This is a genomic window from Streptomyces sp. NPDC026394, assembly GCF_055567735.1.
In genome coordinates this window covers 229,609-285,679 of the sequence record NZ_JBVHPX010000011.1, presented here as the reverse complement: position 1 = coordinate 285,679, position 56,071 = coordinate 229,609, and the positions used below count along the sequence as shown (strand labels likewise).

Sequence of the window (56,071 nt, the reverse complement as noted above, 5' to 3'; positions counted from 1 at the left end):
CCGTCCTGTGCACCCAGCTCCCCGGCGGCGCCACCGAGGACGAACTCGTCGAGCAACTGGAAGCCCGCGGTGTCACCGGCATCATCTTCCTCTCCGGTCTCCACTCCGACAGCACCACCGACCCCGCCCGCTACACCCGCCTCACCGACCGCGGCCTTCCGTACGTCCTCATCAACGGTTACCACGAGGACATCACCGCACCCTTCGTCTCCCCGGACGACCGGGCGGCCTCCCGCATGGCCGTACGCCACCTCGCCGAACTCGGCCACCGCACCATCGGCCTGGCGGTCGGCCCGGCCCGGTACGTACCGTCCCGCCGCAAGGCCGAAGGCTTCGCGGCGGCGTTGCGGGAGGAATTCGGCCTGCGGAAGGGGGCGGCCGAACGGCTCACCCGCCACACCCTCTTCGGCGTCGAAGGCGGCCACGCGGCAGCCGCCTCCCTGCTGGACGCGGGCTGCACGGCGGTCGTCTGCGGCAGCGACCTGATGGCCCTCGGCGTCGTACGGGCGGTCCGCCAGCGCGGCCTCGACGTCCCCTCCGACATCTCCGTCGTCGGCTTCGACGACTCCCAGCTCATCGCCTTCACCGACCCGCCACTGACGACCGTGCGCCAGCCGGTACGGGCGATGGCCTCGGCAGCCGTGGACGCGCTGATCGAGGAGATCCGCACCCGCGCGGACGGCGACGGTCCGCCCGACCGGCACACGGAGTTCGTCTTCCAGCCGGAGCTGGTGGTACGGGGATCGACCGCCCGGCTCCCGGAGACGGCGGGGTAGCGCGCACGGCCACGGGTGGCAGGATGACCCCGCAATCACGCGATCACCGCCGCCGCTTACGGGAAGGTGCCGGACCATGGCCGTCATCCACCACACCACCCTCTCACCCACCAAGCTGGAACTCCTCACCCCCTGGCTGCCCGAACAGCCCTGGTACGCGGGCGACGGGACCACCCCGGACCTGACCAAGGCCGGCGGCTTCCGGCTGGACGACCCGGAGGGCGAGGTCGGCATGGAGTTCATGGTCGCCACCGACTCCTCCGGCGCCGCACCGGTCCACTACCACGTCCCGCTCACCTACCGGGGCGCACCGCTGCCCGGCGCCGACCACGCGCTGATCGGCACCCTGGAGCACGGCGTACTCGGCAAGCGCTGGGCCTACGACGGCACCCACGACCCGGTCCTGGTGGCCCAGCTCTTCGCCCTCCTCACGGGCGACGCCGTGGCCCAGGCCCAGAGCGTCAGCGACGCCCTCGACCCCACCGTCCACGCGCACCTCGCCGGCACCGGCCACGGCACCGTACCGGGCCCCGCCTCGGTGACCCCGGCCCCGTCCGCCACCGACATCCTCGTCCGCTCCGCCCGCCCCCTGGTCCTGCGCGTACACCGCGTCCTGGCACCGGGCGACACCGACGGCGGGTCCACACTGGGCCACATCAGCGCGACGTGGACCGAGGCGTCGGGGGAGCGGGCCCGTGGAGTGTTCTTGACGGTGCATGAGAGTGCGTGACGGCGCATGAGGTGTCGGACTGACGGCGGCAGACGCGCGCTACGCCGTGCGGCCCGGGAAGGCCGCGCTCACCCGCCGAGCGGTGAACCGAGCAGCCAGTTGCCCGGGGCGTCCGGGTCCGGGCTGAGGTAGAACTCCTCGATGGCCTTGCGGAACTCGGCGTGGCTGATGGCGCCGTCGCCGTCGCGGTCCAGCCGCCGGAAGGCCGGGGCGGAGATCTCCCGGGGGATGTGCAGCGCCTCGTACATCCGGACGTACTCCTCGGTGGTGAGCACGCCGTCGCGGTCGGTGTCGAGCGCCCGCATGAGGGCGTCGACGATCTGCAGCACGACGTGCTCGAAGGTCTTCGGGTCGGTGACGTGCGAGCGCATCAGGCCGATGAACGGCCGGCGGCCCACCCGGCCTTCGCCGTCCGTGCCGCCTGCGTCACGCAGAAGCTCCCACCACCTGCCGAACGCCTCGCGCAGCGCGGCCCGGTTCTCGTGGTCCTCGGGTCGGGCCACCGCCATGAACAGTCCGCCCATCACCTCGAAGTCCTCATGGGTGAGCCAGCCGTCCTCGGTGCGGTCGAACCAGTCGAAGAGGAGGCTGAACTTGCGGTCGAGGGCGTCGTTCGCCATCGCACCCACCGTCCTTCCGCGGGGCGTCAGGGGCGCGTTCCATGCAACTGCCGGTGCGGGGCGCGGTCAACGACGGTTCGGGTCAGGTTGTCCGGGGCGGTCGGCCCTTCGGGGCCGTACGGCGTTCAGCCGCTTCGCGCAGCCGTGTTAGCCGGGTGTTAGCGGAGCGGCAGTTGTGCGCTAGTGGTCCCGGGCAGAGTCGGTGACGTTCCGAGGAAACATGACGTCACCGACTGCACCGGGGGTTCGAATGAGCGCCAGCACCACTGTCCGCACCGCACGTCGCCGTACGCTGCGGGTCGCCGCCGCGGCCCTGGTCGCGGCGGCCGGCCTGTCCCTGACCGCCTGCTCCGGCTCGGACACCACCGGCACCAAGGCCGCGGGGCAGCCGGGCATGGGTACGGTGGCCGAGTCCCGCGACGCGGCCTCGTCCGCGGGGACGCAGTCCACCTCCGCGGGAACGCGGGGCTCCGAGGCCAAGGGGGCCAAGGGAGCCGAGGAAGCCAAGGCGGGGGCGCCGGTCCGCACCGTGCCCCTGGCGGACGGCATCAGCAAGGCGGAGGTCCGCCGGCTCGGTGACCAGCACTACCGGGCCAGGATCGTCGCCCGTGGTGACGTCCTCGCCACGCTGGAGACCAAGCAGCGTGACGCCGGGCTGGACGCCAACGACATGTTCGTCGTGCTGTCGCTGGACGGCAAGGTGCACTCCTGGATGGGCGGCGGACACCAGGGGCCGGGCACCTTCAAGCTGGCGGGCGGTTGGACGGCCAAGGTCACCAAGGTCGGTGAACTGCACTACCGCGCGCAGATCCTCGGCAGGGGAGGCGCGGTGTACGGCACGGTCGAGGCCGACCAGCAGGACGCCGGGGTCGTCGCCAACGGCGTGCCCATCGTGCTCAGCGGCGGTGGGGTGATCAGCGCCCACGCGTAACCGCCGGTGCTCGTCGGGGCAGCTCGGAACGTTGCGGACAAGAGTTCAGAGACCAGCTGGGAGATCATGATGAAGTCGTGGCGTACGCGTATCGGTGTCGGGCTGGCTGTCGGTGCCGCGGCGGTGGCCGTTCCCCTGACCGCCACCACCGCCTCCGCCGCCCCGCCGCCCGGTGACGGCTGGATTCCCGCCGGCGCCGAGAAGTACCCCTCGAAGGGGGAGTGCGAGGCGAAGGAACTCCCGGGCGCCCGGGCGAACGGGTACCACGAGGTGTGGTGCGACGACAGTGAGACGATCATGCCCATCTACTACCGCTGACCGCTGATCGCTCCGTGAAAGTCCGCTGCCCCGGTGTGCCGCACCGGGGCAGCGGACTTTCCGCGTTCCGGGTGCCGTCCGCCGGGATCATCGGTCGCCGAGGAATTTCTCCAGGAACGGGGTGGGGGCGCAGCGGGCGACGGCCGCGCAGGTGACGCACAGGGCGATTCCGGCGAACGAGACGACGGAGAAGTTCCCGACCAGGAGCAGGACGACCACCAGAACAGCGGCCACGACGGGAACCACCGCCCTGACGGGCCGCACCCGTTCCTCCTGGGCGTGCAGCGCGCTCGCGATGTCCTGGCTCCGCCGCCGGCGCTGACGTTCCCGTTCCCTGCGCCACTCGGCCTCCCGCTCGGCCTCCTCCTGGGCTGCCATGCGCTGCCGCAGCTCCGCCATGGCGGATTCCTCCTCGGGGCTCCGCCCCGGCGGCGTGTGCACATGGAGGTCACCCTCGAAGGAGCCGGTCTGGATCACCAGCCCGTGGTTGACCTCCGCGCTGAACACGTTCGTCACGGTTTTCTCGTCGATGTCCCGGCGCCGTATGTCATCCCCCATGCCACCGACGGTACCGGCGCTCCATCGGGAGCACCATCGACCTCCACGCCCGGCGGTACGTGCGGCCGCGAGGCTGTACACCCCGCCGGGCGCGGCGCTTTGGTGGTGGGGACCGCCGGGGCGCCGTGGCACCGGCACGCCGTAACGCCGCTGCAATCTCTTGCGCAAACTCTTGCAACAATCAACCACGGCGGATAGAACAACGGCTGAACACCTCCCACCCCCTCAGGAGGAACCATGGCCCCCACCCGCCGCAGGCACCCCGCGCGCAGACCCGTGGCCGCCGCGCTCGCGCTTCTCTCCGGTGCGGCGGCGGCCGTCCTCGCGCCGCCGCCGCAGCCCGCGAACGCGGCGCCCCCCGGGGTGAAGGACGTGACCGCCGAACTCTTCGAGTGGCGCTACGAGTCCGTCGCGAAGGAGTGCGCGAACACGCTGGGGCCCGCCGGTTACGGCTTCGTGGAGGTGTCGCCGGCCACCGAGCACATCCAGGGCGGCCCGTGGTGGACCTCGTACCAGCCCGTCAGCTACAAGATCGCCGGACGGCTCGGTGACCGGGCGGCCTTCAAGGACATGGTGGACACCTGTCACGCGGCCGGGGTCAAGGTGGTCGCGGACGCGGTGATCAACCACATGTCGGCCGGTTCGGGCACCGGCACCGGCGGCTCGTCGTACACGAAGTACGACTACCCGGGGACCTATCAGCGCCAGGACATGGACGACTGCACCGGGCGGATCACGGACTACCGCGACCGCTGGAACGTGCAGCACTGCGAACTGGTCGGCCTGGCGGACCTGGACACCGCCGAGCCGTACGTCCGGTCCCGGATCGCCACGTACCTGAACGACCTGCTGTCACTCGGTGTGGACGGGTTCCGCGTCGACGCGGCGAAGCACATGCCGGCGGAAGATCTCGCCGCGATCAAGCGGCAGTTGAAGGACCCTTCCGTTTACTGGAAGCAGGAAGCGATATACGGGGAGGGCGAAGCCGTCTCCCCGGCCGAGTACCTGGGCAACGGTGACGTACAGGAATTTCGGTACGGCCGCGACCTGAAGCGCGTGTTCCAGAACGAGAAGCTGGCCTACCTGAAGAATTTCGGCGAGGGCTGGGCCTACCTGCCCTCCGCGCGGTCCGGTGTCTTCGTCGACAACTGGGACACCGAGCGCAACGGCTCCACACTCAGCTACAAGGACGGCGCGGACTACACCCTCGCCAACGTCTTCATGCTGGCCTGGCCGTACGGAGCGCCCGACGTGCACTCGGGGTACGAGTTCTCCGACCATGACGCGGGGCCGCCCAACGGCGGCACGGTCGAGGGCTGTTGGCAGGACGGTTGGAAGTGCCAGCACAACTGGCCGGAGATCCGCAGCATGGTCGCCTTCCGCAACGCGACCCACGGCACGGCCGTCACCCACTGGTGGGACAACGGCAACGACGCCATCGCCTTCGGGCGCGGCGACAAGGGCTATGCGGTCGTCAACCACGAGGGCAGCGCGCTGACCCGCACGTTCCAGACCGGGCTGCCGGCCGGCCCGTACTGCGACGTACAGAGCCGCAGGCCGGTGACGGTGGACGGCGACGGCCGCTTCACCGCCACGGTCGCCCCGAACACGGCGCTGGCGCTGCACGTCGGCGCGCGTAGCTGCGGCTGACCGACGCCCGACGCCCGACGTCCCGCGCCCGGCGCCCGTCGTCCGAGGCGGCGGGCCGGGGCCGCCGGCCACCCCGCCCCGGCCCGCCCGGCACGTCCCGAACGTCCTGAAGGAGTCCTTACGTGAGGCGCACCCTCCGCCGTACCGTCGCAGTCGTGGCCATGGCCCTGTGCGCGGCGGTCCTGCCCGCCCCGCCCCCCGCGAACGCCGCACCGCCACCGGCTCCCGCCACGGCGGCGGCGCAGTGGATCGACCGCGACACCCTGGTCTGGAAAGGCGCCCGGCGGGCGGACGCCCAGTTGAAGTTCGGGGCGGAAGGGGAGGGGCGGGGGGTTCAGCGGATACGGCTCACGCCCAGCGTCCTGACCCCGGACGAGCAGGCCGCGTATCCGCACCTGCGGAACTTCCCGGCGTTCGCCGTCGACCCGCGTGACCGGAGGTTCACCTTCACCGCGCTGCGCGACCGGCTCGTCGCCGTCCAGCCGGACGCCGACGGGCGGCGCGTCAGCACCGGCGTACAGCTCCCCGGTGTACTGGACGACCTGTACGCCCCGGCCGCGGCGGGGACACCGCTCGGCCCGGTCTTCCGGCGCGGCCGCCCCACCCTCTCCGTCTGGGCACCGACCGCCCGCACCGTCGCGCTCGAACTCGACGGCCGTACGGTCCCGATGCGGCGGGACGACGCGAGCGGCGTGTGGCAGGCGCGGGGCACGCGCGGCTGGGCGGGCAAGCCGTACCGGTACGTCGTCACCGTCTGGGCGCCCTCCGTCGGCCGCTTCGTCACGAACAAGGTCACCGACCCGTACGCGACCGCCCTGACCGCCGACTCCACCCGCAGCCTCGTCGTCGACCTCGCCGACCCGCGCCTCGCGCCCAAGGGGTGGGACCGGCTGAAGAAACCCGCCGCGGTGCCGCTGAACCGGGCCCGCATCCAGGAACTGCACCTTCGCGACTTCTCCGTCGAGGACCGCACCTCGCGCCACCCCGGCAGCTACCTCGCCTTCACCGACCGCCGCTCGGACGGCATGCGGCACCTCAAGGCCCTCGCGGACGCCGGCACCTCGTACGTCCACCTGCTGCCCGCGTTCGACATCGCGACCATCCCGGAACGGCGCTCCGACCAGAGCCGCCCGGACTGCGACCTGGCGGCGCTGCCCGCCGACTCCGAGCGGCAGCAGGAGTGCGTCGGCAAGACCGCCGCCCGCGACGCGTACAACTGGGGGTACGACCCGTTCCACTACACCGTGCCCGAAGGCTCGTACGCCTCCGACCCCGACTCGCCACGGGCCCGGACCGGCGAATTCCGCCGCATGGTGCAGGGCCTGAACGCCGCCGGACTGCGCACCGTCATGGACGTCGTCTACAACCACACCGCCGCGAGCGGCCAGGACGCGCTGTCCGTACTGGACCGGATCGTGCCCGGCTACTACCACCGGCTGCTGGACGACGGCTCCGTGGCCACCTCCACCTGCTGCGCCAACACCGCGCCCGAACACACGATGATGGGCCGGCTCGTCGTCGACTCGATCGTCACCTGGGCCCGGCAGTACAAGATCGACGGCTTCCGGTTCGACCTGATGGGACACCACCCGAAGGCCAACATCCTCGCCGTACGCAAGGCTCTGGACGCGCTGACCCCCGCCAAGGACGGCGTGGACGGCAAGGCGGTCGTCCTGTACGGGGAAGGCTGGAACTTCGGTGAGGTCGCGGACGACGCGCGCTTCGTACAAGCCACCCAGCGGAACATGGCGGGCACCGGAATCGCCACCTTCAACGACCGCGCCCGGGACGCCGTACGCGGCGGCGGGCCCTTCGACGCGGACCCGCGCGTCCAGGGCTTCGCCTCCGGTCTCCACACGGACCCCAACGCCTCGCCCGCCAACGGCACCCCGGCCGAACAGCGCGCCCGCCTGCTCCACTACCAGGACCTGCTCAAGGTCGGCCTCACCGGCAACCTCGCCGACTACACCTTCACCGACACCTCGGGCCGGACGGTCAAGGGGGCGGACGTCGACTACAACGGCAGCCCGGCCGGGTACGCCGCCGCCCCCGGTGACGCCCTCGCCTACGCCGACGCCCACGACAACGAGACGCTCTACGACGCCCTCGCCTACAAACTCCCGCCGGGCACCCCGGCCGCCGACCGCGCCCGTATGCAGGTCGTCGCCCTGGCCACCGCCGCGCTCTCCCAGGGCCCGGCCCTCTCCCAGGCCGGGACGGACCTGCTCCGCTCCAAGTCACTGGACCGCAACTCCTACGAGAGCGGCGACTGGTTCAACGCCCTGCACTGGAACTGCCGGGACGGCAACGGCTTCGGACGCGGACTGCCGCCCGCCGCCGAGAACAAGGCCGCATGGCCGTACGCCCGGCCCCTGCTCGCCGACCCCGCCCTGCGCCCCGGCTGCAAGCCGATCAAGGCCGCCTCCACCGCCTACCGCGACCTGCTCCGTATCCACGCCACCGAACCGGTCTTCGGGCTGGACAGCGCCGCCGCCGTGCAGGAGGCGCTCTCCTTCCCGCTGTCGGGGACGGAAGAGACACCCGGCGTCGTGACCATGCGGCTCGGCAAGCTGGTCGTGGTCTTCAACGCGACGCCGCAGCGGCAGCTCCAGCGCCTGCCGTCACTCGCCGGCGAGCGGTACGGCCTGCACCGCGTGCAGGCGCGCGGCGCCGACCCGGTGGTGAAGACGGCCTCGTACGAGAAGCGGACGGGGACGTTCGGCGTCCCGGCGCGGACGGTCGCGGTGTTCGCCGGGCGGTGAATGGCCCTCCTGCTCATGGGCGGCCGCCGCACGCGGCCGCCGCAGTGTGGGGCCGTCCATGGGCCGCCCTGCCCATGGACGGCCCGTCCGCCGACGGCGGTTCCGGGGCCTGATTCCCCCGTGGATCGTCCCCCATGGTTCCCCCATCCGTCCGCCGGAGCGGACTCCATGGGCCCCCGTGATCCCGTGCCCTCAGGCCCCGGTGACACCACTGTGCGCCGTCCGGGAATTGTCCGAAAGCCCTGGCGGCGCCGGACAAAGGGCCGTACAACCCGCCCCGGTTGCACGCCGGACCAGCGCGCGCCGGTGAAGTGCGCCGGGTGTACGCCCCCTGCGCCCGCGCCTACGCCCCTGGTCAGAGCACCCGCTTCTCCAGCAGCGTGACGGTGTACCTGCTCCCGTCCGAGCCCTCCTTCGCCCGCTGCTCGCCGACGACCCGGTAGCCCGCACCCTCGTAGTACGGCCGCAGCCGAGGATTGCCCGACTTGCAGTCGAGGCGGCTCAACGGACGGCCCGCCTCGGCGATCCGCCGCTCGGCACGGGCCAGCATCGCGCGACCGGTGCCCGCCGGCGCCCGGTCGCGGTCGACCATCAGCCGGTGCAGATACCCCGCGACGGGCGGCTGCGGACCCCAGGCGGGCAGATCCTCCCACCACAGCTCCCAGGCACCGGCGACCTCCCCGCCCACCTCGGCGAACCAGACCTCGCCCTGCTCGATCCGCAGCCGGAAGTGCTCCGCGTCCCGCTCGCCCGGAGTCCACTGGTCGATGCCCCGGCCCCGCATCCAGCGGGCGGCGCCGTCGTAGAGCGCGACGAGGGCGGCCACGTCGGCTCCGGTGTCCGTGGCGAGGCGGAAGGTGATCATGTCCATGCGCGGATTGTGCCGCAGCGGCGCCGGCCCGGGCCCGCCCGCCTCAGGACGGCTGCGGCGCCAGCGCCATCAGCCGGGTCAGCAGGTCGCCGAACGGCCCGTCGGACGGCTCGTCGGCCAGCACCCGGCCCAGGACCGCGGCCATCCCCTCGTCGTACGCGGCGCTCACCGCCGCCAGTGCCGCGAAGTCGTGGACCAACTGGCGTTCCAGTTCGCCGCGCGGGATGGCGCGGCTGTCGAGCCAGATCAGCGCGGTGGTCTCGGCGAGCGAGATCCAGGAGCGGACCACCAGTTCCATGCGCGGAGCGGGCCCTTCCACCCCGAGGTGGGAGAGGATCTGCTCGTACGCGGCCTGGCGCACCCCGTCGATCATCGCGCTGGTCCGGCCGGACCCCACGGCCTCCATCGCGCCGATGGACGGACCGCCGCGCATCAGCGCGGAGAAGCCGGGACCGTGCTCCTCGACGAAGTCGAAGAACCGTTCCATCACGCGGAGCAGGCGGGCGCCGAGCGGCCCTTCGTGCGGTTCGACGAAGCGGGCGGCCAGTTCGTCGGCCGCCCGGCGCAGCGCCGCCTCGTACAGACTCTGCTTGCCCGGGAAGTAGTGGTAGACCAACGGCCGGGAGATACCGGCCGCCTCGGCGATCTCGTCGATCGAGACCTCTTCCGGTGCCCGGTGGCTGAACAGGCCGAGCGCCACGGCGATCAACTGCTCGCGTCGTTCCTCGACACCCATCCTGCGGCGCGCCCCGTTGGTCATGCGCACACCCTAACGACCGGGGACGCGCCGCGGAATCGAGCGATCGGAGGCCGGACGGCGGGGCCCCGGCCCCGCGGACGGACGTCAGAGATCGAGCACCAGACGTCCGCCCCGGGCCCGCGAGACGCAGATCAGCATCGAGTCGTCCCGCTCGGCGTCGGTGAGCAGCTCGTCGCGGTGATCGACCTCGCCGGAGACCACCCGCTGCTGGCAGGTGCCGCAGAAGCCCTGCTCACAGGAGTACGGGAGGTTCGGCAGGGCCTGCTCGCGGATGGCGCGCAGGGCGCTGCCGTCCGCCGGGACGGTGACCGTGCGGCCGGTGCGCCGCAGCTCCACCTCGAACTCCGCGTCCTCGCCCGGCGCCGGCGCCGCGACCGGCGCGAACCGCTCGGTGTGCAGGGTCAGTCCGCGCGCCCCCCGCGGCAGCAGCCCGGCCACGGCGTCCATCAGCGGATCGGGACCGCAGCAGTAGACGGCGGCGTGCGGCGGCGCGTCGGCGAGCGCGCCCGCCAGGTCGGGCAGGCCGTCCTCGTCCTCGGCGACCACCGTCACCCGGTCCGACGCCGCGCCCGCCAGCTTCTCGATCTCCGCCAGGAACGGCATCGACGCGCGCGACCGCCCGCCGTACACCAGCCGCCACGGCACGCCCTCGGACTCGGCCTGCCGCAGCATCGGCAGGATGGGCGTGATGCCGATGCCGCCCGCGATGAACAGGTAGGCGTGACACTCCTCCAGCCGGAAGCGGTTGCGTGGCCCGCGCACCTCGACGGTCGTGCCCTCGTGCAGTTGCTCGTGCACCTCGCGCGACCCGCCCCGGCCGTCCTCGATCAGCCGCGTCGCGATGGTGTACGAGCCGGTGTCGGCCGGGCTGCCGCACAGCGAGTACTGGCGTACGGCCCCCGAGGGCAGGACCACGTCGAGGTGGGCCCCGGGCTCCCAGCCCGGCAGGCCGTCGCCCTCCAGGCGCAGCCGTACGACGCCTTCGGCCTCCTCCGCGCGCTCCACGACCAGCAGTTGCAGGGGACCGGAGCGGCCCCGGCCCTGACCGGAGACGGGCTGCTCCAGCGCGGGCATCGGCCACAGCGGCGACCGGCCGATACGCCGGCGCAGGGCCCGCTGGACGACCAGCGCGGCTCCGGCGGCGACCAGGACCGTACGTATCCGGGGGAGGGGCGGCATCTCAGGCGGCTCCTGTCGAGTGCTGTGTCGGGTGCGGTGCCGGGTGCGGTACCGGGCGGTTCTCGGCGGCGGTCGCGGCGGGGGAGCCGGCCAGGTAGGCGGCGGCCTGCTCGGTACTGCCGTACCGCGAGGGGTGGTAGGTGCGGCTGAGGTACTGGGGGATGGAGCGGGCCATGGCGCCGGGAGCGGGCAGGACGCCCTGCCGCCCCGCGCGGAAGAACTCCCTGAAGCTGGCCTTGCCGTCCGGCAGCGAAGGGTCGTTCTCCATGAAGAAGCGGGTGCCGCGCTGCCAGAGGAAGACGAGCGCGGAGAAGGCGGTGGCCCAGGTCCGCACCCGCCGCCGGTACCCGCCGTCCACGTGCAGGAAGAGGTCGAAGGCGACCGAGCGGTGCTCGACCTCCTCGGCACCGTGCCAGCGCAGCAGGTCCAGCATCGTCGGATCGGCGCCCTTGGCGTCCAGCGCCTCCGCGTTGAGCACCCAGTCCCCGAGGAAGGCCGTGTAGTGCTCGATGGCGGCGATGATCGCGACGCGCTCCATCAGCCACCACTGGCTCGCCCGCCCCGGCGGCAGGGTGCGGTCGCCGAGCAGCTTCTCGAAGAGCCAGTCGACCTGCGCGGTGTACGGGGTCGGGTCCAGGCCGAGCCGCTTGAGGTGCGGCAGCACGTCGTCGTGCGCCTGGGAGTGCATCGCCTCCTGGCCGATGAACCCGATCACGTCCTCCCGCAGCCGCGCGTCCCGGATCTGCGGCAGCACCTGCTTGTAGACGTGCACGAACCAGCGCTCGCCGGCGGGCAGCAGCAGGTGCAGCACGTTGATCGTGTGGGTGCTGTCCGGGTCGCCGGGTATCCAGTGCAGAGGGGTGTCCGCCCAGTCGAAGGCGACGTTGCGTGCCCTCAGCGGGGTGTGCTCGGACGCGACCGGCCGGGGCCGCAACGAGGCCGTATTAGACATGGCGTCAATGTACTGGCGGGTACGGGATCGGCAACAGGCCCCGGGCAGGGATTTCCCCCGGCGCCACCTGTTGCCCAGGGCTACCGCAGCCCCGTCACCCGCCCGCCGCTCCGCAGCCGCCCCGACAGCTCCGCCCGGGCGCCCGCCGTGGCCGGTACGGCCAACTGCGAGCCCGCCGCGCGACCGGTGATCCCGCCGCTCGCGCCGACCTCCGTGAGCTGTCCGCTGCCCGCGGCCACCAGCCACCACTGCCCGCCGGGCGCCTTCCACAGGACCCCGGCCAGCGCCCACGGCTCACGCGGGCCGCACCCCGGGCCACCCTCGGACCGCGCCACCACCGTGCCCGGCGCGTACCGTCGGCCGCCCGCGGGCGGCGTCTGGACCTGGGCGAAGGTACGGCTGCCCGCGCCCCGCCAGGTCTCGGCGCGGGTGCACACCCACGTCGCGGCACCGCCCCCGGCGGGCAGTTGCTGCTGTGCGAACGCCCAGGAGTTGACCGTACGGATGCCATGGCCGCGCAGCCCGCCGAGGTGGCACGCCGTGCGCGCCCAGGCCGTACGCGCCTGCGGTCCGTCCGGTGCGCCGGTCCGGTCCGGAGGCCCGGACGTCAGCCGGGCCGGGAGCAGTTCGCCGAGGTCGGTGAAGAGGCCGCCGTCCAGCCGCAGGGCCTGCCAGGCCGTGCAGGCGGTGGCCCGCGCGGGCGTCGGTACGGGGCCGGTCGTACCGTCCTCGCCGAGAGGCAGGGGACGGGCCGCGCCGGTGGGGTCCAGCAGGTCGGCCAGCTCGGCGTGCCCGGTCCAGGGGGCGGTCAGATAGCGGACGTTGCTGTCCGCGCGGCTGAGCACCAAGGCCGTGGCGGAGGTGTCGTCCGCGCCGTCCGCGCGGGCGAAGTCCAGTGCCACGCCGCCCGGCCCGTCGGGGTCGTCCGCCGGTTCGGCGTAGCGCACCACGCGCAGTCCGTCGTACAGGAGCACCACCGCGGCACGGTCCGCCACGCCCGCGTAGAGCAGTTGCGGCGGACCGGCCGCGGGGCCCTTGGCGGTGCCCGGGGTGGCCGAGACCCGCACGTCCGGGCCGGGCCTGGCCCACACGGCCAGCGCGCGCCGCAGCAGCGCCCGGTCGTGCGTACGGTCTCCCCGGGCGGGCCAGGCCGACAGGTCCCGCCGCGTCGCGTTCCGCCACGTACCGGCGGCGGAACGCGTCACCTGGGCGGGGTCCAGGGCGGCCCGCGCTGCCGCGTTCTCGGCGTACGGGGGAGCCGCGGCGCCATCGGGGCCCCGCCCGCCGCCCGGCACGGTCAGCAGCGCACCGCACACCAGCACCGCCGCCCCCGCCAGCGCCGTGCGCGCGTGCCTGCGGCGGCGCAGGAGGTCGGTGGGCCGGGCCTGGAGGGCACAGGGGTCGAACTCGGCGGATTCCAGCAGCGACCGGTCCCGGCCGCCCGCCGCCGGTGCCGTACCGGCCGCCGCGGCGAGCGCGCCCGGCACGTCCTCGGCCCCGGCCGCCTCCAGGACCGCCCGTACGTCCGCCTCACCCAGGCCCTCCAGCGCGCGCAGCACGTACGCCGCGCGGGCCGGTGCGGGCAGTGCCGACAGCGCGCGGTACAGGGTGAGTTCTTCCATGCCGCCGGAGCGGGGGAACAGCCGCAGGCCCCAGACCTGCGGCAGCAGCGGCGGCATCGGGGGCACGGGCACCTCGCGGCGCAGCAACGGCAGCCGTACCCGGGGGTTTTCGGCTGCCAGGGCCGCGCGCAGCACGCGCAGCCGGACCAGCGCGTAGCCGGGGTCGGTGACCGGGCGGCGCTGGGACGGCAGGGCAGGGAGCTGTGCGGGAGTGTCCTTGCGCGGCAGCGCGCGCTGGACGACCGAATGCGCCGTCAGGACACGCCGGTTGCGCCCCAGCGTGGGCGGCAGGACCAGGTAGGCCAGGCGCGTCAGCCGCGGATACTGCTCGACCAGGGCCGCCTCGGCCTGATCGACACCGACGAAGGCGGCCGGGACGCCAGGGCCGTCCGGACGGGCTGCTGTTGCCTGCTGCTGCTCCACGTTCCGTGAAACGAGTGAATCGTGGGATGGTCACTTCGCCCGTCGCGTGCCCCCTCGCTCGGCGGCACACGCCCCTGCGCGGCGGTACGGGGCCCCGCCCGTACCGCCGCGGGCCCGCTACTCCGGGCGCTGCGCGCGGTCGAGGTCGAACTCGCCGTCCCGGGCGCCCAGGACGAACGCGCGCCACTCCGCTTCGGTGTACCGCAGCACCACGTCCGGCTCCTTGGAATTGCGCATGGCCACCGCGCCCTGCTCCAGGAAAGCGATCTCCACCGCCTCCTCGGACTCGCCGGGGGCGCGCTGCCAGGTGGCGCCGGAGATGTCGAGGGCGTAGAGCCACTCCTTGTCGGCTGCGGCACTCATACGGTGAACTCCTCGCTCGCGGTCCGTACGGGTCTGCGTACGGACCGTCAGCGTACGCGGTGGCCGGATGAGCTTCCAGCGGTCCTCCGAGGTGTGCTACAGGAGCCCGGTGGGGCGGGTGGGTTCAGTCCCGGTCCAGGTAGGCCAGCACCGCCAGGACCCGGCGGTTGTCGTCGTCGGACGGCGGCAGTGCCAGCTTCCCGAAGATGTTGGAGGTGTGCTTGGCGACGGCACGTTCGGTGACGACCAGCTTGGCCGCGATGGCCGTGTTGGAGCGCCCTTCGGCCATCAGCTCCAGCACCTCGGTCTCCCGCGGCGTCAGCCGGGCCAGCGGCCGGTCCCGGGACCGGCGGGACAGCAGCTGGGAGATCACCTGCGGGTCCATGGCCGTTCCGCCGGCGGCCACCCGCCGTACCGCGTCGATGAACTGCTCGGCGTCGAAGACCCGGTCCTTGAGCAGATAGCCGACGCCCCCGGTGCCGTCGGCCAGCAGCTCGCGCGCGTACAGATGCTCCACGTGCTGGGAGAGGACGAGCACCGGCAGGCCGGGCCGGGCGCGGCGGGCGGCCAGCGCGCACTGCAGGCCCTCGTCGGTGAGGGAGGGCGGCAGCCGGACGTCGACGACCGCGACGTCCGGCTGCTCCTCGGCCAGCGCCCGCGCCAGGTCGGGTCCGTTGTCGACCGCGGCGGCGATCTCGAAGTCGAATGCCTCCAGCATCCGTATCAGACCGTCTCTCAGGAGGAAGAGGTCTTCGGCGAGCACAACGCGCACGGGATCTCCAGCGTGACCAGGGTGGGGCCGCCCGCCGGGCTGCTGACGGCCAAGATGCCGTCGAATGTACCGAGTCGCCGTTCGAGTCCGCGCAGGCCGGAGTGTGTACCGGGCCGGCCGGGCAGTCCCGCACCGGACCGGCCGGGTGATCGAGTACCTGCTTGGCCGGGCACCCCCGCGCCGTCCGCGGGCGGCAGGACCACGCCGCCCCGGCCGTCGTCGCCGACGGTGAGCCGCAGCCGCCCGTCGGTGTACTCCAGGTCCACCCACGCCCGCGCCGCGTCCGCGTGCTTGGCGGTGTTGGTGAGCAGCTCGCTCACCGAGAAGTACGCGGCCGACTCCACCGGCGCCTCCAGGCGGCCCGGGAGCCGCCCGGTCACCTCCACCGGCAGCGGCATCCGCAGGGCCAGGGCCCGTACGGCGTCGTCCAGGCCGCGTTCCGCGAGGACCGGCGGGTGGATGCCGCGCACCAGGTCGCGCAGTTCGGTCAACGCCTCCGCCGAGGACGTACGGGCGCGGGCGACCAGCTCCTTGGCCTTGGCCGGGTCCCGCTCGATCAACGCCTCGATGGTGCCCAGGTCCATGCCCATGGCGACCAGCCGGGCCTGCGCGCCGTCGTGCAGATCGCGTTCGATGCGGCGCAGTTCGGCCGCCGAGGCGTCCACCGCGTCGTGCCGGGTCTCGGTGAGCCGTGCCACGCGGGCCGCCAGCTCGGCCTTGGGCGGCGTGAGGAACACCGCGGCGAGGCGGAAGTGCAGGGCGAGCAGCTTCGGGTTGAAGCGGGACGCGGCGAGTGCCGCCGCGCCCAGCACCGGCATGAGGGCCACCTGCACCGGGTCCGAGGCGTACAGGAATCCGTACGTCTGGCCGCCGAGGTCCATCCCGCTCCAGACCAGCACCGGGATGACGAATCCCTCGATACCGAACACGATCAGCAGGACCGGAAGCAGCGCCGTGAGGAGCCCGGCCACCATGTCCACCAGCAGCCACAGCAGCTCCCGCCAGGTCGCCGGGTCGGTCAGTACGTGCTGGCAGCGCTGCACCACACCGGGCAGGCCGGGCTGCCGGGCGGGTGGTGGCCGGTAGCCGGCCGGTATGCGGGTCGCCACCCAGTCCTGCGCCCACGCGCGCCGCTGGTCGGCGAAGAGGCGGGTCAGTCGCACGACGTGCGGCAGGGTCAGCCAGCCGAGGCCGATCGGCAGCAGGGCGAGCGAGATGAGGGTGAGCGAGAAGAGCAGGACCGACCCCACCAGCGAGACGGCGGCGAGCCCCACCCCCCGGGCTGCGGCAACCAGTGTTCGGCGGACCCTCATCCGTACGCTCCCTGCGCTTCACGCGCCCGGACGTCGGGCACGGGAACAGTCTGCCGGGTGGAGAAGACCAGGTCACTGGGTGTCGCCCCCCGACGGGAGTGTAGCTGGCACCACCGTGACCGGCGGCCCGGCTTCTCCTTCCGCGCTGTCCGTGCCCGTGCCCGTTCCCGCGTCTGTGCCCGTGCCCGTGCCCCCGATGTCTCCTCCCGCACCCGTGACCCCTGCCGGCCTCACCACGTCTCGACTTCCCCGGACGGAGAGCCCCATGAGCGTCCCCGCGACCGTGTCCGCCGCCACGCCGCCCACCCCGCCGATCCCCGCCCCGGCCCCCACGCCGACCCCCGCACCGGCCACCCCGCCGACCGCGTACGAGACCTCGATCGCCGGCACGCCGGACCTGATACGCGCAGCCCAGCGCCTGCGCCACCAGGTCTTCGGCGAGGAGCTGGGCGCCACTCTGCACTCGCCCCTGGCGGGCCACGACATCGACCCCGTCGACGACCTCGCCGACCACCTGATCGTCACCGAGACCGCGACCGGTGACGTGGTCGGCACCTACCGGCTGGTGCCGCCGGGCCGCGGCGACCGCCTCTACTCCGACGGCGAGTTCGACCTGACGGCACTGGCCGCGCTGCGCCCCTCGCTCATCGAGGCCGGGCGTTCCTGCGTCCGTCCGGACCACCGCGGCGGCGCCGTGATCAACCTGATGTGGGCCGCGCTGGCCCGTTACACCCTGCTCTCCGGGCACCGCTACCTGGCGGGCTGCGCCTCCGTACCGCTGGGGGACGGCGGCGCGGCCGCGGCCGCCGCCTGGGAGCTGGGCCGCACCCGGCACGCCGCGCCGCCCGGGCTGCGCGTCTCCCCGCACCGGCCGTGGCGCCCCGAAGGACCGGGACCGGACGCGCGGCCGAACCCGTCGCTGCTGCCGCCGCTGCTCCGTGGCTACCTGCGGATCGGCGCCTGGGTGTGCGGGCCGCCCGCGCACGACCCGGAGTTCGATGTGGCCGACTTCTTCGTCGTGCTGGACATGGAGCGCCTCAACGACCGGTACCGCCGCTTCTTCCTGGGTGCCCAGCCGTCCGGGAGCCGGGCGTGAGTACCTGGGAAGTACGGTCCGGGTGCACGACGGGCTGTGCCGCGCACGCCGTGCCGCGCGTTCCGTTCACGGAGACCGCCCGGCGCTGCGCCACCTTCGCGCACGCCGCGGGCCGCGCGCTGCGCGACGGCGAGCGGATGGCCGAACCGGCGCGGCTGCGGGCCCACGCCCGTGCGGTGCTGGGCTCGGTCGGGGTGCGGCTCGTCATCGAGACGGCGGAGACAGGGGAGGCGGGAGAGACGGCAGAGGCAGGACAGGCGGGGGAAGCTGCCGGGACGGGGCGGACGGCGGCGGGCGCGGCGGGCCTCTCGGTCCCGGTGGCGCGCCCTCGCGGCACCCTCGTCGTCGCCAACCACATCTCCTGGCTGGACATCCCCGCCCTGCTCGCCGTCGAGCCGGTGACCCTGCTCGCCAAGCGCGAGGTCGGCGACTGGCCGCTGGTCGGCACCCTCGCCCGCCGCGCCGGAACCCGTTTCATCGACCGCGACAGCCCACGGCAACTGCCCGCCACCGTGGCGTCCTTGGCGGAGCTGCTGCGCTCCGGACGGTCGGTGGCCGCGTTCCCGCAGGCCACCACCTGGTGCTCGGTGGCGTACGGCGCCTTCCGGCGGGCCACCTTCCAGGCGGCGCTGGACGCGGGCGCCCCCGTGCGGCCGGTGACGATCGCGTACGAGCAGCACGGGCTGCCCAGCACGGTCGCGGGCTTCCTCGGCGACGAGGAGTTCCTGTCCTCCGTACGGCGGGTGCTCGGCGCGAGCGGCCTGACGGTCCGCGTCACCGTGCACCCGCCGCTGCTGCCGCACTCCGGCGCGCACGACCGGCGCGCGCTGGCGGAACGCGCCCGCGCGGCCGTCATCACAGGGCCCGTCCCCGTGCGTACCGGTCAGGCGCTCGGCACGTACTTGTAGCCGACGCGCCGTACGGTCACGATCGACGAGCGCAGGCCCGCGCCCAACTTGCGGCGCAGCCGGGCGACATGCACGTCGACCGTACGGCCGTCGCCGACGTGCCCGTACCCCCACACCGTGGTCACCAGTTGGTCGCGGGTGTGCACCCGGTGCGGGTGCGCCACGAGGTGGGCGAGCAGCTCGAACTCCAGGTACGTCAGTTCCAGGGCCCGGCCGTGGACGTGCACGGTCCGCTGCTCGGGGTCGATACGGACGTTCGCGTCACCGGTCGTGGCGGCGGTTGTGGCTGCCTGTTCCCCGGCCGTCACGGGCCGCGCGGCGGCGGTGGCCGCGGCCGGCGCCTGTTCCGCCGGGACGAGCACGAGGTAGCCGACCATCGCCGGCTGCCCCGGGAGTTCCGGCAGGCTGTGCTGCGGCGCGGGGAGCCAGGTGGCGCCGGAGGTGAGCAGGTCGGCGACCGGCGGCAGCTCGTCGGGTGCCACGGCGCGCAAGCGCTGTCGCTGCCTGCCGGGCACGGTGGGGACGGGAGGGGCGGTGGCCGTCGCCGAGGCGGAGGCGGCGGAAGCGGCAGGCATGGTACGGACGTTCGTCATGATCGTCAGCTCTTTCGCGCAGAGGGGCGTCGGTGGACGTCGTGCGCGCGGGCAGGGCTGGAGACGCGCTGGAAGGCGTCTGAGAGGCGTGTGCGGGCCCGCGCTCAGTGCGCGCGGCAACACAGACGGTCGAAGTGATGTCCCTGCCGGGACGGCCAGAAGGGCTCAAGGTCACTGCGACCCGTAGCGGTGTCGGTAAGGCTGGCCATGCCCCCATTCAATCAGACAGCCGCTGATCTGTCCCTCACGCGGCCTGCGGACCGGTACGGAACGGACGGCGACGCGGTGCTGCTGCACGGCGGCGCAGCAGGGCGGCCGTACGGCGGCCGCGCGGGTCGGCGGTACCGCGGCCGCGCGGGGCGGCGGGGGACGGGAGGCGCAGGGGGACGGCCACCCGGTGGCGGACCTTGAACGCGGCCGCCACGCCCATCCCCAGCAGCAGCGCCGTCAGATGCCCCACGTCCGTGAAGTCCCGCCGCCGGGCCAGGACCGGGCCGACGCCCAGCGCCAGCACCCCCGCGGTGGCCGCCGCCCGCGCGCCGCGGTGCGGTACGGAGACGGCGAGCGCGCCCACCGTGGCGTAGAAGCCGTAACTCGCGCCCACGTCCACCGCGCGCTCGGTGTCGGGCGTGACCGCGTCGTGGGACAGCGCCCTGGCTGCCCGCAGCCCGCCGTACACGAGCACGCTGGCGCCGATGTGCCCGGCGGCGAACATCCCGGCGGCGCGCCGGGTGCCCCACGCCGCCTCGGCCGTGCCGAGCGCCGCGAGCAGCGCGAGTCCGTACGGGACGGGCAGCGGCCTCTCCACGAACACGGCGCTGGTGGCCAGCGTCCGCCAGCGGCCCGCGCGCAGGTTGTCGACGTTGGTGGAGTGCGCGCGCAGCAGCTCGGCGCGCTCCCGCGCGGGCAGCCGCGCGGTGGCGTACGCGCCGAGCTGGACGGCGCCGACGTACAGCGGGGTGAGCCAGGGGGCGTAGGCGGAGGGCGCTTTCATGCCCTCCATCATCCCCGGCCGCGGGCCGTACCGGCCGCGGCGCCGGGGCCTGCGTGCCGCGGCCCCGGTTCAGGCGAGGCGGATCTCGACCGGGTCGGCCGACCCGCCCCGCACCGTGACCGCGGTCCCGGCGACCTGTGACGCGCCGCCCCGCTCCGACCGGCACTCGACGGTGTACCCGCCGTCGGTGCCGGCGGAGAGGGTGAAGCGCCCCTCGTCGTCCGTGAGCGCGGCCACGTCCGGGAAGGACCCGGGGCCCGCGGCGAGGTACACCCGGGCGTCCGGGACGGGCCGGCCGTCCGCGTCCACCACGACTCCGGAGATCACCGCCATACCGGGACCTTTCGTTTCCTGCTGCCGGTCGGTCAGGCTTTCCACGCCACGTAGTTGTTGTACACCGGCGTGGTGATCCGCGTACCCGAGTTGGTGACCGCGCCGCCGTACGCGTGGATCGCGATGCCGTACCGGCCGCCGTTGTAGAAGTGGTAGACGGAGCTGCCGCTCTGGCCGCCCGCCGTGTCGATGTCGTAGTACACCTTGCGCGGACCGACGGAGGCGACGCCGCGCGCGTCGTACCACTGCGTACCGGCCGGCTTGTCGCCCGGGTACCCGGAGATGTTGCCGACGGTCTTGAGCAGGTCGGCGTCGGACCACACGCCGAACCCGAACCAGCCGGTGGTGTTGCCCAGGTTGTTGGGCAGGATGATCGCTCCGTAGTCGTAGTTCTCGTCGCCGTTGTTGGCCCAGCCGTTGACCGTGCGGAAGCTGGTGCTGGTGACGACGCCGTACGGAAGGGTGTTGCCGTTGCGGCCCGGCATCACGTTGATGCTCTTGACCCAGCCGTCGCGCCCGGCGACGCCGCTGTTCTTGATGTAGACGACGTGCCCCGCGGTGGCCAGCGTGTGCGGGCCGATGAACCAGCCGGTGCCGATCCAGCGGGAGTTGTCCGCCGCGGTGATCAGCAACGAGCAGTGCACCCGCCACGGGTACACGGACGTGTCGGTGATCTGCACCCGGTCGTCCGGGCCGTGCACGGTCTCGGCGGCGACCGGGGGCGGGCCGAAGGACGCCTCGCCGATGTCCGGCAGCACCGCGGTCGGCGGCTGCCAGAGCTGCTCGGGCGTGCCCTCGGGGCGGTTGTAGCCCCGTACGTTCTCCAGGCCGTCGGCAGTCGCCCTGGCCGCGTCGCCCTGCGGCCCCTCGGACGGCTGCTGTACGGCCAACTCCTCAGCGGTGTAGACGACGTGCTGTTCCTCCGGCTCGTTCGAGACAGCGGTGTGGAACTCGATCGGCATTGCTGGTCACCGGGCCTCTCGGGTCTCGCGGTGCGCGGTGGGAGTTCTCCTCGAAGGAGTCCTCTCCTTGTACTGCGGTCCCGGGAGCCGGACAACGAAAGATGCGGCGAATTCTTGCGGATGGCCCTCTGCTACGTCATCCGTCCCGAACTGCCCCGCCATCAGCACGAGATCTCCCGCGAAAACGGGACGGCCCGGCCACGGAGAACTTCCGCACCGGGAACGGGCCCGGCCGGCCCTTGCGGGCCGGTGCGCGGCGCGCCACGACGCGCGCGTCGTGCGCGCGGGCGCGGGATGCGGGGATGCGGGGCGGGATGCACGGATGCGGGCGTGCCGGGGGTGCCGGTGGGGGGCGGGGAGCGGTGTGCGGGGCGGTCCGATGCTGTGGAGTGCAACGGTGCGCGGGGCGGCTCGGCGCCGGGAGGACGCGTCGGCTTCGCGCCACATGCCGGCGTCCGGAGGCGCCCTTGCGCAGCGGGGCACACTGGCGGGCATGACGACGACCTTGCGCATCGGACTCCTCGGCACCGGCCCCTGGGCACAGCGCGTCCACGCCCCCGCCCTCGCCGCCCACCCCGGCATCTCCTTCACGGGTGTCTGGGGACGACGCCCGGAAGCCGCCGCCGAGCTGGCAGCGCGCCACGGCACCCGCCCGTACGCGAGCCCCGAGGACCTGTTCGCCGACACCGACGCCGTCGCCGTCGCGCTGCCGCCGTCCGTCCAGGCGGACCTCGCCGTACGGGCCGCCGAAGCCGGCCGGCACCTGCTCCTGGACAAGCCCGTCGCCACCACCGTCGCCGAAGCGCGCGCGGTGGTCGACGCCGCCGACCGGGCCGGCGTCGCCTCCGTCGTGTTCTTCACCGCGCGCTTCGGCGTCGCGGAGGGGGAGTGGACCGACCGGGCGGCCGCGGCCGGTGGCTGGTTCACCGCGCACGCCGACTGGCTCGGCTCGGTCTTCGCGGCCGACAGCGACAGCCCGTACGTGGATTCCCCCTGGCGCCGCGAGAAGGGCGCCCTGTGGGACGTCGGCCCGCACGCGCTGTCCCTCCTGCTGCCCGCCCTCGGGGACGCGGAACACGTCACGGCCGCCCGGGGCCCCGGCGACACCGTGCTGCTCACGCTGCGGCACGCGGGCGGCGCGGCGAGTTCGGCGACCGTCAGCCTGACCGCCCCGCGCGCGGCCTCCGGGGTCTCCGTCACGCTGCACGGCGCCTCGGGCACCACCGTGCTCCCGAGCCGTCAGGACGGCCCGGACGTGGCGTACGCGCGTGCCGTGGACGCGCTGCTCACCGCCGTACGCACCGGTGAACGGCACTCTTGCGACGTACGGTTCGGCCTGCGGGTGACGGAGGTGCTGGCGGCGGCGGAGGCGTCGCTGGGAGCGGGTGGAGAGGGCCCGGCGGGCGGCGCGGTCCCAGCGGGCGGGGGAGCGTCCGGGGAGGGCGCCGCGCCCCTCATTTGATCAGCGCGTTCGCCACCGCGATCAGCAGCCCGAGCGCGGCGTCGGCCACCCCGATGAGCGCTGCCCCGCGCCTGCGGTAGCCCATCCGCAGCGCGGCGGCCGTGCCCCAGCCGAACAGCAGCGTCGCGTTGAGCGCGAGCCCGGCCGCCGTGGTGGGCCCTTCGGGCCAGCCCCAGCCCCCGGCGGCCAGCAGCAGCACCACGGTGGGCAGCGAAGCGACGACGAGCGGCCACTCGTCGATCAGCCGGTGCCCCAGCGCGTACCAGCGGTGGCCCGCGCTGTCGCCGCGGTGGGTGGACATGTGGTGGGCGTAGCCGTGCGCGAGCGCCGCGGTGGCGGCCGTGACCAGGACCCACAGCGCGTCGTACACGGGCGTGAACGGCGTTCCCTCGCTCTGCAGGGCGGCCAGCAGCGCACTGGCGAGCACCGTTCCGTACACGCCTCCGAACAGCATGTTGGAACGCACGAAAAGCTCTCTTCCCCGCGAAACCGCGTTACGGGCATGGAGTGACGAGTCGTCCACGTTAATCGGCGGCCCCGTCCCTTTCCTCACCGTAACGGGGGAGAAAGAAATGGCCGAAGGTATGACAACGCGTGGCGACGGGGGATTTTCGTACCGCGGCGAATGCGGGGCGACCCGCGCGCACGGCGGGCATCCGCCCCCGCGCCGCCTTCCCCTTATGCCTTCCCGGTATCGCTACATGCCGGAATTGGTCTTGGAAGGCATGAGAGATCCCGCCTAACGTCGTCCTCGCGCCCTTCGCGCTCCCCATCCGCACGTATTCCCCATCCGCACGCACGCCGCGCCGCGCGCCGGTGCGCTGTACGACAAGGAGGCGCAGCTCATGACGGCGTTCACGAGTTACGTCGAAAGCATTCTCCAGGAACTGGCGGACCACCCGGACCGCCGGGTGCTGACCACCTCCGCGGGGCAGGACATCACCGCCGCGGAGTTCCACGACAGCGTGCACCGCACGGCGGCGGAACTGGCCGACCGCGGCATCGGGCGCGGCCACACCGTCTCGATGCTGTCCGGCAACCGGCCGGAAGCACTGTCCGCCCGGTACGCCGTCAACCTGCTGGGCGCCAGGATCGTCCTGCTGTACGAGGGCCAGGCCCCGGAGACCCAGGCGCGCGTCGTGGAGAGCGCCGAGACCGTCCTGCTCCTCGTCGGTCCGGAATCGGCCAAGCCCGCCGCGGAACTGCTCGCCCATCTGGACGGCGCCGCGCCGGAGGTCCTGCTGCTCGGTCCCGGTGACCCCGGCGCCCTGGACGCCGAGGACCTGACCGCCGCGGCCGCCGCCCGCCCGTCGGGCCGTACGGTCGAGAGCGCGGCCCGTCCCGACGACGACTGGTGCATCCGCTACACGGGCGGCACGACCGGTGTCCCCAAAGGCATCCAGATGGCGCACCGCCCGTACGCGCAAGCGGTCGCGTACCCCTTCGCGTCCGCCGGCGACCCGCCCCGCCTGCTGGCCTGCACCTCGCTCGCCCATCTGGCCGGACAACTGTCCGACATGACCCTGGCCGCCGGGGGCAGCGTCGTCCTCCAGGACGGCTTCGACGCCGGCGCGGTCCTCGCCGCGGTCGCCCGCGAACGCATCACTCACATGTGGCTGCTGCCGCCCCTCCTCTACCACCTGCTCGACCACCCCGATCTGGCCACCACCGACCTCAGCAGCCTCACCCGCATCACCTATGGCGGCTGCCCGGCCTCCCCCGCCCGGCTGCGGCAGGGACTCGACCTCCTCGGCCCGGTCCTCTACGGCTGGTACGGCCAGTCCGAGGCCCTGCTGCTCACCGAGATGAGCCCCGAGGAGCACGGCCGGACCGGGCAGGGCGGCCAGATCACCGTCGGCCGGCCCGTACCCGGCGTGACCGTCGAGATCCGCGACGAGGACGGCCACCGCCTCCCGCCGGACACCAGCGGCGAGGTGTACGTCCGCTCCGAGGGCATGATGACCGGCTACTGGAAGAAGCCCGAACTGACCGCACAGGTCATCCGCGACGGCTGGGTACGCACCGGCGACGTCGGCTACCTGGACGACGCGGGCTACCTCTACCTGATGGACCGGGTCAAGGACATGGTCATCGTGGTGGGCGGGCACGTCTACCCGGGTGAGCTGGAGGATCTGCTGCACACCCACCCGGACGTCGCGCACTGCGCGGTCTTCGGCGTCCGTACCGCCGACGAGGTGGAAGAGGTGCACGTCGCCGTCGTCCCCGCGCCGGGACGCACGGTCGACCCCGCCGCGATCACCGCGTTCGTGGTGGCGCACAAGGGCGCGATGTACGCGCCGAGCGGTGTGCACCAGGTGGACACGATTCCGCTCACGTCCGTCGGCAAGCCGGACAAGAAGCGGCTGAAGGCGGAGCTGGTGGAGAGGTAGCGGGACAGCGGGGCGGGGGCGTCCGCTGCCGCCCCGCGCACCGGCTACCGGCGACCGCCCCGGGCCCCGGGAACCGCCGGACCAGGACGGTCGCCGTCGTCAGCGGCTCGCCCCATCCGTCATCAATTCCTCACACGATGCGCGACACGACGTCATGAACGGCACGCACCATGGTCAGCCCCTGCCCCCGCCGTACGCTTTCGACGAGCGTCCGCCCGGCCACCGCTTCGGAGAACCCGCCCCATGACCCGTGTGCTGCTCATCGAGGACGACCCCGCCGTACGCAAGGGCGTCCACCTCGCGCTGCGCCGCCGCGGGCACGAGGTCGAGACGGCGGCCAGCGGCGAGACCGGACTCCTCGCCCTGGACCGCTTCCGGCCGGAGCTGGTGCTGCTGGACCTGATGCTGCCCGGCATGAGCGGACTGGAGGTGTGCCGCCGCATCCGCGAGACGCAGCAGATCCCGATCATCATCCTGTCCGCGCGCGGCGACGACATCGACATGGTGGTGGGGCTGGAGGCCGGCGCGGACGACTACGTGGTCAAACCCGCCGGCGGCGAAGTGCTCCAGGCGCGGATGCGGGCGGTGCTGCGGCGGGTGGTGGGGGAGGGGCGCGGCGACGGGACGCGGCAGGCGGATTCCGTGGCCGCGGCTTCGCCGCCCCCCTCCTCTTCTTCCACGGCGTACGGCGCGCTGACCATCGACCGCGCGGCCCTCCTGGTCACCAAGAACGGCCACGAACTCGTACTCGCCCCCTCCGAACTGAAGCTGCTGCTCTTCCTCTCCGATGCGCCCGGCCAGGTCTTCAGCCGCCAGCAGCTCCTCGAACAGGTCTGGGAGCACAGCTTCTACGGGGACGTGCGGCTGGTGGACGCGTGCGTGATGCGGCTGCGCGCCAAGATCGAGGACGATTCGCGCGCGCCCACGTACGTCCAGACGGTACGGGGGTTCGGCTACCGCTTCGGACCGCTGTGAGCACCGGGCCGTCCCGGCGCGGGACCACACCGGCGCGGGGCAGGGGACGACTGACCGCCGCGTACACCCGGTTGCGCGGGCTGCGCACCCGCCTCATCGTCGGCTTCCTCGTCGTCTCCGCGCTCAGCGCGCTGATCACCGCGGCACTCACCTTCCGGCAGGCCCGTACGGCGATACTGGCCCGCACGCAGAACACCGCCGTGCACGACCTGCGCGCCCAACTACAGTCCCTCGGTCCCGACCTGCCCTTCCCGCCGCAACGCGAGGACCTGCAGAACCTCGTCGTCCAGCTCGACCGGGCGGGCGGCTCCCGGAACTGGCACACGTACGCGCAGTACGAGGACGGGCCGGTCGCCCCCGGGCCGTGGCGCGCGGAGGGCGGCCAGGCGGGGCGGGGGGAGGGCGGGGAGGCCGGGTACGGGGACGGGGGCGTGCCGGGGCGCGGGGAGACCGGGTACGGGGGCGTGCCGGGGCGCGGGCCCGGGAGCGCGGTCACCGACGGTCTGCGCGCCGCCGTACGCCAGCACCACGCGCCCATCTTCCAGCGCGTCGACCGGGGCGGGCAGCCCTGGCTCGCGATCGGCATGCCGGTGGACTTCACCGCCTCAAGCACCCGGGAACGCGCATCCCGGACAACCAGTACACCCGGCGCCCCCTCCTCCTCGCCTTCCCCCGCCCCTTCACCCTCCCCCTCCGCCTCTCCCTCCTCGCCCGGCAACACCAAGCCCTCCGGCCTCATCGTCTACGCCGAGTTCGCCCTCGACGACGAGCAGGCCGACATCTCCGCCCTGGTCACCGCCGCCCAGGCCGGCGCACTGCCCGCGCTCGCGCTGGCCGTCGTCCCCGCGCTGTTCGCCGCCCGCCGCGTACTGCGGCCGGTACGCCGCCTGCGCGAAGCCGCCGAACGCATCACCTCCGGCGAACTGGACACCCGCTCCCCGGTGACCGGCCGCGACGAACTCGCCGACCTCACCGTCACCTTCAACGAGATGGCCCGCGCCCTGGAGAAGGACGACGCCGAACTGCGCCGCATGGAGGCCAACGCACGGCGCTTCGCCGCCGACGTCTCCCACGAACTGCGCACCCCCCTGGCCGCCATGTCCGCCGTCACCGAGGTCCTGGACGAGGACGCGGGCCGGCTGGACCCGGACACCGCCGACGCGGTGCGTCTCATCAGCGACGAGACCACCAAGCTCGCCCGCATGGTGGAAGACCTGATCGAGGTCTCGCGCTTCGACGCGGGCGCCGCCGACCTGCTCCTCGACGAGATCGACGTCGCCGTCGCCCTGCGCAAGACCCTCCACCTGCGCGGCTGGCAGGACCAGGTCGAGACCGGCCTCCCCGAGGGCCTGCGGGCCCGCCTCGACCCACGCCGTATGGACGTGGTCGTGGCCAACCTGGTGGGCAACGCGCTGCGGCACGGCGGCGCCCCCGTACGGCTGACGGCGGACACGACGCCGGGACGGCTCCGTATCGACGTGGCCGACCAGGGCCCCGGCATCGACCCGGAGGCCCTCCCGCACGTCTTCGACCGCTTCTACAAGGCCGACGCCGCCCGCGCCCGCTCCAGCGGCAGCGGCCTGGGCCTGGCCATCGCGATGGAGAACGTACGACTGCACGGGGGCACGCTGCGCGCGGCCAACGCGTCGGGCGGGGGAGCGGTGTTCACCGTGGAGCTGCCACTGGATCCACCGGTGGGCCCGGGGCCTGAGTGCGACCCGGGGCCTGAGCGCGGCCGGGGGCCTGAGCGAGAGGCCCCCGACCCAACGACCTCCGACCCCGCCCCCACCTCTCCCACCTCTCCTGTCCCTCCAGCCCCTCCCACCCCCGGAGACCGCCCATGAGGAGCCCGACCCGAGCGGCGCCGGCCTCCTCGGTCATCGCCTCCTACCTGGTGCTCTTCGTCACGGTCCTCCTCGTACCGGCCCTCTTCCTCACCGGCTGCGGCATCGCCCCCACCGGCTACGTCCAGGCAGGCGCCCCCGCCCAGGGCATCCGGCAGCCGGGCACCGACACCTACACCGCCCGGATCTTCTTCCTCTCCCCGCTCGGCATCCATGCCGCCGCGCGCCCGGCCGACGGCCCGGTCGGCCCCCAGGAAGCCCTGGACCTGCTGATGAAGGGGCCCACCCCCGCCGAACAGGCGCGCGGGCTGGTCAGCGTGGTACCGCCGATGCCAGGCCGGCTCACCGCCGTCCCCGAGACCGGTGCCGTCAGCGTCCACCTCCCGACACCGGTGGCCCGGATGGAGGCGGCGGCGATCCACCAGATCGCGTGCACCGCCGCCCACGCCGCCCTCCCCGGCGGCCGCCCGGCCACCCAGGTCGATGTCCGGGTGTACGAGCCGGAGAGCCAGGGCCGCCCTTGGACGGTGCGCTGCTCCGGCAACGGACTGGCCCTGCCGACCGCCGGCCCCGACACCCGGCAGAACCCCACCCCGAAAGCCACCCCGTAAGCCGTCCCGAGAGCCACCCCGGAAGTCACTCCGGACACCTCTCCGAAAACCTCCCCGCCCCCCACCCCACGAGCCTCCCGGACCCCCGGTCCCCCACCCCCGAAGTACTCCCTGACCAGGCGGCTTTGTCAGTGGTCGGCACTAAAATTGGAGGCAGTAAGGAAGCAGTCCAGGACTGCTTCTCCGCTGTCCCAGGAGGTTGCCGATGGCCGTGGCCACACTGCCCACGAGCACCGCGATCGCGAAGAAGACCACGCCGGCCACCAAGGCCGCGAAGGCCACGACGACCGCGTACGGAAAGACCGCCGCGCGCCGCGTGGTCCGCCGCACGCCGATGGCCAAGAAGCCGCTGCCCGCCGGCCTCCCGCGCGAGTGGTACGAAGCCCACAACCGCCGCCTGAAAGCCATGCGCCTGGCGATAGCCCTGCTCGACGGCGGTGTCTACACTCCGGAGCGGGCCCGCAACCGCACCATCCGCACCACCGCGGCCTGGATCGGAGTGCACCCGCCCTCCAACACGACCTGCCGCCTGGTCCGTTCCCTGATCATCGAGAACGCCCGCTGAACCGGCAGGCGACGCGCCGCCGCCTGCGCGCGAACACGAGCGACGACTCCCACCGTCCCTGACCATCCACCGCCGAGCAGCCGCCGCGCACTCCTGACATGACCGGCCCCTCCCGGCCCATCCGGGAGGGGCCACCCGTCATGCCGGAAGACGCAGGGCCGCCGCCCGCGTGCTCCGCCTCACGCCACCCCGCTCATCCGCGCCGCGACCCGGGCCGCCGAAGTCCCCAGCCCCGTAGGCCGGCCGCTCCACGTACCGGACGAGACCCCGGCGCCGCCCTCCGCAGGCGCACCCGTAGTCCCCTTGTGCCGCCGCAGATCCTCCTCTCGGTACCGCCGGCACCCCTGGTGCCAGGTGAGAATCCCCGACATCCAGTTCTCCAGCTCCTTCACATACCCGTCCAGCAGCCCCCGGGCTTCGTCCGACAAAGCGAAGTCGTCGTACAGCACCGGAAGTTCATTCGCCGCCACGTGCTGGAACTCCCGCATGCGGGACGTCATGAGGTCATGGACGATCGCGAGCGCCGTCGGATAGTCGCAGTCGAAGAAGTTCTGCACCACGAGGATGCCGTTGTGCACCTCCCCTTCGTACTCGATCTCCTTCTGGTACGAGAACACGTCGTTCAGCAGCGTCGCGTAGTCGACCGCGGCGTTCTCCAGCGAACGCATCGGACCACTCCGGTACACCTCTTCCGGCACCCGCCGACCGTGCCCGATACGGCTCAGACTCATCGTCATGTCGGAGCCGAACGTCGCCCGTCGCATCTCGATGTAGTCCACCGGATCGGGAACGTGGTGCCGCGCCTGGTTCTCCAGCTCCCAGATCCACCCGGCCGTCATCACCTCGACGGAATCCCGGAACGTCCTCCGTCCCGTGGCATCCATCGACCCGGTCGTGCGACGCCACAGGTCCGCCAGCCCCCGTTCCATCGCGTTCGCCGGCTCCGGAAACGTTTCCCCCTCCTCCACCGGCATGCATGCCGAAAGCCGCTCATTGCACGCCTTCGCCCCGGCAAGGTCCCGCGCCGCCCCGAACACCACCGGGTAGTAATCGTCCCCGTACGTCCCCCAGGTCAGCCACTGCGACCCCAGGTCCAGCTCTTCCGGTGTCGCATCGGGATGCAGCCCGGCAGCGCACAACGGAAAGTCATAATCCGCCACCTTCTCGGCGCTCCAGACGTCCGACAGCGGCACTCCGGCCTGCGGCCGCAACATCCCCATCGCCGCTGCCCACTCCACCGCGTTCACCCGGGCCCGGTCCAAGTGAGGGCTCAACGTCGTCGCGAACGGCATATAAAAGTCCGGCAACTGCGAGGGCCCCACCTTCCGGAACGGCTGATGCGTGAAGTTCCGCAGCCGCTTGGCCCCCGTGACCGCTGTCGCCCGCCGGACGTCCACCCCCGAAGTCCCGATCCCCCCGAACGCGAAAGGCGACCAGTCGCCCGCACCCTGCTTTACCTCCGCCCCGCCCCCATTCATGTACCGACTCGACCGCATGTGCCATTCATGCCCACCCGACTGCCAGTCCTGCAACCCCTTGGCGTAAGCCAGCACATCCGCACACTCCCGCGGACTCAACCCCTTCTCCGCGAACAGCACCGGCAGCTCCGCCACCACCGTGTTCTCGAACTGCTGCACCCGAGAGGTGATCAGGTCATTGACAGCGTCCGCCGCCTCCTGAGTGCTGCACCCGAAGAAGTTCTCCAGCACCAGCACCCCATTGCTGAGCTCCCCTTCCTCCTCCGTCTCCCGCTGATACGAGAACAGATCGTTCCGCAGATGCACCCCGTCCGAGAACGAATCCTTCAGCACCCGCAACGGCCGCGACCGGGCCACCGCCGCCGGCACCTCCGCCCCCGCCGCGAACTCCACCAGCCCCGCCGACCACGGCGCACCGCCGACCTTCCGGCGCATCTCGATGTATTCGACGGGATTCGGCAACCGCCCCGCGTTGATGTTCGAAAGCTCCCACAGCGACTCGTTGAGCAAATGCTCAGTACTCTCCCGGAACCGAGCCCGCCACCCCTCCGACATCGAAGGCACCGTCCGCGCCCACAGATCCGCCAGCCCCGCCTCCACCGGATTGGTGGGCTCCGGCACCGGCGTGCCCAGTTCCATCGGCATGAACAGCGGCAGCCGGTCCAGATACGCCTTCCCGCCGACCCGGTCCTGCGTCCGCTTGAACGCCTCCAAGAAATGATCGTCGAAGAAGAAAACCCACACGTACCAGTCCGTCACCAGCGACAGCACGTCCGCCGAGCAATCCGGATGCGTGTACGCACACAGCAACGCGTAATCATGCGCATCCAAATCCCCCTCCTCCCAAATCCCCGACCCCTCCAGCATCCCCATCCCCCGGGCCCACTCCTTGGAGTGCCGCCGAGCCTCCTCGACCTGCCCATTCAACCGAGCCGGATACGGCAGATAGAACCCCGGCAATTCAAACGGCTGCCCCACCACTGCAAAATCCTTTCGTCGTCCAACTCTTCCACTCCGCAGTGTGCGCACCCCCGCCACGCAGGCGAGGTCCCCCGTCCAACTCCCCGCGCCACCCACCCGGCGGCCACAGCACTACCCACTCGACCCACCGCTTACCCATCGTCTTGACGGAACGTAAGTACGTATGATTCCGGCTGCACCGCCCGACTGAATCGCACGCATTTCCGATTGCCGATCGAGTGACAGGGGCTCCCCGCGGATTTTTCATCAGCACTCCACGCACACTCCACCCAACCGATGCCGTCTACGGGAGCGGCGCCGACAGGAACAACCGGGCCACGCCTACGCAAGGACCTGCCTCGGCCAACGGTCCACACCGAGCGCTCCTTTGCCCGACAGGTTCGGCCGGGACGAGGCGGTCGAAGCGCGAGAGCCCCAGGTGGCTCATTCCCCGGGATTACGGTGCCGCCGGATCCCTGCTCGGCAGTTCACCGTGCAAATCCGTCCTCGCCGCTTCCTGTAGAGAAGCGGCGAGGATTCGGCAAATTTCGAGTCGTTGCCCCTGGTCGCAGCCTTCGAGAAGGCGTCCCAAGGAACGAAGTACGACTACGTCCCGCCAGCAGCGTGCAACAACTCCCAGGGCCACACACGCCGAAACTCCGAGCACCATCAAGGACAAGGTCATGACTCGTAACGCTCCCTGATGTACTCCACAATCTCCGTTGCTCCGCTGCCGTACAAGCACGAATCATGACGATTCAGAATCAGGGTGGAATCGCCGAGTCGAGCGGATCGAGGGGAGGTCAACTCGAGCGCCTTCTGGCGGGGCAAACCGTCGAGGAAACCGTGGGCCGCGAGGTTGGCGCAGAAGGCCCCGGCAGTGTCGCCACAGCACCATTCGATCACGAGATCGCCGGAATGGTGGGTGTAGCAGTTGGCGAAACCATGCGGTTGAGCCGCCCTGTTGACCAACCCCGGCCGACGCAGTACTCGGCTCAGCAACACATCACGCACCCGCAGTTTCTTGATCGATCTTGAGTCGATCCACTCTTCAGCCTCCTCCCGCTCCTCGCGAGAGAGACCGAGGGGGACCCGTTTCCACAGAAGCGCCTCACCATCGCGTGCGGAGGGCAGAAGCATGGGGCCGCCTTCGGCTCGCGTCAAAGTGATTCGGGCCGAGCTGAGTGCGTCGAGGAGTACCACTCGCTCGTGGGTCTGACGGACGCGCAGCGCAGGTACCCCGCGGATGCCTCCGTAGAAGTGATCAAAACGCGGGAGAAGCTCACTAAGAATCTCGTTCGCCATGACGGGTTCCAAGGTCAGAGCCAGATACTGGCTCTCCTCCTGCGCTGCAAGCACCCCGAGAAGGGCGCCGTTCAGTTGGCGGTCTTGGAAGCTGCTTGCCAATACGTGGGCGACATGTGCTTCCAGACGGCGCTGATCCGGGTCCGAGGCGTCCGCTACCGGAGTCCCGAGGTAGACATCGGCCTGCTTCGCCAGTCTGGTAGCCGTCGCCAGCGTGAGCGACGTCTGGTGGTGAATCTTCTTAGCCAGACGGTTGCTGTTGCGTGATTTGGACATGCGGTGCCCCTTCCACTTGCCGCCCGGCGACGACAGGAGAGAGACAGATCGGATGTCCTGGTGCGTACTGACTGCCAACTGCGGGTGACTCTCCAGAGCCCACTGCTCGCACCGACGCCGGGATCGGATGTAGCGAGACACGCTGCCGCAGCAACGCCACACGGACGATACACCCACCGCTTGCACCCGATCCGGTAGACAGGAGTTCCGGGCGCCCCGCAGCCGGGAGTTGCGGGAACTCTTCTGGTACCTGGCGTACCGAAAATGATGAAGGCCACCCCGCGGGGTGGCCTTCATCATTTTCGGCTGGCTGGCTGGGTGGGCGGCTTTCCCTCGCCCACAGCCTCCCGGTTTAGAGGTCGAAGTACAGCTCGAACTCGTGCGGGTGCGGGCGGAGCTGGATCGGGGCGATTTCGTTGGTGCGCTTGTAGTCGATCCAGGTTTCGATGAGGTCGGAGGTGAAGACGCCGCCCTGCTGGAGGTACTCGTTGTCGGCTTCCAGGGCGTCGAGGACGGCCGGGAGGCTGGTGGGGACCTGGGGGACGCCCGCGTGTTCCTCGGGGGCGAGTTCGTAGAGGTCCTTGTCGATCGGCTCGGCGGGCTCGATCTTGTTCTTGACGCCGTCCAGCCCCGCGAGGAGGAGGGCGGAGAAGGCGAGGTACGGGTTCGAGGACGGGTCCGGGGCGCGGAACTCGACGCGCTTGGCCTTCGGGTTGGAACCCGTGATCGGGATGCGCATCGCGGCGGAGCGGTTGCGCTGCGAGTAGACCAGGTTGACCGGGGCCTCGAAGCCCGGCACCAGGCGGTGGTAGGAGTTCACGGTGGGGTTCGTGAAGGCCAGCAGCGAGGGGGCGTGCTTGAGGATGCCGCCGATGTAGTAGCGGGCGGTGTCCGAGAGGCCCGCGTAGCCCTGCTCGTCGTAGAAGAGGGGCTCGCCGCCGGTCCACAGCGACTGGTGGACGTGCATGCCGGAGCCGTTGTCGCCGAAGATCGGCTTGGGCATGAAGGTGGCGGTCTTGCCGTTGCGCCAGGCGACGTTCTTGACGATGTACTTGAACAGCATCAGGTCGTCGGCGGCGGCCAGCAGGGTGTTGAACTTGTAGTTGATCTCGGCCTGGCCGGCCGTGCCGACCTCGTGGTGCTGGCGCTCGACCTTCAGGCCGGCCGCGTCGAGCTCCAAGGAGATCTCGGCGCGCAGGTCGGCGAAGTGGTCGACCGGGGGAGCCGGGAAGTAGCCGCCCTTGTAGCGGACCTTGTAACCGCGGTTGTTGACCTCGGAACCGGTGTTCCAGGCGCCGGCCTCGGAGTCGATGTGGTAGAAGGACTGGTTCGCCGACGTCTCGAAGCGGACGTTGTCGAAGACGTAGAACTCCGCCTCCGGACCGAAGAACGCGGTGTCGGCGATGCCGGTGGAGGCGAGGTACGCCTCGGCCTTCTTCGCCACGTTGCGCGGGTCACGGCTGTACTGCTCGCCGGTGATCGGGTCGTGGATGAAGAAGTTGATGTTGAGGGTCTTGTCGCGGCGGAACGGGTCCACGCGGGCGGTGGAGAGGTCGGCGCGCAGGGCCATGTCGGACTCGTGGATGGCCTGGAAGCCGCGGATCGAGGAGCCGTCGAAGGCGAGCTCCTCGGTCGGGTCGAACGCCTCCGCCGGAACCGTGAAGTGCTGCATCACACCGGGCAGGTCGCAGAACCGGACGTCGACGAACTTGACGTCCTCGTCCGCGATGAACTTCTTGGCCTCATCGGCGTTCTGGAACATCCAACTCCTCCTAGCCCGGTCACCGGCGGTCGGCGGCGCGGGATTGCTACTCGGAGCGCACCATGTGCGGTGGCGCGCTTGCCCGACCATAGGCAGGCGGGATTTCCCAAGCATGACCCATTTGTTTCGCCGAGGTTAACCGCCGCGCGGCCCGTACGGGGAGGTGATGTGCGGGAGGAGGGGGTGGTGGAATTGATCATTCCGGCGGGGGCTCGGGGTGTCGGACGAGCGTCGGCTGAGCACGGCTGCGTGCGGTGGCACGGGCTGGGGGGCCGGGGCCGGGCGGAGCCGTAACCGTCGCGCCGTGTGGCGGGGGCGTCGCACGGCGGCTCCCGGTACGGCCCTCGGGCGCCTTCGGCGGCGCCCCGCGAGCGGGCGAACGTATGCGGTCGCAGTACCGTGGACGGGTGGACAACAGGCAAGCAATCGGATCGTGGATCTCCGGGCCCCGCGCGGCGGCCGAGGACATGGGTGTCGAGTTCGGCTACCGCGGACAGCAGCTCGGGCTGCCCGAGGAGGGACCGGGCTCGATCGCGCGCCCCGGCCGGCGCTTCGCCGCCCTCTTCATCGACTGGGCCCTGTGCACGCTCGTCGCGTACGGGCTGCTCAGCCACGGCCGGGCCGAGTCGACGAGCAACTGGGCGCTGGCCGTCTTCGTGGTGCTCAGCGTGCTGACGGTCGGGACGGTGGGCTTCACGCCGGGCAAGCGGCTGCTGGGCCTGCGGGTGGTCGCGGAGGGCGGCGGACGGCTGCCCCTGCTGCGCGTGGTGCTGCGTACGGTGCTGCTGGCCGTGGTCATCCCCGCGGTGATCTGGGACCGCGACGGCCGCGGTCTCCACGACCGGCTGGCCCGCGCCGTACAGGTTCGGATCTAGTACAGGTTCGGATCCGAGGCGTACGGGCAGCCGTAAGGGCCGTACGGCCGGTGCGCGCTGTGCCGGGGCGTACGGGGGGGTGTACCCGGGCGTACGGGGCACCCGAGCCCCCTGAAAACCTCCGAGGGGCCCAGGACCACAAGGTCCTGGGCCCCTCGGCCGTTCCGGTGACACAGCCACGCGCCACGCGCCACGCACCGCGAGTGACGGCGCGCCTCAGCGCATCTTGCCGCCGCCGCCCTTCGGCATCCGCATGCCCTTGGGCATGGGGCCCTTCGGGACCGGCATGTTGCTCATGAGGTCGCCGAGCGCGCGGAGGCGGTCGTTGGTCGCGGTGACCTGGGGGCCGGGCAGGGTGCGCGGGAGCTTCAGGAGGGTCGTACGGATCTTCTTGAGCGGGACCTGGCCCTCGCCGTCACCGACCACGAAGTCGTGGACCGGGGCATCGGCGATGATGCGGGCCATCCGCTTCTTCTCCGAGGCCAGCAGGCCGCGTACGCGGTTCGGGTTGCCCTCGCCGACGAGGACGATGCCCGCCTTGCCGACGGCGCGGTGCACGACGTCCTGCTGGCGGTTCATCGCCACGGCCGGGGTGACGGTCCAGCCGCGGCCCACGTTGTCCAGTACGGCCGCCGCCGCGCCGGGCTGCCCCTCCATCTGTCCGAAGGCGGCCCGCTCGGCACGACGGCCGAAGATGATCGCCATCGCGAGGAAGGCCAGGACGAATCCCAGGATGCCCAGGTAGACGGGGTGGCCGATCAGGAAGCCGAGGACGAGGAGAACGCCGAAAACGACGATGCCCACGCCGGCGACGACAAGACCGACCTTGGGGTCGACCCGACGGGTCATCTTGTAGGTCTGGGCGATCTGCTTCAGTCGCCCGGGGTTCGCAGCGCCCTCAGCGCTGTCTGCTTTTGCCTTCCTCGCCATGGGGCGCAGTTTACGTGGCGTTCGGACCCTCGGTCGCCGCGGCCTCCAGTACGTGCTGGGCCTCGCGCCGGTCCCTGGCGCGGCGGCGGTCCTCCAGCACCGATGTCCACGCGTTCCGGCGGGCGGTGCGCTGGCCTCCGCGCATCAGTACGGACTCCACCGCGCGCAGGGCATCGGTGACCGACGGGAGGGGGAGAACAGCGGTGGCGCGAGCGGGCGCGGCCTGCATGGCGGGTTCCCCTTCTGGAGGAATGGTGGACGCGTTCTGTGAAGCCATCGTTACAGATCGGTGTTACCAACTGATGACCCGCCGGTCAAACACCGATGAAACGTTGACGCGGCCCGCACCGCCCCTGCCTGGGGAGGTACGGGCCGCGTCATGACACTCTGTGCCACGTTTCACATTCCGGTCCATGGGCCGGAAGGCCCTGTGCGGGGCGGGACGGCCCGGTCGGACTCAGACGGCCTGTGCCGACTCCTCGACCTGGCGGCGCTCGACCGCCTGCTGGTACAGACGGCCGGCGCGGTAGGAGGAGCGGACCAGCGGGCCGGACATGACGCCGGCGTAACCGATCTCCTCGGCTTCTTCCTTCAGCTCCACGAACTCGGCGGGCTTGACCCAGCGCTCGATGGGGTGGTGCCGCACCGACGGACGCAGGTACTGGGTGATGGTGATCAGTTCGCAGCCCGCGTCGTGCAGGTCCTGGAGCGCCTGGCTGATCTCCGCGCGCTCCTCGCCCATGCCCAGGATCAGGTTGGACTTGGTGACCAGACCGGCCTCACGGGCCTTGGTGATGACGTCGAGGGACCGCTCGTAACGGAAGCCGGGGCGGATCCGCTTGAAGATCCGTGGCACCGTCTCGACGTTGTGCGCGAGCACCTCGGGGCGCGAGGAGAAGACCTCGGCGAGCTGCTCGGGGACCGCGTTGAAGTCGGGGATGAGCAGTTCGACGCCGGTGTCGGGCATCGCGGCGTGGATCTGGCGGACGGTCTCCGCGTACAGCCAGGCGCCGCCGTCGTCCAGGTCGTCGCGCGCGACGCCGGTGATGGTGGCGTACTTCAGCCCCATGGTCCGGACGGATTCGGCCACCCGGCGCGGCTCGTCGCGGTCCAGTTCCTGCGGCTTGCCCGTGTCGATCTGGCAGAAGTCGCAGCGGCGGGTGCACTGGTCACCACCGATGAGGAAGGTCGCCTCGCGGTCCTCCCAGCATTCGTAGATGTTGGGACAGCCTGCCTCCTGGCAGACCGTGTGCAGGCCCTCCTTCTTGACCAGGCCCTGCAGGTGGTTGTACTCGGGGCCCATTTTCGCCCGGGTCTTGATCCACTCGGGCTTGCGCTCGATGGGGGTCTGGCTGTTCCGGACCTCCAGGCGCAGCATCTTGCGTCCGTCGGGTGCGACAGCGGACACGTCCGGCTCCCTACGACTTCGTTTCTTCGGCGTACACCAGGGTACGCCCGTCAATTCGCACGTCTTTACGTGCAGGCCAACCCCGTATGGCAGGGGCGCATTCCGTGCGGTCGGTTTCGCCGGTCCGGAGAGACCGGGCCCGGCCGGTCCGTGGACCGGCTCAGACCGCCCGGGGGAGCAGCACGGCGTTCTCCAGCACGTCGCGCAGGTGCTTCTCGACGACGGGCAGGACGTCGGCGATGGTGATCTCCCGGCCGAGTTCGTTGGCGAGGGAGGTCACCCCGGCATCCCTGATGCCGCAGGGCACGATCTTGTCGAACGAGGTGTTGTCCGGGTTCACGTTGATCGCGAAGCCGTGCATCGTGACGCCCTTGGCGACGCGGATGCCGATCGCGGCCAGTTTCCGGTCCTCGCCGCGCTGGCCGGCGTTGGACGGGGCGTACTCCGGGCCGTTCAGCCGGGGGTCGAACTCCTCGTCGGCCGTACGGGGGTCGAAGTCGAGGGAGAGGCCGCCCAGGTGGGGACGGTCGGCGACCGGGGCGCCCAGCACCCAGACACCGCTGCGGCCCTCGACCCGGGTGGTCTCCACGCCGAACTCGGTGCAGGTGCGGATGATGGCCTCTTCGAGACGCCGTACGTGGGCGACGACGTCGACCGGGCGCGGAAGCTTCTGGATCGGGTAGCCGACCAGCTGGCCGGGGCCGTGCCAAGTGATCTTTCCGCCGCGGTCGACATCGATGACCGGGGTGCCGTCCAGGGGGCGCTCGCTGTCGTCCGTGCGCCGGCCCGCCGTGTAGACGGGCGGGTGCTCCAGCAGCAGACAGGTGTCCGGGACCTCGTCGGCGAACCGGGCGGCGTGCACCCTGCGCTGCTCCTGCCAGGCCGTCTCGTAATCGACGGCGTCGGCGCCGAAGCCCAGCTGTACAAAGCGCAGCCCCTCGGGTACGGGGGTGTCCCCCCGAGAGATCGCAGTCACGGCAGCTCCTCTTCGAACTTTGATACGTCCTTCGCGCCCACGCCAACTGTACGGCGGGGGCGGACGGCGCCCGCACGCGCCCGGAGCGGGGGCTTGGTGCGCGGGCGCACGGGAGTGCTCCGGGAGCCCCGGGGCACTCCCGGGGCCGCCGTTGCGGAACCGGGGCGGGGCCGCCCGGAGACGCGTGGAGGACAGTGCGAGCCCTGCTCACACGATCGGATGAACGCGTGGCGAAGGCGGCGAGAAAGCCGCTGAAGGCCGTTACATTCACGCCGTTCCACGAGGGCAGGGAGCAGCGCCGGACAGGGTCAGCCGAACCCGGGCAGCTCGGCCCGGAAGGCAGGAGACCGGTAAAGCTGATGACGGAACGACCCCCACAGCGCACGCCCAACCGACAGCTCGCCGCGCTCATCGCGGAGGCGGGATTCTCCAACGCCGGGCTGGCCCGCCGGGTCGACCAGCTCGGCCTGGAGCACGGGCTCGACCTCCGGTACGACAAGACGTCGGTGACGCGCTGGTTGCGCGGGCAGCAGCCCAGAGGCACCACACCCGCACTGATCGCCGAGGTCTTCACGCGCAGACTGGGACGCCGGCTGTCGGCCCAGGATCTCGGCCTGGACGCCTGCGCGCCGGTGTACGCCGGGCTGGAGTTCGCGTCCACGCCGAGCGAGGCGGTGGACATCGTGAGCGGTCTGTGGCGCAAGGACTCCGGCAGCCACGCGGAGCTGCGCAAGATCGCCTTCACCCCGGCCGGGCTGGTGGTGCCCAGCCGCGACTGGCTGATCGGGCGGGCCGACGAGCGGGTCGCGCACGGTGACGCGGCCGAGCCCGCGGGCCGGCTGACCGCGCCGGGCCGGATGCAGGTGTCGGTGCCCCGGCAGCGGCAGCTTGACCGGGCCGGCCACGACCGGGCCGGCCATCCCGAACGGGCGGAGCGCGCGGGAGCCGCCGAACGCGCCGGGCGTACGGAGCGAGCCGAGCGCCCCGAACGCACGGAACGCTCCGACCGGGCGCACGCCTACCGGGTGTCCGCCGGTGACATCAAGGCGCTCCGGTCGGTCGGCGAACTGTTCCGCGCGCTGGACCACGCGTACGGCGGCGGGCACGCGCGCCAGGCCCTGGTGCGCTACCTGGAGCACGAGGTCGAACCGATGCTCCGCGGCACGTACGGCGAGGCGGCCGGGCGGCGGCTGTTCGCGGCCGCCGCCGACCTGACGCGGCTGGCCGGCTGGACGTCGTACGACATCGCCGCGCACGGCCTGGCGCAGCGGTACTTCGTCCAGGCGCTGCGGCTGGCGCAGGCGGCCGGGGACCGCGCGTACGGCGCGTACGTCCTGGTGACCATGAGCCGGCAGGCCGTCTACCTGGGGCACGGCCGGGAGGCCGTCCAACTGGCCCGGGTCGCCCAGCAGGGCGTCGGCAGCAACGCGCCGCCCGTCGTCCAGGCCCTGCTGCACTCGGCGGAGGCGCGCGGACACGGCGTACTGACCGAGGTACGGGCGTGCACGGCCTCGCTCGCGCGGGCGGAACGGGCGCTGGAGACGGCGCGTCCCGGGGACGACACGCCCTACTGGGCGCGGTTCTTCGACGAGGCGCAGCTCGCCGACGAGCTGGCGCACTGCCACCGCGACCTCCAGCAGTTCCGGGCCGCCGCGCAGCACGCGGAGCGCTCGCTCCAGCTCCGGGGCGCGGGGTTCGCCCGCAGCCGGCTGTTCTGCCGGGTGGTGCTGGCGACGGCGCGGCTCGGTCTGGGCGAGCTGGAGCAGGCGTGCGCGCTGGGTGCGGAGGCGGCGCTCCAGGCGTCCGAGATGCGGTCCGTACGGGCGCACGAGTACGTCCGCGAGTTCGAGCGCCGGCTGGAGCCGTACCGGGACGCGGCGGCGGTACGGGGGTACCGGGACCGGGTGGCGGCCATGAAGGGGTGAGCGCGAAGGGGCCGGTACGAAGAAGGGGTCGGTACGGAGGGGCAGTACGAAGGGGTGACGGGCGGGAGCCGGGCGGGGGTGGGTCCCGGGGCGGAGCCGGTGGGGCGGGGCGCGGATCGCGGCCCGCCCCTTCGGTGCGGTGGGCCGGCCGGGCCCTACGGGTGTGCGGCCCGGCCGGTCGGTGGGTCAGGGGCAGGGGGGCAGGTCAGGCCGCTGCGGACAGTTCGCAGGGCTCGCGGAACGGGGGCAGGCGGAGGTCGTCGAGTGCGGCCCGGGCGGCCCGGCGGCCGGAGCGCAGGGCGCCCTGGACGGTGCCGGTGTCCCGGTGGTCGCCGCACACGTACAGCCCGGCCAGCAGCCGGACGGACCGGTCCGGGTCGTGCGGTACGGGCATGGCCGGGACCGCCTCCGGGTCGTGGTGGGCGGCCAGCAGCTCCCAGGCGTCGGTGCAGGTGCCGTAGATCCGGTCGAGCTGTGGCCGGACCGTCTTGTCCAGCGCCCGGGCGGGCAGTGTGGCCGGGGCGCCCAGCACGGTCGTGGTGACCAGGGCGCGGCCCGCGGGGGCGCGGGACGGGTCGGTCTCGCTGGCGACGTAGGTGTGCGCCACCGGGCCGTCGGCGGGCAGGAAGAACACCGGTTCGCGGACCGGGGGACTGTCAGTGGTGTGGTGCACGATGGCGACCGGGTGGAAATCGGGGATGCGCAGCCCCGGGAGCAGCTCTGCCGCGTCGCGTGCTCCGGTGGCCACGAGCACCGAGCGGCAGGGGAACCGCCCGTGGTCGGCGGTGGTGACGTCGGTGGTCGAGACGGAGACGGCGCGTACGGAAGTGCGCACGGTGCCGGGGGGAAGGGAGGCGGCGAGGAGTTCGGGCAGCGCCGAGGCGCCGCCGGCGGGCAGGCACAGCCGGCCGCGGGCGAAGGCGCGCAGGGCCTGGGCGGCGCTGCGGCTGGAGCCGGAGAGCCCGGGATCGCAGAGAAGGGCGGACAGGAGGGGGCGCAGGAACCCGTCGGGGATGTACGGCGGGAAGGGCGGGCGGTCGGCCAGCGCCTGGGCGACGGGGCGGTCGGCGCGCCGCTCGGAGCGCGAAAGGGCGCGCGCGGCGGAAAGTGCGCCCCTTGTGCTCCGGGGAGCACCGACGCGGTGCGTCCGCTGGCCGTTGTGGAGACAGAGCCCGGGGGAGAAGTGACGCAGGACCAAGCCGTTGAGGCCGGGGGTGGTGCGCAGTTCGGGGTACGAGGTGACGAATAGTTGGCCGGTGCGGTCCAGCCGGAAGCCGTCCAGACGGTCGGTGGTGGTCCGGCCGCCGGTGCGCGGGGCGGCCTCCAGCACGGTGACCGTGGCTCCCGCGCTGGTCAGATGGTGGGCGGCGGCGAGACCGGCGAGGCCGGCCCCGACGATGACGACGTCCACGGTCGATGCGGTGCGCAGCACGTGCCCTCCCGAGGTCGGTCCCGGTGCCGGCGCTGAGGGGCTCCTGCCCCGAACCGGCGCGCGGGATGCCGAGTTCGTGAGGTTGGAACCATAAGAAGCGCGGCGGCGGGGGCGCGATCGCGCGTAGACCGCGCACGGGCGCACGATGCGGCACGGAGTGCCGCGAGTCGGTGGGACGGGGCGGTCCGTTGTCGGGTGACGCGTCGGCGGCGGGTGTGTCTCGCCTTGCGGCGGGGGAGGGGGCGTCGGCAGCGGGTGGTGGCCGGGGCGCCTTCGGCGCGAGGGGGGTGTGGGGCGGGGCCCGCCGGTGGTGTGAGTGGTGCGGGCGGGGGCGGGACTCCGGGGCGGGTTCCTGGACTGCTGCGCTTCTACGTCCTGGAACCCGCCCCGGAGCCCCGCCCCCTCGGTCTCGTGCCGGGCCGCGCCCCGGTGGGGGGAGGAAAGAACAAGAGGTAGGCGCCGCCCGGGTGGGGTGAAGGGTCAGGGGGTGAGTGCCGAGCGGATCGCGCTGTCCACGGTGGGATGGGTGAAGATGAAGCCGGAGTCCAGGAGGCGTTGGGGGATGATGCGCTGGCTGGACAGGACGTTGCCGGCGAACTCGCCCAGGGCGAGCCGCAGGGCGGGGGCCGGGACGGGGAACGGTGTGGGGCGGTGCAGTACCCGGCCCATCGCCGCCGTGACCTCGCGGTTGGTGACCGGCTCGGGCGCGGTGAGGTTGACCGGGCCGCTCAGTTCCTCGGTCTCGATGAGGTGCCGCAGGGCGGCGATGTGGTCGTGCAGGGAGATGAAGCTCCAGTACTGCCGGCCGCTGCCGAGCCGTCCGCCCAGGCCCAGCTTGAACAGGGGGAACAGCCGACCCCAGGCACCGCCCTGGCGGCCCACGACCAGCCCGGTGCGGGGGAAGACCGTCCGGATGCCGGCGTCGACGGCCGGTGCGGCGGCCTCCTCCCAGTCGACGCAGACACGGGCCAGGAAGTCGTCGCCGGGGGGCGCCGACTCGTCCGTCCGCCGGTCGCCGGTGTCGCCGTAGTAGCCGATGGCGCTGCCGCAGACGAAGACGCGCGGCGGGGTGTCCAGGGAGGCGATGGCCTCGGCGAGCGCCGCCGTACCGAGGACCCGGCTGTCCCGGATCGTGCGCTTGTACGCGTCGGTCCAGCGGTGGTCGCCGACGCCGGCGCCCGCGAGGTGTACGACGGCGTCGCAGCCCGCGAGCCCGGCGGCGTCCACCGTCTGGCGCTCGGGGTCCCAGCGCACCTCGTCGGCGCCGCGCGGCGGGCGCCGGACGAGCCGGACGATGTCGGGCCGCTCCCCGGCTTCCGGCGGGTGGGTGGTGCTCGTCGCGCGCAGGGAGCGCAGGAGTGCCGTTCCGATGAGACCGGTCGAGCCGGTGATCGCGATCCGCATGACAGCCATACTGCCGTGCCCGGACGCGTACGCATGGCACAGTGGCACGCATGTCCGAATCGCTCGTCCGTACCGCCGTTTTCGCCGATGAAGAGCCGCTCGCGGTCATCGACCGCCGTACGTGGTCGACGCTGCACGCCGTGACGCCCCGGCCGCAGTCTCCGTACGGCCGGTTCTTCGACGACCGGCACCGCCCCGAGGACCTGCTCGTGGCGGAGATCGCGGGCCGGCTGGCGGGTTTTCTTCGGCTGGTGCCGCCGACGGCGCTGCCCTGCAACGCCCACGTCCGGCAGATCCAGGGCCTGGCCGTGGACACCTGGGCGCGCGGCCGGGGCGTCGCCCGAACGCTGCTGGACGCGGCGTGTGCGCAGGCGGCGGACGAGGGCGCCCGCCGGATCACCCTGCGCGTCCTCGGGCACAACACTCCGGCGCGCAGGCTCTACGAGTCGGCGGGCTTCTCGGTGGAGGGCATTCTGCCCGAGGAGTTCCTGCTGGAGGGCGAGTACGTCGACGACGTGTTGATGGGCAAGAAGCTGAACTGAGCGGCCGAGGCGGCCTTCAAGGGGTGAGTGCCTTCAGGAGGACGTCGGCGAATGCGGCGGGGTGTGTGGTCGAACCGGTGTGGCCGCCGGGGAAGTGCAGGAGTTCCGTGCCGAAGCGTTCGGCCAGGAAGGCGGCCGGCCGGTAGGACAGCTCGCCGTGGGATTCCTGGCCGCCGGCCAGGACGAGCCGGTCGGTCAGGGCCGCCAGGCGTGCGGTGTCCGGGGCGTAGGACATGAAAGGGGCCACGATCCGTCCGACGAAGTACGGCAGGTTGGCCATGGTCCGCTCGGCCCGCGCCGCGGCCTGCGGCGGAAGCTTCATCTCCGGTTGGGGCCCGGTGCCGCTGCCGTCCGCCCTGAGGCCCGAGGCGAACACGGCCATCGCCGGCATGAGCCCCTGGGTACGGAACGTTTCCTCTACGCGTGCGACGAGCGCCCGGTGTTCGGCGGCGTCCGGCAGGACCTCCACCACCGGCGGCTCGTGCGCCACGACGCGCGTGAGGCGTTCGGGGTGGGTGGTGAGCAGGTGCAGGGCGGCGATCGCGCCCGAGCTGATGCCGAGCACCCGGGCTGGTTCACCGGGCGACAGCAGCTCCAGCATCCGGAACGCGTCGTCGGCGTGCTCGGCCACGTGCTGCTCGGCCCCGGGGTCGTCCAGCACGCTCCGGGACATGCCGCGCGGGTCGTAGGTCGCGACGGTGTACGTGGCGGCCAGGTCGTCGGCGATGCCGTCGAAGGAGGCCGCGCCGCCCGCGCCGCCCGGTATGAGCAGCAGCAGCGGGCCCTGGCCGCGTACTTCGTAGTGCAGGGTCGCGCCGTTCACGCGCAGGCTGCCGGTGGTCGGGCCGGTCATGTCGGGTCTCCTTCTCGGGCTTCGCGGGGCGAGGGCCAGTGCGTCAGGGCGGTGTGGAGGGCGTCGAGGGCGCGGACCCAGGAGTCCTGCGGCGCACGCGCGTGCGCGAAGCCGCCGGCGGCTTCCAGGGCGACGAAGCCGTGGAACGTACTGCGCAGCAGACGGACCGCGTCGGTCAGGTCGGGTTCGGCCAGGCCGTAACCGCGCAGCATGCCGTAGGTCAGCTCGACCGCGCGCCGCGGTCCGGGGGCGTTCGCGGCCAGTTCCGGGTCGATCTTCAGCGGCAACTGCGTCGCCATGTAGCGGCCGGGGTGGGCGGCCGCGTACTCCCGCCAGGCGTCGGCGAACGCGACCAGCGCGTCCTTGCCCGCGAGGCCGGCGGTCGCCTCCGCGATACGGATGGTCTTCTCGTCCGCCGCCAGCAGCGCGATCCGTCCGCGCAGGTCGTCCAGCCCGCGTACGTGCGTGTACAGACTCGCGTCCTTCACACCGAGCCGCCGCGCCACCTGTGACATGGTGACCTGGTCGAGTCCGGCCTCGTCCGCCAGCTCGGCTCCTGCGAGCGTCACTCGGTCCGTCGTCAGTCCGGCTCGTGCCATGGGTCTGCCCCCTTCCCGCCATTCGCCTAGGGCCCCTAGGTACGCCCAAGGGGCTCTAAGTATTTCCTATGCCTCCTAGGTATAGCCTACGGCCTCTAGGTGCGGCAACGGATTTAGGCAGCCAGCAGCCAGCAGCCAGCAGCCAGCAGCCAGCAGCCAGCAGTCGGCAGCCGCGCGCGGCCTGTGTCGTGGCACGGCGAGGGAGCAGCCCCGCACGCGCGGGGACCGCGGTCAGGCGTGCTTCGGGCGCCACGAGCCGGAGGGACCACCCCCGCACGCGCGGGGACTGCGGGGTCCGCCATGATCTCCGGCAGGATGCCGAGGGACCACCCCCGCACGCGCGGGGACCGCAGATGCCCTCGTACTCGCCACCCAGGCCGCGCAGGACCACCCCCGCACGCGCGGGGACCGCAGGCAGAAAATGACGGCCGGGCCCAGCTGCGGGGGACCACCCCCGCACGCGCGGGGACCGCCTCGGGACCACCGCAGTGCCGCCGCTCTCCCAGGGACCACCCCCGCACGCGCGGGGACCGCGCCACCAGGGTGCTCGGCGACGTGGCCGGCCGGGGACCACCCCCGCACGCGCGGGGACCGCAGGCCGTGACCAGTGATTTTGTCAGGCGTGGCGGCGGTTTTTACTTACTTTCATCGTTGCCTCGGTGATCTCGCTGTCTCGCTGCCCGAACATGAAAGGCGTCAGGTGCCGTACCGGTCCCACAGTTGCGGAAAGCGTTCCGCCAGGACGCGGTCGTCGTCCAGGTCGAGGTAGGTGCCGAGGGGTTCGCGGGGCTGGGGTGGCAGGCCGAGGTCGGGCATTTCGGCGCCGGTGAGTTGTTCGTACGCTTCGTCCGCCGCGTACCCGAGTTCCTCCGCGTCGCCGTCCACCTCGTCGTCGAACGCGTCCAGCAGGTCGGCGAGGTGGTCGGGGTCGTGCAGGGCGCCCTCGAAGACTTCCCGGCCCTGGCCGATCAGCCAGCTTCGGAAGTTGTCGAAGGCGTCGTCGCTCGCGCCGCCGAGCAGGATGCCGGCCGCGGCCCACAGGTCCCAGGTGTAGGCGCGGTTGTCCCGGGACTCGAAGTGCCGGGCGAAGTCCACCACCGAGTCGGGGTCGAGGGCGACCAGTCGTTCGACGAGCGCGTCCGCCTGCTCCTCCGGGTCGCCCTCGGCGGCCTCGCGGGAGTTGTCGATGAGTTGCCAGAACTCCGTCTCGTCCATCACGGGTACAGCATCGTTCCTGCCGCACGGCGACGCACGCGGAGTACCCCAGATGCGACGGTGTCGTTACCCGGGGCCCCTCGCGCGGAAAAGCGGACACAAGGTGTCGGGTTTCGGCGGGAGGGTCGTGGCATGACAGAAGGAGAACTCACCATGGCCGGGGCAGGCAGCCCGCAGGGACCGCTCAGCGGGAAGGTCGCGCTGGTCGCCGGCGCCACGCGCGGCGCGGGCCGGGCGATGGCGGTGGAGCTGGGCCGGGCCGGTGCCACGGTCTATGTCACCGGCCGCACGACCAGGGAGCACGTCAGCGAGGTCGGCCGGGCGACGGAGACGATCGAGGAGACCGCGGAGCTGGTGACGGCGGCGGGAGCGGCGGCCCGGAAGGATGCCGAACGGAGGGATGGCGAGCGGAAGGGTGCCGAACGGAGGGGTGGCGAGTGGAAGGGTGCCGAACGGAGGGGTGCCGAGCGGAAGGGTGGCGAAACGGCCGTAGGCACCGGCGTCGCCGTACCGACGGACCATCTGGACCCGGCGGCGGTACGGGCGCTGACCGAGCGCATCGACCGTGAGCAGGGACGGTTGGACATCCTCGTCAACGACCTGTGGGGCGGGGACGTGCATGTCGAGTGGGGCAAGAAGATGTGGGAGCACGACCTGGAGAAGGGGCTGCGGGTGCTGCGGCTCGGGGTGGAGAGCCACATCATCACCAGCAGGTACGCGCTGCCGCTGCTGATCCGCCGGCCGGGCGGGCTGCTGGTGGAGGTGACGGACGGTACGGAGGAGTTCAACCGGCGCTATCGGGAGCCCTTCTACTACGACCTGGCCAAGAGCGGGCCGATCCGGATGACGAAGGGGCTGGCGCAGGAACTGCTGGAGTACGGGTGCACGGCGCTCTGCCTGACGCCGGGCTGGCTGCGGTCGGAAGCCATGCTGGACACCCACTTCAAGGTCACCGAGGAAAACTGGCGTGCGGGCTGCGAGCAGAACCCGCACTTCGCGATCTCCGAGACGCCGGTGTTCGTCGGGCGGGCGCTGGCGGCGCTGGCCGGTGACCCGGACGTCGCCCGGTTCAACGGGCAGGCGCTGTCCAGCGGCGGGCTGGCGAAGGTGTACGGCTTCACGGACGTGGACGGGTCGGCGCCGGACGCCTGGCGCTACATCACCGAGGTCGAGCAGGAGGGGAAGCCGGCGGACACGACCGGATACCGGTAGGCGGCACCGGCGCGCCCCACACGGCACGGGCAGCCGCGTCTCACGGCTGCCCGTGCTCCCCGTGCGACCCGTACAGCCCGTACATACGGCCCGCCGCGGCGGCGAACCGTTCCCGCAGCTCCGGCGGGCCGAGCACCTCCGCCTCCGGGCCGAGGCCGAGCAACTGGCTGTAGGCGACGTCCAGGGATTCGACGGGCAGGGTGACCGTGGTCCGGCCCCGCTCGTCGGGCTCGCCCGCCGCGGCCAGGGCCTCCTCGGCACCGGCGCGGTCGGTGACGTGCCGCAGCCGGCGGGTGCCCGCCGTTGTGAGCCGTACGACGATCTCGTCCCGCAGGATCGAGCGGGCGAACTGGGCGGCCCGCTCCGCCCAGAAGGCGGGCAGGTCGAAGTCCGGGCCGCGGGTGAAGCGGTCGTCGAGGGGCGTGACGGAGGTGAAGCGGTCGATGCGGTACACGCGCATGTCCGTACCGGCCCGTGCCGCCAGGTACCAGACGCCCGCCTTGAGCACCAGGCCGTACGGCTCCAACTCGCGTTCGACCTCGGTGTCCTTGCGGCGGTAGCGGGTGGCGATGCGCCGGTCGTCCCAGACCGCGTCCGCGACGGCGGGCAGCAGGTCTGGTGTGGCCGGTTCGCGGTACCAGGCGGGGGCGTCGAGGTGGAAGCGCTGGGCGGCGCCGTCCGCGGCGTCCCGCAGTTCGGGCAGCAGCGCGGCGGAGACCTTGAGGCGGGCGGCGGAGGCGGCGTCGGCGAGGCCCATGTCGCGCAGCGCGGCGGGCACGCCGGACAGGAACAGCGCCTCGGCCTCGCTGCGGCCGAGGCCGGTCAGCCGGGTGCGGTAGCCGCCGATGAGGCGGTAGCCGCCGGCCCGGCCGCGGTCCGCGTAGACGGGCACCCCGGCCTCGGAGAGGGAGAGCACGTCGCGGGCGACCGTACGCTCCGACACCTCCAGCTCCCGCGCCAGTTCGGCGCCGGTCATCGACGGGCGGGACTGGAGCAGCAGCACCATCTTGATCAGCCGGGCAGCGCGCATGACTGCATCATGCCGCGCGCGGGCGCGCCGGGACGCGCCCGCCGTACACGACGGAGAGGACGGAGAAGGTGGGGAAGGAGGTGACGACGAAGATCCCGTGCGGAGACCCCGGGCGCGGTTGAGGTGGTCTCCGCACGGGAGCGGGGGGCGCCGGACCGGGGTCCGGCGCGGAGTGCGGGCCCGGCGGGAGGTGGCGCGGGCGCGGCGGCAGCCCGCCGCGCCCGCCCGTGGCCTACAGGCCGTACCGCTCCTTGGCCTCCTTGACCGTCTCCGCCTTCACGTCGCCGCGGCGGGCCAGCGCGGCCAGCGCCTGCACGACGACCGACCGGGCGTCGACGCCGAAGTGGCGGCGGGCGGCCTCGCGGGTGTCGGAGAGGCCGAAGCCGTCGGTGCCGACCGAGGTCCAGTCCTGCTCGACCCACGGGGCGATCTGGTCGGGCACGGCCCGCATCCAGTCGCTGACCGCGACGACCGGGCCGGGGGCTCCGGCCAGCGCGCGGGTCACGTACGGGACGCGGTCCTCGCCCTCCAGGCGGGCGGCGTCGCACTCCAGCGCGTCGCGGCGCAGCTCCGTCCAGGACGGCGCCGACCAGATGTCCGCCGCCACGCCCCAGTCGCGGGCCAGGATCTCCTGGGCCTCCAGGATCCAGTGGATGGCGGTGCCGGAGGCCAGCAGTTGCAGGCGCGGCGCGTCGGCAGCGGCCGGGGCGGCCTCCTTGAAGCGGTAGAGGCCCTTGAGGATGCCCTCCTCGACGCCCTCCGGCATGGCGGGCTGCACCTTGGTCTCGTTGTAGACCGTCAGGTAGTAGAAGACGTCCTCCGCGTCGGGGCCGTACATCCGGCGCAGGCCCTCCTTGACGATCACCGCGACCTCGTACGCGAACGCCGGGTCGTAGGAGAGCGCCGCCGGGTTGGTGGAGGCGATCAGGTGCGAGTGGCCGTCCGCGTGCTGGAGGCCCTCACCGGTCATCGTCGTACGGCCGGCCGTGGCGCCGATGACGAAGCCGCGGCCCAGTTGGTCGGCGAGCGCCCAGAACTGGTCGGCGGTGCGCTGCCAGCCGAACATCGAGTAGAAGATGTAGAACGGGATCATCGGCTCGCCGTGGGTGGCGTACGAGGTCGCCGCCGCGGTGAAGTCGGCCAGCGAACCGGCCTCCGTGATGCCCTCGTTGAGGATCTGGCCGTCCTTGGCTTCCTTGTAGTACAGGAGCTGGTCACGGTCGACCGGGTCGTAGGTCTGGCCGACGGGGGAGTAGAGCCCGGCGGACGGGAACAGCGACTCCATGCCGAAGGTACGGGCCTCGTCGGGCACGACCGGCACCCAGCGCTTGCCGGTCTCCTTGTCCCGCATCAGGTCCTTGACCAGGCGGACGAACGCCATGGTGGTGGCGATCTCCTGCGAGCCCGAGCCCTTCTTCAGCGCGTCGAACGCCTTGTCGGCCGGCATCGGCAGCGGCTTGGCGACGACCTTGCGGGCCGGGGCCGGACCGCCGAGGGCGGCGCGCCGCTGACGCAGGTACTCCATCTCGGGGGAGTTCTCGTCCGGGCGCGCGTAGGGCACCACGTCCGCGTCCAGGGCGCTGTCCGGGATGGGCAGCTCCAGCAGGTCGCGCATGGCGCGGAACTGCTCGCCGGTGAGCTTCTTCATCTGGTGGTTGGCGTTACGGGACTCGAAGCCCTCGCCGAGGGTGTAGCCCTTGACGGTCTGCGCCAGGATGACGGTCGGCGCGCCCTTGTGCTCGACGGCGGCCTTGTAGGCGGCGTACACCTTGCGGGGCTCGTGGCCGGCGCGGGAGGTCTGGAACAGCTCCAGCAGCTTGGCGTCCGACAGGCCCTGGGCGATACGGCCCAGCGCCGGGTCCGACCCGAAGAAGTGCTCGCGCAGGTAGGCGGCGTCGCGGGTGGCGTACGTCTGGAACTGCGCGTCCGGGGTCTCGCGCAGGCGGCGCAGCAGGGCGCCGTCGGTGTCCTGGGCGAAGACCTCGTCCCACGCCCGGCCCCACAGGGACTTGATGACGTTCCAGCCCGCGGCGCGGAACTGGGCCTCCAGCTCCTGCACGATCTTGAAGTTGGGGCGGACCGGGCCGTCCAGGCGCTGAAGGTTGCAGTTGATGACGAAGGTCAGGTTGTCCAGGCCCTCGCGGCCGGCCAGCGCCAGCGCGGCGGTCGACTCGGGCTCGTCCATCTCGCCGTCACCGAGGAACGCCCAGACGTGGGAGTTGGCGGTGTCCTTGATGCCGCGGTGCTCCAGGTAGCGGTTGAAGCGCGCCTGGTAGATCGCGGAGAGCGGGCCCAGGCCCATGGAGACGGTGGGGAACTCCCACAGCCAGGGCAGGCGCCGCGGGTGCGGGTACGAGGGCAGGCCGTCGCCGGCCGCCTCCTGGCGGAAGCGGTCGAGCTGGTCCTCGGTGAGGCGGCCTTCGAGGAAGGCGCGGGCGTAGATGCCGGGGGAGGCGTGGCCCTGGATGTAGAGCTGGTCGCCACTTCCGTCGCCTTCCTTGCCCCGGAAGAAGTGCTGGAAGCCGGTCTCGTAGAGCCAGGCCGCCGAGGCGAAGGTGGCGATGTGGCCGCCGAGGCCGAGACGGGAGCCGCGGGTGACCATGGCGGCCGCGTTCCAGCGGTTCCACGCCGTGATCCGGGCCTCCATCGCCTCGTCACCCGGGAACTCGGGCTCGGCGGAGGTCGGGATGGTGTTGACGTAGTCGGTTTCGAGCGGCGCGAGGCCCGGGGCACCGGTGTGCTCCACGGCACGGCGCATCAGGTAGGCGGCGCGGTGCGGACCGGCCGCCTTCGTGACGGCGTCCAGGGACGCGCGCCACTCGGCCGTCTCCTCCGGGTCGCGGTCCGGGACCTGGTCGAGCTGGCTGTACGGCATACGTACGGGATCGGGCATGGGTGGCCCCTTTCCGGACGGAGGAGGGAGGTGCGATGAGTGCTTTGGCAGGCAGGGGTCGCGCCCCACGGACGACGATACGCCTCTGATCGATGATCGATCAACGCAAGTTGAAGGAAAAACCGCAGGTCGGCACGGGGTGCCAGCCTTTTAGGCACGGGGTGCCAGGCTGTCTGCGGCTCCGAATCGAAGGGGAGAACGGTCCCCGGCCTGCGCGTCAGACCCTGGGCGCGCAGCTCAGTACGTGAGTCTTCAGCAGCTCGCCGATCCTCGGGTCGCGCCGCCGGAACGCGTCCACGATCTCCTGGTGGTCCCGCGCGTGCGACCGCGGCTCCGGGCTGAACCAGCGGATCGACAGCGTCGTCCACACCTCGACACCCAGCGACTCCCAGGTGTGCAGCAGCACGGCGTTGCCGGCGGCGCGCACGATCTCGCGGTGGAAGGCCACCGTGTGCCGCACCTGCGCCTCACCGTCGCCGTGCCGGTCCGCCGCGCACAGCGCCGCCACCTCGCGGTCCAGCGCCGCGGTGTCCTCGGCCAAGCGCCCGGCGGCCAGCTCCGCCGCCACCTGCTCCAGGCCGGCCCGCACCGGGTAGCTCTCCTTGAGGTCGTCGGCGGTCAGGTTCCGTACCCGTACACCCTTGTTCGGAGCCGACTCGATCAACTGGAGCGACTCCAGCTCACGCAGCGCCTCCCGTACGGGCGTCTGGCTGACCTCCAGCTCGACCGCGATCCGCCGCTCCACGATCCGCTCACCGGGCTGCCAGCGGCCGCTGACGATCCCTTCCAGGATGTGCTCGCGGATCTGCTCGCGGAGCGAATGGACGACGGGCGGGGTCATGACGTGCTCCTTCAGAGCGTGCGGCAGACGGCGGCCGGGGCCCGGCACCGGAAGGCGGTACGGGAGACCACCGCGGGACGGCCATTATCCGTGCAACGAAAACGGGTCGGCCCCGGCTCGTACGAACTTGTACGAACCGGGGCCGACCCTGCACACCTACGCGGTGGCTACCGTGTTCAGAGACCGATCTCGGTCTCGAACTCGCCGGCCTCCAGGATCTGCTTGACCGTCGTCAGGTAACGGGCCGCGTCGGCACCGTCCACCAGGCGGTGGTCGTAGGAGAGCGCCAGGTAGGTCATGTGGCGCACGGCGATGGTCTCGCCCAGCTCCGGGTGGTCGACGACCACCGGGCGCTTGACGGTGGCGCCGATGCCCAGGATGCCGACCTGGTTCGGCGGCACGATGACCGTGTCGAACAGCGCACCGCGCGAGCCGGTGTTGCTGATCGTGAAGGTCGCGCCCGACATGTCGTCCGGGCTGATCTTGTTGGTGCGGACCTTGCCGGCCAGCTCCGCGGTCTTCCGGGCGATGCCGGCGATGTTCAGGTCGCCCGCACCCTTGATGACCGGGGTCATCAGGCCCTTCTCCGCGTCCACCGCGATACCGACGTTCTCGGTGTCGAAGTAGGTGATCGTGCCCTCGTCCTCGTTGATCCGGGCGTTGACGACCGGGTGGGCCTTCAGCGCCTGGACAGCGGCCTTGACGAAGAACGGCATCGGCGAGAGCTTGACGCCCTCACGCTGCGCGAAGGCGTCCTTGGCCTTGTTGCGCATCCGCATGATCTTGGTGATGTCCACCTCGACCACGGAGGTGAGCTGCGCCTGGCCGTGCAGGGCCTTCATCATGTTGTCGCCGATGACCTTGCGCATCCGCGGCATCTTGACGGTCTGGCCGCGCAGCGGCGACGCCTCGATGGCAGGGGCCTTCGAAGCGGCCGGAGCGGCGGCAGCGGCCGGGGCGGCCTGCTGCTTGGCGGCCTCGGCGGCGGCGATGACGTCCTGCTTGCGGATACGGCCGCCGACGCCGGTGCCCTTGACCGAGCCCAGGTCCACGCTGTTCTCCTGGGCCAGCTTGCGGACCAGGGGGGTGACGTACGCGGCGTCCGCCTCACCCGCGGCCGGGGCCGGGGTGACGGGGGCGGCAGCCGGAGCCGGAGCCGGCGCCGGGGCCGGAGCGGCCGGGGCCGGGTCCGGGGCGGGGGTGGTGACCTGCTGCGGCGCGGGCGCCGAGGGGGCCTGGGGGGCCGGAGCCTCCTGCTTGGGCGCCTCCTGCTTGGGGGCCTCCTGGGCAGGGGCCGGAGCCGGGGCGGCGGGGGCCTGGGCCGGGGCAGCGCCCTTCTGGCCGATGACGGCCAGCTTGGCGCCGACCTCGGCGGTCTCGTCCTCGCCGACCACGATCTCCAGCAGCACACCGGCGGCCGGGGCGGGGATCTCGGTGTCGACCTTGTCGGTGGAGACCTCCAGCAGCGGCTCGTCCTCGGCCACCTCCTCGCCGACCTCCTTGAGCCAGCGGGTGACGGTGCCCTCGGTCACGCTCTCGCCGAGCGCGGGGAGGACGACGTCGGTACCCTCGGCACCGCCGGCGGGGGCCGCGGGGGCCTCCTGCTGCGGGGCTTCCTGGGCCGGGGCCTCCTGGGCCGGAGCCGCGGCGGGCTCGGGCTCGGCGGCGGGCGCCTCGGCCTGCGCCGGGGCGGACTCGGCCGCGGGGGCACCGCTGCCGTCGTCGATGATGGCCAGCTCGGCGCCGACCTCGACGGTCTCGTCCTCGGCCACCTTGATGGAGGCCAGCACGCCGGCGGCGGGGGCGGGGATCTCGGTGTCGACCTTGTCGGTCGACACCTCCAGCAGGGGCTCGTCGGCCTCGACGCGCTCACCCTCGGCCTTCAGCCAGCGGGTGACGGTGCCCTCGGTGACGCTCTCGCCGAGCGCCGGAAGGGTTACGGAAACCGCCATGGTTTCTCTTGCTCCTTACAGAAAAGTGCGGATGTGGTCGCGCCCGGACCGGGATCAGTCGTGGGAGTGCAGAGGCTTGCCGGCCAGGGCCAGGTGGGCCTCGCCGAGCGCCTCGTTCTGCGTCGGGTGCGCGTGGATGAGCTGCGCAACCTCGGCCGGCAGGGCCTCCCAGTTGTAGACCAGCTGGGCCTCGCCGACCTGCTCGCCCATACGGTCACCGACCATGTGGACGCCGACCACGGCACCGTCCTTGACCTGGACGAGCTTGATCTCGCCCGCGGTCTTGAGGATCTTGCTCTTGCCGTTGCCCGCGAGGTTGTACTTCAGAGCGACGACCTTGTCGGCACCGTACAGCTCCTTGGCCTTCGCCTCGGTGATACCCACCGAAGCGACCTCGGGGTGGCAGTACGTCACGCGCGGCACGCCGTCGTAGTCGATCGGCACGGTCTTGACGCCGGCCAGCCGCTCCGCCACCAGGATGCCCTCGGCGAAGCCGACGTGCGCGAGCTGGAGGGTCGGGACGAGGTCACCGACGGCCGAGATCGTCGGCACGTTGGTCTGCATGTACTCGTCGACCAGGACGTAGCCGCGGTCCATGGCGACCCCGGCCTCCTCGTAGCCCAGGCCCTGGGAGACCGGGCCGCGGCCGATGGCGACCAGCAGCACCTCGGCCTCGAAGGACTTGCCGTCGGCCAGCGTGACCTTGACGCCGTCCTGGGTGTACTCGGCCTTGTCGAAGAAGGTGCCCAGGTTGAACTTGATGCCGCGCTTGCGGAAGGCCCGCTCCAGCAGCTTGGAGCTGTTCTCGTCCTCGACCGGGACGAGGTGCTTGAGGCCCTCGACGATGGTCACGTCGGTGCCGAAGGACTT

At 72.3% G+C, this 56,071-nt stretch carries 50 protein-coding genes and 1 CRISPR repeat array (2 of these 51 running past the window's edge); of the genes, 18 read left to right on the top strand and 32 right to left on the bottom strand.

What is annotated here, in order from left to right; genetic code table 11:
* Both ACZ4QV_RS25410 and ACZ4QV_RS25405 read left to right on the top strand, forming a co-directional pair.
* Positions 1-776: the 3' portion of a LacI family DNA-binding transcriptional regulator gene (locus ACZ4QV_RS25410; protein WP_361143267.1), read on the top strand. Its footprint begins 304 nt before the window's first position; the window shows 776 of its 1,080 coding nt (coding positions 305-1,080); its start codon lies off the left edge, out of view; the stop codon is at positions 774-776.
* 76 nt (positions 777-852) lie between these two features.
* On the top strand, positions 853-1,506 hold the full coding sequence (locus ACZ4QV_RS25405; RefSeq protein ID WP_467763438.1) for a maltokinase N-terminal cap-like domain-containing protein: 654 nt from the start codon (positions 853-855) through the stop codon (positions 1,504-1,506).
* 68 nt (positions 1,507-1,574) lie between these two features.
* Here ACZ4QV_RS25405 and ACZ4QV_RS25400 read toward each other — a convergent pair whose 3' ends face one another.
* Positions 1,575-2,126, bottom strand: coding sequence for an EF-hand domain-containing protein (locus ACZ4QV_RS25400; protein WP_361591213.1), 552 nt, complete (start codon positions 2,124-2,126; stop codon positions 1,575-1,577).
* Between the two features lie 250 nt (positions 2,127-2,376).
* Between ACZ4QV_RS25400 and ACZ4QV_RS25395 the strand changes: the two genes are divergently transcribed.
* Positions 2,377-3,057, top strand: coding sequence for a hypothetical protein (locus tag ACZ4QV_RS25395; protein WP_361881799.1), 681 nt, complete (start codon positions 2,377-2,379; stop codon positions 3,055-3,057).
* Positions 3,058-3,123: 66 nt separating this feature from the next.
* Positions 3,124-3,375 carry a hypothetical protein gene (locus ACZ4QV_RS25390; protein WP_361143256.1) on the top strand — a complete coding sequence of 84 codons (252 nt, stop codon included), beginning with the start codon at positions 3,124-3,126 and terminating at the stop codon, positions 3,373-3,375.
* 87 nt (positions 3,376-3,462) lie between these two features.
* Here ACZ4QV_RS25390 and ACZ4QV_RS25385 read toward each other — a convergent pair whose 3' ends face one another.
* Positions 3,463-3,933: a hypothetical protein gene (locus ACZ4QV_RS25385; RefSeq protein WP_361143254.1), complete on the bottom strand. Its 471-nt coding sequence runs from the start codon at positions 3,931-3,933 to the stop codon at positions 3,463-3,465.
* A 237-nt stretch (positions 3,934-4,170) separates the two neighbouring features.
* Between ACZ4QV_RS25385 and ACZ4QV_RS25380 the strand changes: the two genes are divergently transcribed.
* Entirely contained in the window at positions 4,171-5,583 is a 1,413-nt protein-coding gene (locus tag ACZ4QV_RS25380; RefSeq protein WP_361143251.1) for an alpha-amylase, read from the top strand.
* A 122-nt stretch (positions 5,584-5,705) separates the two neighbouring features.
* Complete coding sequence (pulA, locus tag ACZ4QV_RS25375; RefSeq protein WP_467763437.1) at positions 5,706-8,345, top strand: pullulanase-type alpha-1,6-glucosidase; 2,640 nt, start codon at positions 5,706-5,708, stop codon at positions 8,343-8,345.
* A 355-nt stretch (positions 8,346-8,700) separates the two neighbouring features.
* Here pulA and ACZ4QV_RS25370 read toward each other — a convergent pair whose 3' ends face one another.
* The 8 genes from ACZ4QV_RS25370 to ACZ4QV_RS25335 form a co-directional block, all read right to left on the bottom strand.
* Complete coding sequence (locus ACZ4QV_RS25370; RefSeq protein WP_361143248.1) at positions 8,701-9,216, bottom strand: GNAT family N-acetyltransferase; 516 nt, start codon at positions 9,214-9,216, stop codon at positions 8,701-8,703.
* A 43-nt stretch (positions 9,217-9,259) separates the two neighbouring features.
* Entirely contained in the window at positions 9,260-9,976 is a 717-nt protein-coding gene (locus tag ACZ4QV_RS25365; protein WP_361143245.1) for a TetR/AcrR family transcriptional regulator, read from the bottom strand.
* An 84-nt stretch (positions 9,977-10,060) separates the two neighbouring features.
* Positions 10,061-11,155: a PDR/VanB family oxidoreductase gene (locus tag ACZ4QV_RS25360; protein ID WP_361143243.1), complete on the bottom strand. Its 1,095-nt coding sequence runs from the start codon at positions 11,153-11,155 to the stop codon at positions 10,061-10,063.
* Between the two features lies 1 nt (position 11,156).
* Entirely contained in the window at positions 11,157-12,107 is a 951-nt protein-coding gene (locus ACZ4QV_RS25355; protein ID WP_361143241.1) for a metal-dependent hydrolase, read from the bottom strand.
* An 80-nt stretch (positions 12,108-12,187) separates the two neighbouring features.
* Complete coding sequence (locus ACZ4QV_RS25350) at positions 12,188-14,152, bottom strand: hypothetical protein (RefSeq protein ID WP_361881790.1); 1,965 nt, start codon at positions 14,150-14,152, stop codon at positions 12,188-12,190.
* A gap of 117 nt (positions 14,153-14,269) precedes the next feature.
* The gene (locus tag ACZ4QV_RS25345; protein ID WP_361143235.1) at positions 14,270-14,515 is read right to left on the bottom strand and encodes a DUF397 domain-containing protein; all 246 of its coding nucleotides are present in this window, start codon (positions 14,513-14,515) and stop codon (positions 14,270-14,272) included.
* 124 nt (positions 14,516-14,639) lie between these two features.
* Entirely contained in the window at positions 14,640-15,287 is a 648-nt protein-coding gene (locus ACZ4QV_RS25340; RefSeq protein ID WP_361143232.1) for a response regulator transcription factor, read from the bottom strand.
* Positions 15,251-16,600, bottom strand: coding sequence for a sensor histidine kinase (locus ACZ4QV_RS25335; RefSeq protein WP_361616208.1), 1,350 nt, complete (start codon positions 16,598-16,600; stop codon positions 15,251-15,253). The genes ACZ4QV_RS25340 and ACZ4QV_RS25335 overlap by 37 nt, the downstream gene beginning before the upstream one ends.
* A 265-nt stretch (positions 16,601-16,865) precedes the next feature.
* Here ACZ4QV_RS25335 and ACZ4QV_RS25330 point away from each other — a divergent pair, with 265 nt between their 5' ends.
* A complete protein-coding gene (locus tag ACZ4QV_RS25330; RefSeq protein WP_467763436.1) occupies positions 16,866-17,696 on the top strand; it encodes a GNAT family N-acetyltransferase in 831 nt (276 codons plus the stop codon).
* A complete protein-coding gene (locus ACZ4QV_RS25325; RefSeq protein WP_467763435.1) occupies positions 17,693-18,604 on the top strand; it encodes a lysophospholipid acyltransferase family protein in 912 nt (303 codons plus the stop codon). The genes ACZ4QV_RS25330 and ACZ4QV_RS25325 overlap by 4 nt, the downstream gene beginning before the upstream one ends.
* Here ACZ4QV_RS25325 and ACZ4QV_RS25320 read toward each other — a convergent pair.
* The 4 genes from ACZ4QV_RS25320 to ACZ4QV_RS25305 form a co-directional block, all read right to left on the bottom strand.
* On the bottom strand, positions 18,580-19,197 hold the full coding sequence (locus ACZ4QV_RS25320; RefSeq protein ID WP_467763434.1) for a winged helix-turn-helix domain-containing protein: 618 nt from the start codon (positions 19,195-19,197) through the stop codon (positions 18,580-18,582). The two genes, ACZ4QV_RS25325 and ACZ4QV_RS25320, sit on opposite strands and share 25 nt — an antisense overlap.
* A 244-nt stretch (positions 19,198-19,441) precedes the next feature.
* Positions 19,442-20,191, bottom strand: a complete 750-nt coding sequence (locus tag ACZ4QV_RS25315; protein ID WP_361143218.1) for a rhomboid-like protein — start codon at positions 20,189-20,191, stop codon at positions 19,442-19,444.
* A gap of 69 nt (positions 20,192-20,260) precedes the next feature.
* Entirely contained in the window at positions 20,261-20,524 is a 264-nt protein-coding gene (locus tag ACZ4QV_RS25310; RefSeq protein ID WP_030019856.1) for a carboxypeptidase-like regulatory domain-containing protein, read from the bottom strand.
* 32 nt (positions 20,525-20,556) lie between these two features.
* Positions 20,557-21,486 (bottom strand): trypsin-like serine peptidase, encoded by a 930-nt coding sequence (locus ACZ4QV_RS25305; RefSeq protein WP_361591195.1) that lies wholly within the window; start codon positions 21,484-21,486, stop codon positions 20,557-20,559.
* A 493-nt stretch (positions 21,487-21,979) separates the two neighbouring features.
* Here ACZ4QV_RS25305 and ACZ4QV_RS25300 point away from each other — a divergent pair, with 493 nt between their 5' ends.
* Entirely contained in the window at positions 21,980-22,948 is a 969-nt protein-coding gene (locus ACZ4QV_RS25300; RefSeq protein ID WP_361634816.1) for a Gfo/Idh/MocA family protein, read from the top strand.
* On the opposite strand, the gene ACZ4QV_RS25295 is transcribed toward ACZ4QV_RS25300, so the two are convergent.
* Positions 22,941-23,414, bottom strand: a complete 474-nt coding sequence (locus ACZ4QV_RS25295; protein ID WP_331787454.1) for a hypothetical protein — start codon at positions 23,412-23,414, stop codon at positions 22,941-22,943. The genes ACZ4QV_RS25300 and ACZ4QV_RS25295 overlap by 8 nt on opposite strands.
* A 379-nt stretch (positions 23,415-23,793) precedes the next feature.
* Here ACZ4QV_RS25295 and ACZ4QV_RS25290 point away from each other — a divergent pair, with 379 nt between their 5' ends.
* From ACZ4QV_RS25290 to ACZ4QV_RS25270, 5 genes are all read left to right on the top strand, one after another.
* Positions 23,794-25,338, top strand: a complete 1,545-nt coding sequence (locus ACZ4QV_RS25290) for an AMP-binding protein (protein WP_361634813.1) — start codon at positions 23,794-23,796, stop codon at positions 25,336-25,338.
* Between the two features lie 243 nt (positions 25,339-25,581).
* Positions 25,582-26,313: a response regulator transcription factor gene (locus tag ACZ4QV_RS25285; protein WP_361143207.1), complete on the top strand. Its 732-nt coding sequence runs from the start codon at positions 25,582-25,584 to the stop codon at positions 26,311-26,313.
* Entirely contained in the window at positions 26,310-28,157 is a 1,848-nt protein-coding gene (locus tag ACZ4QV_RS25280; RefSeq protein WP_361634810.1) for a sensor histidine kinase, read from the top strand. The genes ACZ4QV_RS25285 and ACZ4QV_RS25280 overlap by 4 nt, the downstream gene beginning before the upstream one ends.
* Positions 28,154-28,768: a hypothetical protein gene (locus tag ACZ4QV_RS25275; RefSeq protein WP_361634807.1), complete on the top strand. Its 615-nt coding sequence runs from the start codon at positions 28,154-28,156 to the stop codon at positions 28,766-28,768. Before ACZ4QV_RS25280 ends, ACZ4QV_RS25275 begins: the two co-directional genes overlap by 4 nt.
* Positions 28,769-28,973: 205 nt before the next feature.
* The gene (locus ACZ4QV_RS25270) at positions 28,974-29,333 is read left to right on the top strand and encodes a hypothetical protein (RefSeq protein ID WP_361634804.1); all 360 of its coding nucleotides are present in this window, start codon (positions 28,974-28,976) and stop codon (positions 29,331-29,333) included.
* A 179-nt stretch (positions 29,334-29,512) separates the two neighbouring features.
* On the opposite strand, the gene ACZ4QV_RS25265 is transcribed toward ACZ4QV_RS25270, so the two are convergent.
* The 3 genes from ACZ4QV_RS25265 to glnA all read right to left on the bottom strand — a co-directional run bounded on the left by ACZ4QV_RS25265 (position 29,513) and on the right by glnA (position 35,114).
* Positions 29,513-31,789, bottom strand: coding sequence for a terpene synthase family protein (locus tag ACZ4QV_RS25265; RefSeq protein ID WP_361591183.1), 2,277 nt, complete (start codon positions 31,787-31,789; stop codon positions 29,513-29,515).
* Positions 31,790-32,452: 663 nt separating this feature from the next.
* Positions 32,453-33,352, bottom strand: coding sequence for a hypothetical protein (locus ACZ4QV_RS25260; RefSeq protein WP_361634801.1), 900 nt, complete (start codon positions 33,350-33,352; stop codon positions 32,453-32,455).
* A gap of 352 nt (positions 33,353-33,704) precedes the next feature.
* Complete coding sequence (gene glnA / locus ACZ4QV_RS25255) at positions 33,705-35,114, bottom strand: type I glutamate--ammonia ligase (RefSeq protein WP_030022007.1); 1,410 nt, start codon at positions 35,112-35,114, stop codon at positions 33,705-33,707.
* Positions 35,115-35,521: 407 nt separating this feature from the next.
* Between glnA and ACZ4QV_RS25250 the strand changes: the two genes are divergently transcribed.
* Positions 35,522-35,989: an RDD family protein gene (locus ACZ4QV_RS25250; RefSeq protein ID WP_125047487.1), complete on the top strand. Its 468-nt coding sequence runs from the start codon at positions 35,522-35,524 to the stop codon at positions 35,987-35,989.
* A 216-nt stretch (positions 35,990-36,205) separates the two neighbouring features.
* Here ACZ4QV_RS25250 and ACZ4QV_RS25245 read toward each other — a convergent pair whose 3' ends face one another.
* The 4 genes from ACZ4QV_RS25245 to lipB form a co-directional block, all read right to left on the bottom strand.
* Entirely contained in the window at positions 36,206-36,919 is a 714-nt protein-coding gene (locus ACZ4QV_RS25245) for a DUF4191 domain-containing protein (protein ID WP_361634798.1), read from the bottom strand.
* 10 nt (positions 36,920-36,929) lie between these two features.
* Complete coding sequence (locus ACZ4QV_RS25240) at positions 36,930-37,148, bottom strand: SCO2195 family GlnR-regulated protein (RefSeq protein ID WP_031004195.1); 219 nt, start codon at positions 37,146-37,148, stop codon at positions 36,930-36,932.
* 228 nt (positions 37,149-37,376) lie between these two features.
* A complete protein-coding gene (gene lipA / locus ACZ4QV_RS25235) occupies positions 37,377-38,327 on the bottom strand; it encodes a lipoyl synthase (protein WP_361143185.1) in 951 nt (316 codons plus the stop codon).
* A gap of 160 nt (positions 38,328-38,487) precedes the next feature.
* Positions 38,488-39,303 (bottom strand): lipoyl(octanoyl) transferase LipB, encoded by an 816-nt coding sequence (gene lipB / locus ACZ4QV_RS25230; protein ID WP_361143183.1) that lies wholly within the window; start codon positions 39,301-39,303, stop codon positions 38,488-38,490.
* Positions 39,304-39,662: 359 nt separating this feature from the next.
* On the opposite strand from lipB, the gene ACZ4QV_RS25225 reads away from it, so the two are divergent.
* Positions 39,663-41,228 (top strand): regulator, encoded by a 1,566-nt coding sequence (locus ACZ4QV_RS25225; RefSeq protein WP_361143180.1) that lies wholly within the window; start codon positions 39,663-39,665, stop codon positions 41,226-41,228.
* 205 nt (positions 41,229-41,433) lie between these two features.
* On the opposite strand, the gene ACZ4QV_RS25220 is transcribed toward ACZ4QV_RS25225, so the two are convergent.
* Together ACZ4QV_RS25220 and ACZ4QV_RS25215 are read right to left on the bottom strand one after the other, a co-directional pair.
* Positions 41,434-42,660, bottom strand: coding sequence for an FAD-dependent oxidoreductase (locus ACZ4QV_RS25220; RefSeq protein WP_361634795.1), 1,227 nt, complete (start codon positions 42,658-42,660; stop codon positions 41,434-41,436).
* Between the two features lie 480 nt (positions 42,661-43,140).
* Positions 43,141-44,073, bottom strand: coding sequence for a TIGR01777 family oxidoreductase (locus tag ACZ4QV_RS25215; protein ID WP_361143174.1), 933 nt, complete (start codon positions 44,071-44,073; stop codon positions 43,141-43,143).
* Positions 44,074-44,114: 41 nt separating this feature from the next.
* Here ACZ4QV_RS25215 and ACZ4QV_RS25210 point away from each other — a divergent pair, with 41 nt between their 5' ends.
* Positions 44,115-44,606, top strand: a complete 492-nt coding sequence (locus tag ACZ4QV_RS25210) for a GNAT family N-acetyltransferase (RefSeq protein ID WP_361143171.1) — start codon at positions 44,115-44,117, stop codon at positions 44,604-44,606.
* A 16-nt stretch (positions 44,607-44,622) separates the two neighbouring features.
* Here the strand turns inward: ACZ4QV_RS25210 and ACZ4QV_RS25205 are convergent, their stop codons facing one another.
* From ACZ4QV_RS25205 to ACZ4QV_RS25195, 3 genes are all read right to left on the bottom strand, one after another.
* Complete coding sequence (locus ACZ4QV_RS25205; protein ID WP_361634792.1) at positions 44,623-45,459, bottom strand: alpha/beta fold hydrolase; 837 nt, start codon at positions 45,457-45,459, stop codon at positions 44,623-44,625.
* Positions 45,456-46,058 carry a TetR/AcrR family transcriptional regulator gene (locus ACZ4QV_RS25200; protein WP_361143165.1) on the bottom strand — a complete coding sequence of 201 codons (603 nt, stop codon included), beginning with the start codon at positions 46,056-46,058 and terminating at the stop codon, positions 45,456-45,458. The genes ACZ4QV_RS25205 and ACZ4QV_RS25200 overlap by 4 nt, the downstream gene beginning before the upstream one ends.
* A gap of 200 nt (positions 46,059-46,258) precedes the next feature.
* Positions 46,259-46,653: a CRISPR direct-repeat array (repeat unit 29 nt; unit sequence GGGACCACCCCCGCACGCGCGGGGACCGC).
* A 101-nt stretch (positions 46,654-46,754) separates the two neighbouring features.
* Complete coding sequence (locus tag ACZ4QV_RS25195) at positions 46,755-47,273, bottom strand: DUF4240 domain-containing protein (RefSeq protein WP_361145177.1); 519 nt, start codon at positions 47,271-47,273, stop codon at positions 46,755-46,757.
* A gap of 132 nt (positions 47,274-47,405) precedes the next feature.
* Here ACZ4QV_RS25195 and ACZ4QV_RS25190 point away from each other — a divergent pair, with 132 nt between their 5' ends.
* Entirely contained in the window at positions 47,406-48,485 is a 1,080-nt protein-coding gene (locus tag ACZ4QV_RS25190) for an SDR family oxidoreductase (RefSeq protein WP_361634789.1), read from the top strand.
* Between the two features lie 40 nt (positions 48,486-48,525).
* Here the strand turns inward: ACZ4QV_RS25190 and ACZ4QV_RS25185 are convergent, their stop codons facing one another.
* The 5 genes from ACZ4QV_RS25185 to lpdA form a co-directional block, all read right to left on the bottom strand.
* The gene (locus tag ACZ4QV_RS25185) at positions 48,526-49,515 is read right to left on the bottom strand and encodes a helix-turn-helix transcriptional regulator (RefSeq protein WP_361634786.1); all 990 of its coding nucleotides are present in this window, start codon (positions 49,513-49,515) and stop codon (positions 48,526-48,528) included.
* A 232-nt stretch (positions 49,516-49,747) separates the two neighbouring features.
* Entirely contained in the window at positions 49,748-52,408 is a 2,661-nt protein-coding gene (aceE, locus tag ACZ4QV_RS25180; RefSeq protein ID WP_361143156.1) for a pyruvate dehydrogenase (acetyl-transferring), homodimeric type, read from the bottom strand.
* Between the two features lie 217 nt (positions 52,409-52,625).
* A complete protein-coding gene (locus ACZ4QV_RS25175; protein ID WP_361143153.1) occupies positions 52,626-53,249 on the bottom strand; it encodes a GntR family transcriptional regulator in 624 nt (207 codons plus the stop codon).
* A gap of 176 nt (positions 53,250-53,425) precedes the next feature.
* Complete coding sequence (gene sucB / locus ACZ4QV_RS25170; protein WP_361589515.1) at positions 53,426-55,201, bottom strand: 2-oxoglutarate dehydrogenase, E2 component, dihydrolipoamide succinyltransferase; 1,776 nt, start codon at positions 55,199-55,201, stop codon at positions 53,426-53,428.
* Positions 55,202-55,255: 54 nt separating this feature from the next.
* Positions 55,256-56,071 carry the 3' portion of a dihydrolipoyl dehydrogenase gene (gene lpdA / locus ACZ4QV_RS25165; RefSeq protein WP_031004163.1) on the bottom strand. It continues 573 nt past the right edge of the window, so only the last 816 of its 1,389 coding nucleotides appear in the window; its start codon lies beyond the right edge, outside the window; it ends in the stop codon at positions 55,256-55,258.

Excerpts from the sequence above, each read along its gene's own strand:
- ACZ4QV_RS25405 (WP_467763438.1), top strand. The coding sequence starts at position 853 with ATGGCCGTCATCCACCACACCACCCTCTCACCCACCAAGCTGGAACTC.
- ACZ4QV_RS25400 (WP_361591213.1), bottom strand. The coding sequence starts at position 2,126 with ATGGCGAACGACGCCCTCGACCGCAAGTTCAGCCTCCTCTTCGACTGG.
- ACZ4QV_RS25395 (WP_361881799.1), top strand. The coding sequence starts at position 2,377 with ATGAGCGCCAGCACCACTGTCCGCACCGCACGTCGCCGTACGCTGCGG.
- ACZ4QV_RS25390 (WP_361143256.1), top strand. The coding sequence starts at position 3,124 with ATGATGAAGTCGTGGCGTACGCGTATCGGTGTCGGGCTGGCTGTCGGT.
- ACZ4QV_RS25385 (WP_361143254.1), bottom strand. The coding sequence starts at position 3,933 with ATGGGGGATGACATACGGCGCCGGGACATCGACGAGAAAACCGTGACG.
- ACZ4QV_RS25380 (WP_361143251.1), top strand. The coding sequence starts at position 4,171 with ATGGCCCCCACCCGCCGCAGGCACCCCGCGCGCAGACCCGTGGCCGCC.
- ACZ4QV_RS25370 (WP_361143248.1), bottom strand. The coding sequence starts at position 9,216 with ATGGACATGATCACCTTCCGCCTCGCCACGGACACCGGAGCCGACGTG.
- ACZ4QV_RS25365 (WP_361143245.1), bottom strand. The coding sequence starts at position 9,976 with ATGACCAACGGGGCGCGCCGCAGGATGGGTGTCGAGGAACGACGCGAG.
- ACZ4QV_RS25360 (WP_361143243.1), bottom strand. The coding sequence starts at position 11,155 with ATGCCGCCCCTCCCCCGGATACGTACGGTCCTGGTCGCCGCCGGAGCC.
- ACZ4QV_RS25355 (WP_361143241.1), bottom strand. The coding sequence starts at position 12,107 with ATGTCTAATACGGCCTCGTTGCGGCCCCGGCCGGTCGCGTCCGAGCAC.
- ACZ4QV_RS25345 (WP_361143235.1), bottom strand. The coding sequence starts at position 14,515 with ATGAGTGCCGCAGCCGACAAGGAGTGGCTCTACGCCCTCGACATCTCC.
- ACZ4QV_RS25335 (WP_361616208.1), bottom strand. The coding sequence starts at position 16,600 with ATGAGGGTCCGCCGAACACTGGTTGCCGCAGCCCGGGGGGTGGGGCTC.
- ACZ4QV_RS25330 (WP_467763436.1), top strand. The coding sequence starts at position 16,866 with ATGAGCGTCCCCGCGACCGTGTCCGCCGCCACGCCGCCCACCCCGCCG.
- ACZ4QV_RS25320 (WP_467763434.1), bottom strand. The coding sequence starts at position 19,197 with ATGACGAACGTCCGTACCATGCCTGCCGCTTCCGCCGCCTCCGCCTCG.
- ACZ4QV_RS25315 (WP_361143218.1), bottom strand. The coding sequence starts at position 20,191 with ATGAAAGCGCCCTCCGCCTACGCCCCCTGGCTCACCCCGCTGTACGTC.
- ACZ4QV_RS25310 (WP_030019856.1), bottom strand. The coding sequence starts at position 20,524 with ATGGCGGTGATCTCCGGAGTCGTGGTGGACGCGGACGGCCGGCCCGTC.
- ACZ4QV_RS25305 (WP_361591195.1), bottom strand. The coding sequence starts at position 21,486 with ATGCCGATCGAGTTCCACACCGCTGTCTCGAACGAGCCGGAGGAACAG.
- ACZ4QV_RS25300 (WP_361634816.1), top strand. The coding sequence starts at position 21,980 with ATGACGACGACCTTGCGCATCGGACTCCTCGGCACCGGCCCCTGGGCA.
- ACZ4QV_RS25290 (WP_361634813.1), top strand. The coding sequence starts at position 23,794 with ATGACGGCGTTCACGAGTTACGTCGAAAGCATTCTCCAGGAACTGGCG.
- ACZ4QV_RS25285 (WP_361143207.1), top strand. The coding sequence starts at position 25,582 with ATGACCCGTGTGCTGCTCATCGAGGACGACCCCGCCGTACGCAAGGGC.
- ACZ4QV_RS25275 (WP_361634807.1), top strand. The coding sequence starts at position 28,154 with ATGAGGAGCCCGACCCGAGCGGCGCCGGCCTCCTCGGTCATCGCCTCC.
- ACZ4QV_RS25270 (WP_361634804.1), top strand. The coding sequence starts at position 28,974 with ATGGCCGTGGCCACACTGCCCACGAGCACCGCGATCGCGAAGAAGACC.
- ACZ4QV_RS25260 (WP_361634801.1), bottom strand. The coding sequence starts at position 33,352 with ATGTCCAAATCACGCAACAGCAACCGTCTGGCTAAGAAGATTCACCAC.
- glnA (WP_030022007.1), bottom strand. The coding sequence starts at position 35,114 with ATGTTCCAGAACGCCGATGAGGCCAAGAAGTTCATCGCGGACGAGGAC.
- ACZ4QV_RS25245 (WP_361634798.1), bottom strand. The coding sequence starts at position 36,919 with ATGGCGAGGAAGGCAAAAGCAGACAGCGCTGAGGGCGCTGCGAACCCC.
- ACZ4QV_RS25240 (WP_031004195.1), bottom strand. The coding sequence starts at position 37,148 with ATGCAGGCCGCGCCCGCTCGCGCCACCGCTGTTCTCCCCCTCCCGTCG.
- ACZ4QV_RS25225 (WP_361143180.1), top strand. The coding sequence starts at position 39,663 with ATGACGGAACGACCCCCACAGCGCACGCCCAACCGACAGCTCGCCGCG.
- ACZ4QV_RS25215 (WP_361143174.1), bottom strand. The coding sequence starts at position 44,073 with ATGGCTGTCATGCGGATCGCGATCACCGGCTCGACCGGTCTCATCGGA.
- ACZ4QV_RS25210 (WP_361143171.1), top strand. The coding sequence starts at position 44,115 with ATGTCCGAATCGCTCGTCCGTACCGCCGTTTTCGCCGATGAAGAGCCG.
- ACZ4QV_RS25205 (WP_361634792.1), bottom strand. The coding sequence starts at position 45,459 with ATGACCGGCCCGACCACCGGCAGCCTGCGCGTGAACGGCGCGACCCTG.
- ACZ4QV_RS25200 (WP_361143165.1), bottom strand. The coding sequence starts at position 46,058 with ATGGCACGAGCCGGACTGACGACGGACCGAGTGACGCTCGCAGGAGCC.
- ACZ4QV_RS25195 (WP_361145177.1), bottom strand. The coding sequence starts at position 47,273 with ATGGACGAGACGGAGTTCTGGCAACTCATCGACAACTCCCGCGAGGCC.
- ACZ4QV_RS25190 (WP_361634789.1), top strand. The coding sequence starts at position 47,406 with ATGACAGAAGGAGAACTCACCATGGCCGGGGCAGGCAGCCCGCAGGGA.
- ACZ4QV_RS25185 (WP_361634786.1), bottom strand. The coding sequence starts at position 49,515 with ATGCGCGCTGCCCGGCTGATCAAGATGGTGCTGCTGCTCCAGTCCCGC.
- aceE (WP_361143156.1), bottom strand. The coding sequence starts at position 52,408 with ATGCCCGATCCCGTACGTATGCCGTACAGCCAGCTCGACCAGGTCCCG.
- ACZ4QV_RS25175 (WP_361143153.1), bottom strand. The coding sequence starts at position 53,249 with ATGACCCCGCCCGTCGTCCATTCGCTCCGCGAGCAGATCCGCGAGCAC.
- sucB (WP_361589515.1), bottom strand. The coding sequence starts at position 55,201 with ATGGCGGTTTCCGTAACCCTTCCGGCGCTCGGCGAGAGCGTCACCGAG.